43 protein-coding genes and 1 tRNA gene (1 of these 44 running past the window's edge) are annotated in these 57,671 nt (G+C 42.3%); 25 read left to right on the top strand and 19 right to left on the bottom strand.

Going from position 1 to position 57,671, the window contains the following annotated elements; genetic code table 11:
- The 10 genes from BIW53_RS09820 to BIW53_RS09775 all read right to left on the bottom strand — a co-directional run.
- Positions 1-140, bottom strand: partial view of a M23 family metallopeptidase gene (locus BIW53_RS09820; RefSeq protein WP_175442116.1) — the 5' portion only. Its footprint begins 955 nt before the window's first position; the window shows 140 of its 1,095 coding nt (coding positions 1-140); its start codon is at positions 138-140; its stop codon lies beyond the left edge, outside the window.
- Positions 141-344: 204 nt separating this feature from the next.
- Positions 345-1,658, bottom strand: a complete 1,314-nt coding sequence (gene fahA, locus BIW53_RS09815) for a fumarylacetoacetase (protein ID WP_070991705.1) — start codon at positions 1,656-1,658, stop codon at positions 345-347.
- Between the two features lie 101 nt (positions 1,659-1,759).
- Positions 1,760-2,806: a 4-hydroxyphenylpyruvate dioxygenase gene (gene hppD / locus BIW53_RS09810; RefSeq protein ID WP_070991704.1), complete on the bottom strand. Its 1,047-nt coding sequence runs from the start codon at positions 2,804-2,806 to the stop codon at positions 1,760-1,762.
- A gap of 454 nt (positions 2,807-3,260) precedes the next feature.
- The gene (locus tag BIW53_RS09805; RefSeq protein ID WP_070991703.1) at positions 3,261-4,694 is read right to left on the bottom strand and encodes a peptide MFS transporter; all 1,434 of its coding nucleotides are present in this window, start codon (positions 4,692-4,694) and stop codon (positions 3,261-3,263) included.
- A 370-nt stretch (positions 4,695-5,064) separates the two neighbouring features.
- Positions 5,065-9,129 (bottom strand): poly-gamma-glutamate synthase PgsB, encoded by a 4,065-nt coding sequence (locus tag BIW53_RS09800; RefSeq protein ID WP_070991702.1) that lies wholly within the window; start codon positions 9,127-9,129, stop codon positions 5,065-5,067.
- Positions 9,122-13,381: a hypothetical protein gene (locus BIW53_RS09795; RefSeq protein WP_070991701.1), complete on the bottom strand. Its 4,260-nt coding sequence runs from the start codon at positions 13,379-13,381 to the stop codon at positions 9,122-9,124. Before BIW53_RS09795 ends, BIW53_RS09800 begins: the two co-directional genes overlap by 8 nt.
- Positions 13,360-14,115 carry a hypothetical protein gene (locus BIW53_RS09790; protein ID WP_070991700.1) on the bottom strand — a complete coding sequence of 252 codons (756 nt, stop codon included), beginning with the start codon at positions 14,113-14,115 and terminating at the stop codon, positions 13,360-13,362. Before BIW53_RS09790 ends, BIW53_RS09795 begins: the two co-directional genes overlap by 22 nt.
- Entirely contained in the window at positions 14,102-16,372 is a 2,271-nt protein-coding gene (locus tag BIW53_RS09785) for a hypothetical protein (protein WP_070991699.1), read from the bottom strand. The genes BIW53_RS09790 and BIW53_RS09785 overlap by 14 nt, the downstream gene beginning before the upstream one ends.
- Positions 16,359-19,469, bottom strand: a complete 3,111-nt coding sequence (locus BIW53_RS09780) for a poly-gamma-glutamate biosynthesis protein PgsC/CapC (RefSeq protein WP_070991698.1) — start codon at positions 19,467-19,469, stop codon at positions 16,359-16,361. The genes BIW53_RS09785 and BIW53_RS09780 overlap by 14 nt, the downstream gene beginning before the upstream one ends.
- Entirely contained in the window at positions 19,469-21,451 is a 1,983-nt protein-coding gene (locus tag BIW53_RS09775) for a hypothetical protein (protein WP_070991697.1), read from the bottom strand. Before BIW53_RS09775 ends, BIW53_RS09780 begins: the two co-directional genes overlap by 1 nt.
- Before the next feature lie 469 nt (positions 21,452-21,920).
- Here BIW53_RS09775 and tyrR point away from each other — a divergent pair, with 469 nt between their 5' ends.
- Positions 21,921-23,477, top strand: a complete 1,557-nt coding sequence (tyrR, locus tag BIW53_RS09770; protein ID WP_070991696.1) for a transcriptional regulator TyrR — start codon at positions 21,921-21,923, stop codon at positions 23,475-23,477.
- A 28-nt stretch (positions 23,478-23,505) separates the two neighbouring features.
- On the opposite strand, the gene BIW53_RS09765 is transcribed toward tyrR, so the two are convergent.
- The gene (locus BIW53_RS09765) at positions 23,506-24,006 is read right to left on the bottom strand and encodes a hypothetical protein (protein WP_070991694.1); all 501 of its coding nucleotides are present in this window, start codon (positions 24,004-24,006) and stop codon (positions 23,506-23,508) included.
- Between the two features lie 125 nt (positions 24,007-24,131).
- Between BIW53_RS09765 and BIW53_RS09760 the strand changes: the two genes are divergently transcribed.
- The gene (locus tag BIW53_RS09760; RefSeq protein WP_070991692.1) at positions 24,132-24,662 is read left to right on the top strand and encodes an acyl-CoA thioesterase; all 531 of its coding nucleotides are present in this window, start codon (positions 24,132-24,134) and stop codon (positions 24,660-24,662) included.
- 57 nt (positions 24,663-24,719) lie between these two features.
- On the opposite strand, the gene BIW53_RS09755 is transcribed toward BIW53_RS09760, so the two are convergent.
- Entirely contained in the window at positions 24,720-25,370 is a 651-nt protein-coding gene (locus BIW53_RS09755; protein ID WP_070991691.1) for an OmpW/AlkL family protein, read from the bottom strand.
- 274 nt (positions 25,371-25,644) lie between these two features.
- Here BIW53_RS09755 and dapE point away from each other — a divergent pair, with 274 nt between their 5' ends.
- Together dapE and BIW53_RS09745 are read left to right on the top strand one after the other, a co-directional pair.
- Entirely contained in the window at positions 25,645-26,817 is a 1,173-nt protein-coding gene (gene dapE, locus BIW53_RS09750) for a succinyl-diaminopimelate desuccinylase (RefSeq protein ID WP_070991690.1), read from the top strand.
- Between the two features lie 183 nt (positions 26,818-27,000).
- Complete coding sequence (locus BIW53_RS09745) at positions 27,001-27,447, top strand: Hsp20 family protein (protein WP_070991688.1); 447 nt, start codon at positions 27,001-27,003, stop codon at positions 27,445-27,447.
- A gap of 98 nt (positions 27,448-27,545) precedes the next feature.
- Here the strand turns inward: BIW53_RS09745 and BIW53_RS09740 are convergent, their stop codons facing one another.
- From BIW53_RS09740 to BIW53_RS09720, 5 genes are all read right to left on the bottom strand, one after another.
- Positions 27,546-27,914 (bottom strand): hypothetical protein, encoded by a 369-nt coding sequence (locus BIW53_RS09740; protein WP_139158823.1) that lies wholly within the window; start codon positions 27,912-27,914, stop codon positions 27,546-27,548.
- A gap of 5 nt (positions 27,915-27,919) precedes the next feature.
- The gene (locus tag BIW53_RS09735; RefSeq protein WP_070991685.1) at positions 27,920-28,708 is read right to left on the bottom strand and encodes a hypothetical protein; all 789 of its coding nucleotides are present in this window, start codon (positions 28,706-28,708) and stop codon (positions 27,920-27,922) included.
- Between the two features lie 175 nt (positions 28,709-28,883).
- On the bottom strand, positions 28,884-29,408 hold the full coding sequence (locus BIW53_RS09730; RefSeq protein WP_070991684.1) for a hypothetical protein: 525 nt from the start codon (positions 29,406-29,408) through the stop codon (positions 28,884-28,886).
- The gene (locus BIW53_RS09725) at positions 29,405-30,589 is read right to left on the bottom strand and encodes a peptidyl-prolyl cis-trans isomerase (RefSeq protein ID WP_070991681.1); all 1,185 of its coding nucleotides are present in this window, start codon (positions 30,587-30,589) and stop codon (positions 29,405-29,407) included. Before BIW53_RS09725 ends, BIW53_RS09730 begins: the two co-directional genes overlap by 4 nt.
- Positions 30,589-31,599, bottom strand: a complete 1,011-nt coding sequence (locus BIW53_RS09720) for a phospholipase C/P1 nuclease family protein (RefSeq protein ID WP_070991680.1) — start codon at positions 31,597-31,599, stop codon at positions 30,589-30,591. The genes BIW53_RS09725 and BIW53_RS09720 overlap by 1 nt, the downstream gene beginning before the upstream one ends.
- A gap of 206 nt (positions 31,600-31,805) precedes the next feature.
- Between BIW53_RS09720 and BIW53_RS09715 the strand changes: the two genes are divergently transcribed.
- Complete coding sequence (locus tag BIW53_RS09715; protein WP_070991816.1) at positions 31,806-32,627, top strand: MipA/OmpV family protein; 822 nt, start codon at positions 31,806-31,808, stop codon at positions 32,625-32,627.
- Complete coding sequence (locus BIW53_RS09710; protein WP_070991679.1) at positions 32,617-33,021, top strand: DUF3019 domain-containing protein; 405 nt, start codon at positions 32,617-32,619, stop codon at positions 33,019-33,021. Before BIW53_RS09715 ends, BIW53_RS09710 begins: the two co-directional genes overlap by 11 nt.
- A gap of 24 nt (positions 33,022-33,045) precedes the next feature.
- Here BIW53_RS09710 and BIW53_RS09705 read toward each other — a convergent pair whose 3' ends face one another.
- Both BIW53_RS09705 and BIW53_RS09700 read right to left on the bottom strand, forming a co-directional pair.
- The gene (locus BIW53_RS09705) at positions 33,046-33,552 is read right to left on the bottom strand and encodes a hypothetical protein (protein WP_070991678.1); all 507 of its coding nucleotides are present in this window, start codon (positions 33,550-33,552) and stop codon (positions 33,046-33,048) included.
- Positions 33,553-33,608: 56 nt separating this feature from the next.
- Positions 33,609-34,088 (bottom strand): globin family protein, encoded by a 480-nt coding sequence (locus BIW53_RS09700; RefSeq protein WP_070991677.1) that lies wholly within the window; start codon positions 34,086-34,088, stop codon positions 33,609-33,611.
- Between the two features lie 408 nt (positions 34,089-34,496).
- On the opposite strand from BIW53_RS09700, the gene BIW53_RS09695 reads away from it, so the two are divergent.
- From BIW53_RS09695 to BIW53_RS09605, 19 genes are all read left to right on the top strand, one after another.
- Positions 34,497-34,573: transfer RNA gene (locus tag BIW53_RS09695), tRNA-Met, on the top strand.
- A gap of 263 nt (positions 34,574-34,836) precedes the next feature.
- The gene (gene rimP / locus BIW53_RS09690; RefSeq protein WP_070991676.1) at positions 34,837-35,292 is read left to right on the top strand and encodes a ribosome maturation factor RimP; all 456 of its coding nucleotides are present in this window, start codon (positions 34,837-34,839) and stop codon (positions 35,290-35,292) included.
- Between the two features lie 40 nt (positions 35,293-35,332).
- Entirely contained in the window at positions 35,333-36,835 is a 1,503-nt protein-coding gene (gene nusA / locus BIW53_RS09685) for a transcription termination factor NusA (protein ID WP_070991675.1), read from the top strand.
- A 26-nt stretch (positions 36,836-36,861) separates the two neighbouring features.
- Positions 36,862-39,510, top strand: coding sequence for a translation initiation factor IF-2 (gene infB / locus BIW53_RS09680; RefSeq protein ID WP_070991674.1), 2,649 nt, complete (start codon positions 36,862-36,864; stop codon positions 39,508-39,510).
- A gap of 111 nt (positions 39,511-39,621) precedes the next feature.
- Complete coding sequence (rbfA, locus tag BIW53_RS09675; protein ID WP_070991673.1) at positions 39,622-40,056, top strand: 30S ribosome-binding factor RbfA; 435 nt, start codon at positions 39,622-39,624, stop codon at positions 40,054-40,056.
- A complete protein-coding gene (gene truB / locus BIW53_RS09670) occupies positions 40,056-40,991 on the top strand; it encodes a tRNA pseudouridine(55) synthase TruB (protein WP_070991671.1) in 936 nt (311 codons plus the stop codon). Before rbfA ends, truB begins: the two co-directional genes overlap by 1 nt.
- 108 nt (positions 40,992-41,099) lie before the next feature.
- Positions 41,100-41,369, top strand: coding sequence for a 30S ribosomal protein S15 (gene rpsO / locus BIW53_RS09665; protein ID WP_070984030.1), 270 nt, complete (start codon positions 41,100-41,102; stop codon positions 41,367-41,369).
- A gap of 230 nt (positions 41,370-41,599) precedes the next feature.
- Positions 41,600-43,738 carry a polyribonucleotide nucleotidyltransferase gene (gene pnp / locus BIW53_RS09660; RefSeq protein WP_070991670.1) on the top strand — a complete coding sequence of 713 codons (2,139 nt, stop codon included), beginning with the start codon at positions 41,600-41,602 and terminating at the stop codon, positions 43,736-43,738.
- Positions 43,739-43,843: 105 nt separating this feature from the next.
- Positions 43,844-44,722, top strand: coding sequence for a lipoprotein NlpI (nlpI, locus tag BIW53_RS09655; RefSeq protein WP_070991669.1), 879 nt, complete (start codon positions 43,844-43,846; stop codon positions 44,720-44,722).
- 34 nt (positions 44,723-44,756) lie between these two features.
- Positions 44,757-45,842, top strand: coding sequence for a hypothetical protein (locus tag BIW53_RS09650; protein ID WP_070991667.1), 1,086 nt, complete (start codon positions 44,757-44,759; stop codon positions 45,840-45,842).
- A 279-nt stretch (positions 45,843-46,121) separates the two neighbouring features.
- The gene (locus BIW53_RS09645) at positions 46,122-48,914 is read left to right on the top strand and encodes a monovalent cation/H+ antiporter subunit A (RefSeq protein WP_070991666.1); all 2,793 of its coding nucleotides are present in this window, start codon (positions 46,122-46,124) and stop codon (positions 48,912-48,914) included.
- The gene (locus BIW53_RS09640) at positions 48,914-49,264 is read left to right on the top strand and encodes a Na+/H+ antiporter subunit C (protein WP_070991665.1); all 351 of its coding nucleotides are present in this window, start codon (positions 48,914-48,916) and stop codon (positions 49,262-49,264) included. Before BIW53_RS09645 ends, BIW53_RS09640 begins: the two co-directional genes overlap by 1 nt.
- Positions 49,261-50,781, top strand: coding sequence for a monovalent cation/H+ antiporter subunit D (locus BIW53_RS09635; protein WP_070991664.1), 1,521 nt, complete (start codon positions 49,261-49,263; stop codon positions 50,779-50,781). Before BIW53_RS09640 ends, BIW53_RS09635 begins: the two co-directional genes overlap by 4 nt.
- Positions 50,781-51,317, top strand: coding sequence for a Na+/H+ antiporter subunit E (locus BIW53_RS09630; RefSeq protein ID WP_070991663.1), 537 nt, complete (start codon positions 50,781-50,783; stop codon positions 51,315-51,317). Before BIW53_RS09635 ends, BIW53_RS09630 begins: the two co-directional genes overlap by 1 nt.
- Positions 51,311-51,580: a K+/H+ antiporter subunit F gene (locus tag BIW53_RS09625; RefSeq protein ID WP_070984038.1), complete on the top strand. Its 270-nt coding sequence runs from the start codon at positions 51,311-51,313 to the stop codon at positions 51,578-51,580. Before BIW53_RS09630 ends, BIW53_RS09625 begins: the two co-directional genes overlap by 7 nt.
- A 9-nt stretch (positions 51,581-51,589) precedes the next feature.
- A complete protein-coding gene (locus BIW53_RS09620) occupies positions 51,590-51,922 on the top strand; it encodes a Na+/H+ antiporter subunit G (protein WP_070991661.1) in 333 nt (110 codons plus the stop codon).
- A gap of 277 nt (positions 51,923-52,199) precedes the next feature.
- Positions 52,200-54,302 (top strand): methyl-accepting chemotaxis protein, encoded by a 2,103-nt coding sequence (locus BIW53_RS09615; protein ID WP_070991659.1) that lies wholly within the window; start codon positions 52,200-52,202, stop codon positions 54,300-54,302.
- A gap of 162 nt (positions 54,303-54,464) precedes the next feature.
- Positions 54,465-56,390, top strand: a complete 1,926-nt coding sequence (locus tag BIW53_RS09610; protein ID WP_070991657.1) for a DNA topoisomerase III — start codon at positions 54,465-54,467, stop codon at positions 56,388-56,390.
- 64 nt (positions 56,391-56,454) lie between these two features.
- Positions 56,455-57,312: a tetratricopeptide repeat protein gene (locus BIW53_RS09605; RefSeq protein ID WP_070991655.1), complete on the top strand. Its 858-nt coding sequence runs from the start codon at positions 56,455-56,457 to the stop codon at positions 57,310-57,312.
- Positions 57,313-57,671: the final 359 nt, after the last annotated feature.

The following is a 57,671-nucleotide window of genomic DNA, read 5'->3' as shown; positions in this document are numbered from 1 at the left end:
GCTGCTTCAGTTTGTGCTTGCAAAGAAGATATTGTACTTTGCTGGCGCTTAACTGATTTTGCATTTATTACAGACCAAGCGATCGCACCCAGCACGAGAGCAATCAGCACTGGTTGCACCCAACTTGCCAAGGTAAGCATATAAATCTCACCATTTTGGCGTATTAGGACCTGCTTTGAGCGGAACAACGTCGTATAAAGACGAGCAATTAATTTCAACATAGACAAAAAATATTTTAGACAACGCTTAACCTTAACAAGATTGAAGCAAAAATCCAGCAAATTTATATAATAAAAAGGTGCACTTACGCACACCTTTGATTTTTATCTGCTTTTAATTTGGGATTATTTAGCAGGAAGAACTGTGCCTTCGACAGAACCAAAGCCTATGCGGTTAAAGCCATCAGCTTCACACCAACCACGCATAATGACCTTGTCACCGTCTTCTAGGAATTTACGCTCTTCACCGTTTGTCAAAGTGATGCTTTCTTTACCACCACGAGACAGCTCTAGTAATGAACCAGCTTCTTCGTGCTCTGGACCTGACTGAGTACCAGACCCTAGCATATCACCTGGTAAGAAGTTGCAGCCGTTTACGGTGTGGTGAGTCACCATTTGCGCAACTGTCCAGTAGCTGTGTTTGAAGCTAGATTCAGATAACTTAGCTGCCGGTTGCTGCTCTTCACGCATTTTGGCAGTTTCAAGTAGTACATCCATTTGAATATCAAAAGCGCCCGCTTCACGGTTGTGTGATGACTCTAAGTATTCCATAGGCTGTGGATCGTTCTCATCACGATGCCACTGAGTACGGTATGGAGCTAGTGCTTCTGTTGTTACAATCCAAGGAGAAACTGTTGAAGCAAAGTTTTTCGCTAAGAATGGACCTAGTGGCTGGTATTCCCACGCTTGTAAATCACGCGCTGACCAGTCATTGAATAGGCAGAAACCAAAGACATGGTTTTCTGCATTTTCAATGGCGATTTGATCGCCAAGTTCATTGCCTTTACCAAGGTAGATACCAAGTTCTAGTTCGTAATCCAGACGTTTACACGGGCCAAATGAAGGCGTATCTGCATCTGGTGCTTTAGTTTGGCCTTTAGGGCGGTGGAAAGCTTGTCCAGATACATCGATAGATGATGAACGGCCATGATAGCCAATTGGTACCCACTTGTAGTTAGGTAGCAAAGGGTTATCCGGACGGAACAATTTACCAACCGCAGTAGCGTGGTAGATTGATGTGTAGAAATCAGTGTAATCGCCAATGTGACATGGCATTGAATATTCAACGTCAGCTTGCGGAACAAGTGCATTTGCTAACGTAGTTTGATGTTCAGAGCCTTCACGTAGAGCGCGAGATAGTGCTAAACGTAGAGCTGACCAGTAAGTTTGGCCAAGGCCCATAAATTCATTTAACACCTGTGCGTTCGCTGCTTCAACAGCGACTTGAGCATCACCAGAAAAAATACCAGTTTGTGCAACTGCTGCAAGGTCTAGTACTTGATCTCCAATGGCAACACCACCGCGAAACTCTTCGTTAGTGCCTTTACGACGAAATACCGCAAACGGTAAGTTTTGAATTGGGAAATCGGTGCCAGCTTGGTTTGCACTCGCAACCCAACTTTTCAGATTAATATCATGGGTTTCGTTAATAAAAGACATTGCCGTTCCTTTTTATTTTTGATTAAGACTATTTTGCCTTAACTAAAATGGAAAAAGCAGCTTTTAAAAAGCTGCTTGTGAAAATAATAACAAAATTAAACTTAGATTACGCCGCGACGCTCTTGATCTCGTTCAATAGACTCGAATAGTGCTTGGAAGTTTCCTTCACCAAAGCCGCCATCGTCAACACGTTGGATCATTTCAATAAAGATTGGGCCGAACAAGTTTTTGGTAAAGATCTGTAATAGGTAGCAGTTTTCGCTTTGGCTATCTACTAAGATCTGGTGTTCTTTGATCTTGTCTTTGTCTTCTTTAACCCAAGGTACACGGTCAAAGATTGTGTCATAGTAGTGCTCAACGATGTCTAACGTAGCAATTGTACTTTTGTCTAACTGATCTAGTGAAGCTACTAGGTCGTTAGTTAAAAATGCTAAGTGTTGTACACCCGGACCATTGTACTCATCTAGGTACTCATCGATCTGGTTGTTGTTGTCGTCTTTACCTTCATTAATTGGAATAGAGAAGGTGCCACAAGGTGACTTAAGTGCATAAGACAGTAGTGCTGTTTTTTGACCTTTAATGTCAAAGTAGCGTACTTCTTCAAAACCAAACACGTCTTTGTAGAAGTTTGCCCATGTTTCCATGGTGCCTTTGTAAACGTTGTTGGTTAAGTGGTCAATACGGATAAAGCCTTTGTCTTTAACAATGTTCTGCTCTTCAAGATCAACAAAATCATTGTCGTAGATTGAACCCTTGTCGCCAAATACGTCGATGAAGTAAATAAGGCTGTCACCGATGCCGTAAATTGCAGGGTAAGGCAAGTCTTTATTTGCAGAATCAGTAGCTGGCTTTGCACCACGTTCAACAGCAACTTCAAACGCTTTTTGTGCGTCTTCTACACGCCAGCCCATTGAACAAATTGCAGGGCCGTGGCTCTTAGCGAATGCCGCAGAGAAACCTTCGCGTTCGTTATTTAGTAAGAAATGGATGTCGTTCTGGTTGTAATAAACGATGTCTTTATCTTTAAACTTTTTAAGTTTTGAGAAGCCAAAATCGGTGAACACTTTATCCATATAGTCCGCATCTGGTGTTGCGTACTCGGTAAATTCGATACCAACTAAACCTAGTGGGTTTTTTACTTCACTCATTGTCATACTCCCGCAATTAAGCAAATTGGGTTGCTTGTTAGATTATGTTTTCTGTAGGTGGATGATTAATCAAAAATGGATAAAGAGGAAGAGTAGGCCTCTATTTAGCAGACTGCACATTTGTAAATTAAGTTGCACAAACCTCCATGCGTCATGGATGTTTGCTGACACCTGAGGGGGTTCTCAATCAGTTTGTCATTCGATGGTGGCTTAAGAGTACTGAATTTCTTTAAGAGAAATTTGTTTTTGTTTTTATGTTTTTGATTTTTATGGTGTTTTATTTTTATTGTTTGGTAGAGAGTTCCGTGCAATCTACAGTGGACTGTAAGCGGACAAGCCATAGAATAAAGGAAAGAGTGTAAGCTTTTCTGTACACCAATGTCTTTTATCTGCTTTTCATACAAAAAAACCGCGTGCTTTTAACACGCGGTTTTTAGTGATTAGTTTGGGCTGACTATTGTTTTACGGCAGCCACTTCCAGTTCTTCTGCAAGAATATGTTCTTGTGTGTGAGGCTCATGTTTGCCTTCAGCACCATGCATCCAGTCCACAAGACGGTCACTGAGTAGATACATAGCGGTTGCTGAAAGTAAGGCTGTTGCACCTAAACCTATGAAGATACCCATCGCATTGTTCATGGCTTCTTGACCTTCGCCGATGAATGAACCGACAAAACCAGCTATCTTGTTGGCAACCGCAGTACACAGGAACCAGATCCCCATCAGTAGTGATGCAAGGCGCAGTGGTGCAAGTTTACTTACCATTGATAGACCAATAGGTGATAAGCATAGCTCACCTAATGTATGGAATAGATAGAAAAGTACCAACCACATCATGCTGATTTGAATACTACCTTGACCTGAACCTTCAGTGATAAGCGCTAGCATCATGGTTAGGAAACCAAGTGCAAGGAACACTAATGCAATTGCAAACTTAACAGGCGAGTTTGGCTCTCTTTTATCCAATTTTAACCAAATCATAGCAACGACTGGCGCAAAAATAATGATAAAGATTGAGTTAAGTGACTGGAACCATGAAGCCGGTACTTCAAAGCCCATTAACATACGGTCAGTGTAGTCGTTTGCAAATAGGTTCATTAAACCACCAGCTTGTTCAAAGCCCATCCAGAAGATGATGCTGAATACACTCATAGTGAAAATAACTTTAATGCGGTCTCTTTCGACTTTAGTTAGTGGCTCTTTGGTGCCAGAACTTGACTGCGCGGCTGAAAGCTTAGCTGCAGGCACAACACCAATGTCACCTAAGTATTTCTTGCTTAGAACTAACTGCATAACAACAGAGATAACCATACCGATACCGGCCGCAATAAAACCTGCTTGCCAATTGATCACTGCTGCAACATAACCTGCAACTAGTGGTCCTAACGCACCACCCATGTTGATACCCATGTAGAAGATAGTAAATGCGCCGTCACGACGTTTATCACCTTCTTTATATAAATCGCCTACCATGGTTGAGATATTAGGTTTGAATAGACCATTACCTAGACACAGCAAAGCAAGGCCAAGGTAGAACACATTTTCTTCCATACCTGCAACGGCAGCGTGTGGTACACCCATAATGAAGTGACCTGTGGCCATTAAAATACCACCGATGATGATGGCTTTACGCTGCCCTAAAACGTTATCGGCTAACCAACCACCAAATAATGGCGTGAGATAAACAGCCATGGTGAATGTACCGTACAGGCTCAGCGCATCGGCATTAGACCAACCAAATCCACCGTCTTGGGTCATTGCGACCAAATATAATACTAAGATGGCGCGCATGCCATAGTAGCCGAAACGTTCCCACATTTCTGTGCCGAACAACAGGAACAAGCCTTTAGGATGGCCTAGAAACTCTCCTGAATTAGGTAATGAACTCATATGTGCTTTCCTAATTAAATCAAATGTGTTGTGAGGCCTTATAATAATCATTACGTGCAAATAGTTATGTAATTTGAACGGGTGGCCAATTAAGTAAATATGCATGATCAGCGCTTACTCAGCGATTATCTATGCACTTAAAGCGCGTCAGTATACCCACATGAAATGGAATGGGGAAGTAGTTAAAGCTCAATGAAAGGTAATTATGTTACAAAAAAGTTTACAGGTATACTTTATAAAATATACACACTGGGGTGCTATACGCATCACAGAGGCTAAATTCGCTTGTCTCTTTCTGGGGGATAATTAATGCCTTCGATATCGGCTGTTGAAATCGCCGTTTATAGCGTGTTAGTCCTAGAGTTAATTGTTATCTAAGCTTTTTTCTCGCAACTAGCCAGCCGGGTTTTTGGCTTTGACTGAGTTGTGTAAGCTCCATGGTTGCACGTGTGAGCGTGATGCGTTGTGTGGCAATGTCTTTATATATTTGCTGAGCTTGTTTTTTACGTTTTACTGCAGCTCCAGCTTCTAAGAAAGACTCGACAAGTTGGAAAAAAAACTGCTTAACGGGTGACATTGATTGAGTTTGCGAAGCCGACAAGGGCATCACCCCAGAATTGCTCTCTAATTTAGCGAGTATCATTTGTAGTTCTGCTTGGCTTAGCTCGCTCTGCGCTTGTGGAGCTTTTAATAAGTGGGTGACAGTTTGTTGTAATGTGGTTGTTTCAAGAGCATTAAAGTTCACTTGTTGGCTCAGTTCACCAAGGTATTTTTTAAAATCATTGGCACTACATGTTTCTTGATTAAGCATATCACACCGGTGTTTGGTTTTTTGCCATTGCTGCCAGCTTTGCACATAGCGTAGTCCAACTCCCTTGATATTTTGCATACCTACTATGAGCTGATGTTGGTTGTCGCACCCAAGTAGGGCAATTGTTTGGGTTAAATCATCACTGCTTATTTGCGCATCTTCGATCAATATGAGTTTTTCATTCAATAGCGCTAGGCATATATCGACAATTTCATGCTTGGGTAATTTATTTGATTTAAGTAACGACTGGGCCGATTGCCACTGTTTATAGCGCTCTAAGAAAAGTAGCTGCTGTCTTTGACATATGCAGGCTCGTAGTTTTAGTGATTTTTCCAGTGTTTGCAATGAACTTAAGTCTTGAATATGCAGGTGTTCTTCAGGGCAAGATAGGTTAAACCGTGCAAGCATATCATCATTAGTATGAATGAGTTTTAACTGCTCTAAAAACTGTTCTATGCCCTTCGTGTCATTATTATTAACGGCTTTTTCTATACGCTCAGATACCGCTGTTCGTAAATACGTGGCGAACCCACCTATATTAGTGCCAACGACAACAAGGTAATCAAAACAAATATCTTCTGCCATGATGTGAGCAAATACCTTAGAGCGAGCGACTCTGTCATCACGGTTATTGATAAGTGCAATGGTCTGAATATGAGGTTGTTGACTCACTTTTTGTAATTCCAGACGTTGCCAGTTTTCAAGAGTTGCCAGTCGTTCGTTAGCCGACATGCCGTTTACAAATGATTGCGTTAACTTGCCTACTTGCGCAGTTGAAAAGTGCTGCAGCACGCCAATATCAGGAACGATATGCTCTGCGGTGGCTTTGAACACAAAGTCTTTATTGATACCAATATATTGAGCCATTTTGCAGACAAGGGCGATATTGTCCGGATGTTCATCGTAAGGGTAAAGTGCTCTAACTTCAGGCGTTATTTGAAAACCATCACCCCAGTGTACTTGTATTAATGTAGAGCCTTTATCTTTAGCGGCACTTTCTAAAACAGGAGCCATGGTTTGTTCACAGGTGAAGATCTGTGTATTTTCGCCTACAAACGCTGACATTTCTCGTGCGACATCAACACCAGATGGTCCCAAAATATCTTCATGGTCGGGGTAGGCATTCGTGATGGTAACAAAGTTATCTTTCATCCAGCGACGAAGGATCTTTACATACCTTGGTGTTAGGCCCATACACTCCCACAAAAACACATCAGCATGAACTGACTTGGCAAACTCCAGTATGTCACTTTGCTCCCAAATAGTGGCCTTGTTGAACGGTCTGAATATTGGTATCTCATATTGCTCACCTGTAATTTTGCAATAGATCATCATAGCTTCACAGCCGGTAGTTTTGGTGATACAGCGCAGAGCCAATGCACTGAATAAAGCTGCTTTTAACCGTTCGGTACCTGACTTGCCACGAGTGCCCCAGCCACCAATGCTGACCGCAATGGCATTGCGGTTTTTAATGATTTTACGGCTAACATAAAGGTGACGCCCCCAAAAATACGCACAGAAAGTCACCACAAAGAACACCAATTGCGACAACGTGTTTTGGTATACAGAGTATGCGTATTCTTTGAAACTTGACCAAATTGCAATGAGGCTAGGTGTGACACTCAATCTCGAAAATAGCTGTTTGATGCCATCCTCAACAGGAAATTGGCAGCCAAGTACATCACCATATGCTAAAAATCGACACTCAAATCCTAGCCTTTTTAATTCCTCAAGATAACGCTGCTGTTCCAATTCATTGCCTTTGCGTAAAGAGTCAATTTTTTGAAAATGAAGAGAAATGTAGCTGTAGGCATATAATCTACGCCATAAGGTATTGGGCTTTGTAATTTCCAAAATACCATCAGGAGTGTAACTCAAAGCCGGGGCTGAAAGATTATCCTGACTCAATATCGAAAGTATATAATCTAACAGTGGTAGATGTGGGCGGGCGCTGTGCTCTGTCAAGTGATATAAAGGCTCGCCAGGTACATTTGTGTCGCTTATCTGGGCGATACTGCAACTTGGAACATGGAGTTGAGCACTAGGTTTCCTGGCTTTTGTGTGACTAAACCCTTGACGCTTATCAGAGCTGGAATGGCGTATCTCATGTAAGACCCGCCACAGTCGTCTAGCAACTTTATAGCCGCTCGATATACGCCATTTACCTTGTTTGGTCACGCCGTTAAAGCCTAGTTGGCGCTGAGCCAAAAAACTTAAAGTTCTACCAAGAGTATGTGATTTGCCATCACAGGGTAAGGTAACATGCTCAGATGCGCTAATTTGTTCATTAATGTCGGCAACCAGCGACTGATTATAGAAGCTGACAAGTTGCTCTCTCGCCCTAGTTATATAACGCTTGACTGCAATATGTTGCTCCTGCGTCAAAGCTGTGTTTAAGGTATCTATATAGCGTTTAAATATGGTTTCGGGGTCGCTACTATCAAGTTGCATGTTGAGCATAACTCGCGCACTTTGTTCTATCGCAATCCTTTTAATCGGTAGACTATATTGCCCTAATAAGGTTTTTTTCCAGAGCCCAAAAGCGAAGTCATGCTCGCTATAACATGTTTGAGAAAGCTGTTTGATTAGGGTAAAGCGTACCGCATCAACTTGCTCTTCATTGAATCGGTTTTCGATAATTTTTGCGGCAGTGTCATAAGGCATGTGGCTGGTATGCTCAAGCAATGCTTGCCTGACTCTGGGGCAACGGTGTTCTGACAATTGTGTAAGTAGCACGATATCTTTGTCTGTTAAGCGTAATTGGCGAGTTAAAACTCGAGGTAACGCTGCCAAGATAAACAACTGATCATTACTGATTTGCTCATCACTTTCAAACAGCATGGCCCACATGTGCCCACGCACAAAGGTCGGGCGTTGATGTATTAAAATTTCTAAAATGTCTATGATGGCAGTGTAGGGGCTCAGTTTGTCTTCTAGCAACTCAACAAGTCGTGCGATTAGGTCCCCGCTGAGCTCAGTATCAATGTTATGGTCTTGGATCAATGCCACTTGATTGACGAGTGCTCTAATAATACCGTGACGAATAAACGGGGTTTGATTGAGTTCTAATAAACTCAAGAAAAATGGTTGTAAGTCCAGAGTCTGCCAAGTTTGTTCCAATTGCCCTTGGTTTAAGGATAGGTAGCTTTTACTCAAGGTTCCCAACCGTGCAATGAGGAACTTGATACTCTGTTCAATTTCGGTAACTTTACTTTGGTAGCGCTCTTTGACCGCGCCTTCATCAAACCAACGGGCAAAGGCTGCTCTATCTTCTTTGAGCTGCTGTTTTGTGGCCCCAAGTAGTTCAGCATAATTTAGGATCTGTTTTTGCCTTTCATGGCCAAGGTCGGTTTTAGACAATCGGGCCACAAATTGCTGATAAGAGTTAGACAAGGTTGAGATGTGTGCTTGCTGTTGTTCAATTTTGTGTCTGATAAATGAAATTGAATGAAGGTGCAACCATGGTAGAAGAGGTTCAGCCTCAGGTTTGTTCATCAGCAAAGGCCACTCACAAAGCTCATTAATCAAAGTTTGATACTTATGATGGTATAGGTTGATCCAAAACTTTTCTGTATTGGCGAATAATAAATCCTGCAATTGTTGTTTTAGCTGCGCTTTATTCATCACTCACCTGTTGCATAAGTTGTGTAAACGACAAGGACTTAAATGACTGCTCCGTGTAGCTAAATGGGTCAAATCCAGTTGATGGCACGTTGCCCAAAGTTATCTGTAGCGCCACAGAGTGTTCATTGAGTCGCCAGTTTTTTTCCAAATTCAGCGCAATTCCTACAGCCTTTTTGGAATCAATGGCATACCATTTTTGCCAGCCTAGTCTTGATAAGTATTGCCACTGGCTTTGAGCTCTATGTTCATCGTTAAAAGCGTAGCGCGCGACAAGTTGCACGCTTAAAATATGGCCTTGATAAAACTGATCCGCAGACATGACCATGCGTGTATTATCTATGCTGTACCAGTCTTTGTTACTACTGAGTTGCGCTCGGAACCATAGTCTTTGGTCAACACGATCTTGGTACCAATATTGATAACCAAGATGCCAACCGTGAGGGTGAGTGCTTTTATAACGCGTTAAAATCTCTGGACTTAACCGAGCAGACAAGGTCAAATCACTATTTTTCGCATCCGTGTAGAAATAATGAGGTTGTAGCCACCATTGATTAGTGTGGGTTTCGTTGAGTTGCCATCGTTGACCAAGTGTAACGGTTAAACGACCAGAGTACAGGTTATGGAACAGTCTTTGCTGTGGTTGCCAGTTTACTTGAACCCGCGCTTGAGCATACCAATTATCGCTTTTGGACAGCCAGTCGGTACGCCCATTCAATTGGTAAATGTCGTGGTATTCATCACTGTGCAGTTTGCCAATACCTAACTTGTACCAGTTGCTATTTGACTTGTAACGAAAGTTAACTCCCCATTCGCCGGATTGACGTGGTTGTAATTGGTCGTCGAAATTACTTTCCCCGAGATGTTCAGCTTTAACATACCCTGTGACATTCAACGCATCCTGATTGATAGTATAAGCGCTTTGTATTAAAGGCTGTGGTGCGGTTTGTGGCATGGCTATTTTTTCTGTTGTGCTGTTTTTACTTTTATTCTTGTATACGGGGAGTTTGTTGTTATTTTTTGTCATTCGCCATATAAACGCTCGCAGCAAGCGGGAGTTTTCAAACGCTAGTGCATGTTTTCCAGAGGGATAGAAACGCTCAACTTGGTGACGTTTATTGTCTCTTAAATACTCAATTTTCATCAAAGCGTCATGTGTTAACTCAATGACAAGTGGTTGCAGTTTGTCAGTTAAATAAAAGCGCTGTTTTTGCGATAAGTTCACATTGTTCCACTGATCTCCCTGTTTTTCCTGTATCTGCACACTCACTAATTGAGATTGATAGGGCGCATGCCAGCGTAACTTGATAACTCCGTCTGTCATATCCGTTGTTGTGAGTACATGATCAACCGTTGAAGAGTCACTGATTGTATAGCCATGGCGGTTCTCACCAGCTTCAATGGTGACCTTTGCGGTTTGTGGCCCTGCTAACTCCGCACCTGAGAAATGTATGCGTATCTTGCTAGTGTCTGGATTTAACTGACTGATATCAAGAGATAATGTATGGAAAGGGCGTAACAATATTCCCGGGAGATTGGTATTTCTAGTTGCATGTCTGGTAAGTTGTTCAGCCATGCTCAGTTGCTCAAAATTGCTCAATGAGACTAGTTGAGTACCTAGAAAATCAGCATACTGAGTGACACTTTGCCAATGTCCAAAATGTGCTATGCGGTTAAACAATAGCAGTTCGTCCGACGTCAGCTTATCTGGCGTGACTCTGGCAAATAATGAAGTGAACTCAGCTTCACTTAAGCTATCGTTAGATAAGCGCTTCAATGCATTCGTCAGTAGTGTCTTAGTATCTATCTGAGTATTATTTAACAGTTGCTCAAACGGCTGTTGCTCATAGTTGGGGGTGATGTGGTTAACATGAGTATCTGCTGACAAGGCCTTATCACTCAGTACAGTTATATCAATATAACTCAGTGCATCTGCTGAAATATCAAGTTGCTCATTTGCTTTGAGTCGCACATATCCTGTCGCTGCCACGGACAAAGGCAGGTTATTCTGATCCCGTGTTTTGGAAGAAATATCTGCAAAGATAGGTAACATCATTTCATCACGGTGTTTTTTGAGGTGCAGCCAAGAGGTACGTTGCTGTCGTGGGTTTTGGTTTTGTATGCGAGCACTTACTTTTAACTTAAGCTCTTTTTGTACAATGATACTGATATTTTGCTCCTGCATTAATCGGTATGCTTGATATGGCCCTGTTGCAGTGAACAATGGGCTTTGACCATAATGATAAATTGAAAACAACGGTGCTTCGCTGGTGGAACCGTGACTTAAATGAAGGTAGTTTAAATCCGCCAGCAATGTTGCATCATGATCTAATTCTTCTTGATTATCATGGCTTGACCAAAGGGCAAGTTGTCTTTTCCCTTGGGACTCATAAATAGCAGGCATGAGTGCACTACATTGATTGAGAAACTCTGAATATAAAGCACAGAGTCCCTGAATTTTATACTCAAGGTTTGCGCCCTGGTAGCGAGCCAGTAGTTTTTTAGCCGCAAACTGCCGCAAAATTGCATTATGATGTTTGATTAAGCCTTCCAAGTAGCGCTGAACCAATGCGTTATAATTGAGTGTGTCTAAAGTCTTTATTCTTAAAGCCCAAGCATCAAGTAAAATGTCATCATATTCACTATTTATCAGACGCTTAAGTAATGGTAGTGCACTGTGAAGAGCGTCGCTGTGCAGCTGTTTTGCTTGCTCAAAGACAAGCAATTGCTCTTTGTGGCTGGGTGGCAATGCTTTTGCTTTTACAGGGGAGTATGGTAGCAAGGAATCAAGGTAAGTTTGCGCTGTGTGTTGCTGTTGCTCCATGAGCTGTGCATAAATAATTGGTGATTTTTGGGCGAGTTTTCCTGGTTGCATAAAAAGTAGCTCGCTATCAGTGAGCGACGATAATGCCTGCGCGACTACCGCTACCTCAAGCATTGTTTGTTTTGAGTTTAATAGGAGTTGTGCAGCATAGTGAGCGTTGTTCAACTCTACACGATGAAATTGACCGGTGCCGCTGATAGCGATGTCGTAGCTATGGTTACCGAGTGTAGCGCTTAGTTGAGTGGGGTGCTGTGCTCTTATGAAGAGAGTAAGTTGTGTCGTGGCATTGTCGAAGTGCTGCAAATCAAATGCTAATTGTTCAACTAACTGATGATGTAGCAGTGTTAGTTTACTTTGCAATGGGTATATTGCATTGCTGGATTGACGAACCCCTTGTAGTACCAAGCTGTGTTCATGCTTGCTATTAGTACGTGTATTGCTATGTATTGGCGTTAGATAATTACGGGTTGTGACCATATTAACAAGTTGTCGTTGGCGTTTATTAGCCAAGGCTGTAGCCTTGCCATAATTCATTTGATTTAGTGAGCTAACATCTTGCTTAACAAAAATATTTTCCAATCTAGTGGTCAAGTTATTAATCCAATAAGGGTTTAATAATGATTCACGCTGCTTTTGCGCGCTATGGGCATCCAAAAAAGGTCGCTGTGAGCGTGTTATTTGTATCAGTGCATTGCCGTAACTTTTTAAAGTGAGTGTGCTTTGTGCTGGGATGGCAATGTAATCGTCATGACTGATGCTGACTAGATGGCTGGTATACTCTTGTGCAACAACGTTGCTCAGCGGTACGATGCTGACAGTTTGCTGATCAACAAAAGCATAAACTTTACCTTTGTTGAGGGAGTCCGTTAACCGCTGCTTGACAGACAGTTTGAGCTTTTGCGCCTGTTGAAAAGTAACGGACACTTCTTGGTTTGGTTTTAACTGAAAAAACTCTTCGTGTTGATGCGCCGTATTGATCGTGAGCTTTTCCAGTGGTAGAGGTAGGACTTCCTTATAAGGCGAAGGATGGTGTTGATAGTGACCTTCTCTAATTTCTAAAGTAACGGCCTTGCTTGATATATTTTCAACAGTAATAAGTCGATTGTCATTTTCGACACTTATTTGGCATCGTGTTGCTATACAACTTAATTCATTCTTATAAATCTTTCTTTGACTACCTAACGTATGGCTTTGCCAAATTTGCAGTGTATTTTCGTCAAAATTAGGCAAGTCTAGCCAGCGACCTGCCCCAAGGAACAATTGACGACTTGTATATGCTTCCAAAGTAACTGAAGCAGGCCCATCTTGAGATATCACAGTATCACTTTGTTGGGTAAGCCAAGATGGTGAGCGATGCTGTTTGTGTGGATTGGCACACACGTTCAGTGCGAATGTGAGCAGCAAGAAAGCTAGAGAGTAGATTGCAGGCATACAATAAACCGCTCCATAAGTTGTGGCTCTTCAAGCAGCCGCTGGCGCATAGGGGCACTTATCTCAATATGATAAAAAGAGTAAGGTGTTAGCGGCAGCTGATGTAGCACGTTTTTTGTTCCTCCTAGTTCAAGAACTTGCTCCGGATAATAGAAGCTATGGGGACTGAGGGTAGTTAAACAGTGTGTAAGGCGATGTAATGCAGGAGTACTTTCTGTGCCTAGGCTGACAATAAAGTCGGCCAGTTTACCTTTGCTTGTTGAGCGCTTACTCTGACTAAATCCGTGTAACTGAAAGACTTTCGCATCTTTTTTATTAGCCTGATAAGCCAATATCGCATTGTGATGTAGGCTGCGCAGTCTTTTTGATAGATCCATGGTTTCTTGATGCTCATCTTCGCTATTTCTGTGATGCGAGTTACTAAGTAGCAACTGACACATTTGGGCAAACACAGCCTGACCGATAGGTAGCGTATTTTTATCAAAAAACTGATGAGGTACAGACACAACACAGGCGTCTCCTGTTTGGCGGTACCAAAGGTGATTGCCACCTAATTGGCTCGAATTTGCAACTAATGTGTGCAACGCCTCGGCGGTATGGTAGTTCCATGGTGGCAGCGGCGTAGGTTCACTTAACCATGCCTGTAGATGAGCCACTGATGGTAGGCTTGGTTTTGTGTGAGCATTGGTGCAGCTAAAAAACACCAGAAAACAAACAATATTAAATATCTTCATCTAACCACCAATTTAGCCGTTTTGGCTTTTGTGTGTATTCGTCAACAATGCTTATCCAAATATCTGAACTTGAATTAATGAGCAGGTGCTCAAGTTGGTGAATATCGTCGTTTATCGGTACGGTTACGCTCGGATATGGTGTTAGCTTGCCAATAGTAGGGTGCAGCATAAAGGCCTGTGTGTATGTACTTGGGTGAAGTTGTAAGTGCTTATTGGTAATACTATAGGATGCCACCGGCTGGTTATCGAACTTCCCTTTTAGCTGATAAGCAAGCTCAACGGGTCGAGCGGTTTGTGAGGCCGTATAAACTTTAATTACAACACTTAGTGGTAGTTCCTCATAAGACAGCGTGAGGTTTTTATTGGCATTGAGTAAAAACAACCTCTGCTTGGTCCATGGCCTATTAGGGCCGTGGTTGATGTATAGAGTGACATTTTGTTGGTTAGCAGCCTCAGTTGCGCTCACTAAATTAGTTTTCAATTCATGAATATATGGGGGTCTTGAGTGCTGAACAATTAGAGTGTGATCCGCCGTTAGGCTTTTTTGTAGTTGTTTAAAAGCATTGTTGTCATCAAGTTTTTTGAATTGAAACGTCTGGGGCTCAGCTTTAGTGCGATAATAGGGAGCCGGAGCATTTATCAGCGCTGTGTTAGACACTGGCAACACAGTGGTGAGATCTCTACTGTAATAGAAGCTTTCTTTGTTCTTAGACGCTGGTGGAGGCAAAAACAGGCGTACCTTGCTTGCTTTACCTTGTGACGTCAACGCGTGGTCATTATCAGCTTTTAGTGCATACCAGGCCGGGATCTCAACAAATGGTTCTGAATTGGCGTTACATACAGGCTCACACACTGTATTTTGATAGTTAAAATTAGCCTGTCTTGTTTGTAACTTTATAAGTACTTTCTTGTCACTAAAAACACGCAAATACGCGACGTTTTTTGGTAAGTCTCGTAAATACCAAGTTTGTGAGTCGCTTACTCTGCTTCGACTTGTATCGGCTAGTATGATGCGATCAAATTGAGACAGCTCGGGATGTATAGTGATACTAAACTGATTGAGCTCAGCTCCTTTTTCACTATAGAGTTTTACCTTAACCTGACTGATTTGAATGGTTCTAAAGTCAAGTTTTACATCGCTATCAGGTACTACTGAGTATCTTACATCACTGTCATTATCTATTTGATAGTAAAAGCTATGTAATGCACCGATAGGTTGCTTATCGTGATAATACCATTGTGATATAACGGGTAGATTAGAAGAGACACTTATCAATCCAGGTTTAACCTTAGCCAGTTTGTAAAGGTTTGCTGTGGCAGTATGGTCGGGGCGAAGAACGTGTGGTGGTAAGAACCCTTCTAAGTCATACCATGTAAGATGCAGCTCAGCTGCCTGCTCGCTTATAAAGTAAATGTCCTGTAAAGCATCCACTTTAAGTGATGCTGATAGCTCGTCATCGGTGTAAAAGGCATCCTGATTAACTTGTTTGGCGGAGAAATCGTAGCCTATCACGCTATATGGCAGCATTTCATAGAGTGTGTCATTGTCAAAATCAACTCCCGGCACACCTTGCGGTGCCAGTTTTCGCCAGTCATAACGTACCGCGTTTGCTATTTCCTCGTCACTGAGGGCATTAGGCCCCAACGTGTGATAACTGCTTATGCGCGCACGCCAAGCCAGTGGATATTTTAGCCATGCATTAGTGTTATCTCCAATACTAGCACTTGTTTTTGCATGGACTCTGACAACCACACCTTTGATGCTTGGGTCCTCACTTTGCAGGGAAAGGGATATAGCTGTAGCGTCGCTAAAATGCGCGTTATTAATATAAAAGGACTGACCGGAAGATACGCTTAAACTTTCACGTTGTTCTATGATTTGCTTAGCTTTTTGATGGGTTTCATCATGCGTAACTCTAGCCGTGTGGTGATAGGTTGCACGATGAATGATTCGCTGTTGTTCGTCCAGAAGTGAGTAGGCGATAGCATAGTGAACAGGTTGGTCGTGCGCTTGGTTTAGCCCTAAAATAGCGTTTGACAATATTCTTATTGAATCTGTACGAGTGGCAGAGAAGGTATAAACGAGTGGTTTGGTTTCATTTAACCAATGCACCTTTGAGCGAGTTTCAGTGCCCTGTGTGGTGACCAATGGTTTTGCGCTATTCACCCAATTGTAGAAGTTACTGAAAAGCCAGAATAGAGCTAGCAAAGCAGTTATGCAAAATATGGCTTTCAGGCACCATTTAATGTAAAACATGCTCGCCTCCAAATAGTGAGTCAGCAAAATTTTCTTGGTTGAGCAAAATATTACGGTTAGGTAGATAAATTGCAGCAATGGCGTCTTGGTGTTTTAAAACCAGTGCAAGTGTGTTGGAAGGCAGTAATTTTGCGCTATTTAAGGAGCAAGGATTTAGTGTGTTACAAAGCTGAGAAAGTAGTGCTAAGTTGTGTGTTTGAGCATAGCTGTCAGTGATTACTTTGAGTGTGTTGTATTGCTTTTTGTTCAAAGGGTGCCAAATTATAGAACTTGCATTTGATAAATCTATTATTATTGGTTTTGTTGTTGTACTTATAGCCCCAAGACGCTGTAGCAGCGCGTCGTTAGATACGGCAAAGTGTTGTTTATAATCTGATGCTAACCAAAGTGTTGCTAATTCACTGTTTGCTGAAAATATATCGTATCCGCTTTGCGCTGATGAACCAATTTCCAATCCTCTAGTTGCTTGTTGGCCAGATACTAACTCATAGTCAACGCCCAACTTAGTCAAACCTTCTTGCAGTTGTTGAATCAGTCGTTGATGTTTGTCACTAGCAAAAGTGTGAGCGAATGCCAAAGCTGATGGCCTGATATCAGAGGGGGTGCTATGGCTGCGCAATTGTAAATTTATACTGACGTGTTCAGCGTAATAACGCAGCAAACTTTGGTGTACTACATTAAACAGCGAATTAACATTGGTCGGTTTCAATACGTTGGCTTGGGCAGAAGCATAAGGATGTGCACCGGCAATGAGTAGAGATTTGGCATGAGTGCTATCAAACAGCTCTGCGGAAAACTTTAAGGTGTGACTTTCAAACAGAGGCCTTGGTATTTGCACGTTGAGATGATTGGCCTGAGCGAGGCGAATAAAATAGATCCCTTGCCCTAGTTGATAGTAACGGGGTTCAGCGCGCGGAGAAAGCATAAAATAAAGGCTGTTATTGTTAGTGAGAAGGCTCAGTTGATAGCCAACTATATGGGCAACTCTATTGATATATTCAAGTCGACTAAAGAGATTTGCATCTAAGCTTTGTGAACCTATTTGGTCTGCTATTTGATAAAGTGGTCTTAGAATTTCAAACTCCCACAAAGCGGCTTCTTTGTGGGATAGCGCTGAGAAGTGGCCGCTGCCTTTTGCGCTAATATGAGGAATATATTCCTCGACTGCACGTGAAACAGACATGTCTCGTTTGGTAATAGGAAAGCGCTCTTGTTCGGTCTGGGTAAGGGCAACTTTTGCTAATAAATTGACGTAGTTGTCATTGTTTATAAACACCTCTAGCATACTGTTTTTATAGTTAAAATATGGCAAGCTATTTTGTGATACTAAGCCAAACTCTATATCACCACATGCTAGTAAGTTAGTTAGCTGCGTTTGATTGATGGAGCTTGGAACCTGATTATATACCCAACCGTGACACTGTGCTTTTTTGTGTCCCATTGGCAATGTTTTACGACTTTGGCGAGTTAGTTCCCTTAATTGCAGTACCTCGGTTGCATTGATTGCTTCAATAAATGCACTGTAGTAGCCGCTTTGTGGTCTGTGCGCTTCGTTGGCGACAAAGGTCTGTGTGTTGCCAAGTGCCAGCGCGTTGCTTCTTAGATAGACAAACAAGATACCTGCAACGTCACTGGCTGCACGTTCAGAGACAGGGTAGGGCATCGTAATAATGTGATTGGCCTTTGGTTGTTTGTTAATCACAAACATACCCCGAGGCGTATCATTGGTATGGTCTTGAATATAGATATTATTTTGATCTTGGTATAAATCAAAACCGATCTCGACAAGTTCTAAGGTCGCTTTATTTACAATATCTTGCTCATTTCTGTGTAACGAAAGTAAAGAAATAATTCTCTTAAATTGGGCGATGTTCAAATTGTGTTGATATTGCCCTACCGCGCTTGGAATTTGGCTTGCGGTGTAAAGTTCACTTTTGTATTCGCTGATTTGGGTAGATACCGAAAGTGGTTGCGTATTGTTCGCCGAAGTGCCCGTTTTAGCGTTTGTAAATAGACTTGGCACAAACATAATTAAAAAGCCAATCACAATGGCCAGAGCGCCTCCCAAAATAGAAGTTTGAAAGGTTGCTCGAATGATCAAACCTAATGCACTTTTTTGATATATTTTAAGTGCAAGAAGTGTTGATAACATATAACCAAAAGCGAATGCATCGGTGACTTTTAAGGTCGGGTAAAAGTGAACAAGTAAGTAATTGAGCAGCAACTTATAAACAAAGCCAACATTGAAGAAAAAGAATAGTAACCCAGCCCCTTCTAAACCAAGCTGTTTTAGACGAGTAAAGCGCAGTAAGCTACCACCAATGAGTAAAATAATGGCAGTTTCAACAAATGAAGTGAGTAACTTATTAGGCTCCAGTAGCTGCAATGCCAACAATGCGGGCAATAGAATGCCATTGAACTCCCAACCGTAGCGCAAGTTCGCCCTTGAGGCGATAAACGCCGTGAGAACCAAAATAATATAAGCTTTTGGTGCCGCAACAATTGAGCTTGCCACTGCCTCATACATGATAGCTAGATTGGCAATACTAAAATTGGTATAGGGCATTAATACATAGCGAACAATAATGTAGGTACACAATAGTTGGATAGCGGTGATTTTTAGACCATATTTAAAACCATGATTCCACATCACATTGGCGGCTAGAGCTATGATCACCAGCCCTAGACTATGTAGTTCAGATGCATACTCAAAAGTGATGTCCCACAGCCTTAGTTCACTGGCGACGATTGGCCAGAATAAACTGTCCATGAAAACCCGAACTAGAATGCTGATTAAAATGATGGCAAAGAAACGGTCGCGTCCGAACATCTCGGCATAGCCAAACCTTTCCATCAACGTTTGTGCGCTTAGCCGCATTAGCCAATAAACGACGATAGCTTCAATCAAGATCACAGCTGCTGATGTTGGGCTTACTATCAATAAAGGCACCAAGTAACCTGGCACCACCAGACCTGTTAAAGGAAATCCAAAGCGCAGATTAAAAAAGCAAACCACTGCAATACCAATCCACACTGTCGTAATAACAGACTGACCTAACCCACTACCACTGGGAAACAAATGTACTACCCAGTCCATTAAGGTGCGCCCCACTCGTCATTGCGTGTTGATGTCTCGAGGTCTCTTTTTGTGAGTAGCTCAAGCATGTGCTCAGGGTTTTCTAATTTATTTAGTAGCATCGACACATTAATAAACTCAAATAGCACACCTGAAATTGAAAAAGGTGTGGCCGAACGACCAAGGTGAGCGAGCTTATCGAGGCTGTATACAACCAAAATATAGTGCTGCTCGTTGAGTGATACACTCAGACTGAACTGTCCTTTATTGAGCGTTAAATATCGTAGTTTTCCTCTTGCAACCTCAATGGGCAAACTGCTGACTTCAACCAATAAGTCCAAAGCTGTAATATCAAAAATCAATAGCTTTTGTTGCACAGCAAGTTGCTCAAACGCTTTGTTAACCTGCATTACTTGGCCGAATAAGTTAAACATGACACAGGCTGTGCTGAGTCGATCGAATGTGTGCTCTAAGGTTGAAAGTTTTTGCTCCATGCCCGCGATGGCGGTGTTAACCTTTTTACTCAGTGGCTTAAATGCATCCAGCGTTAGCGCTCGGGTCAGAGCTAGATTATTGGTGTGTGTTAAAGTGCTATGAGTATGGTGGTGATATAACAATTCACCAATTTGGCTAGCAAAACGGTTCACATTACGAATAAATGCCTGTTCATTGAATCGTTCATTGCTAAGAACCGTCATAGCCCAGAAGCCACGGATGTCCCCAGCGTACATCAGTGGTGCGATGTACTGAGATTCATTTTCGGCTAAATCAGTAAAGAAGGGACGAGATATTTTAATTACCCCAAGGGCTTTAATCGCATTGCTATAGGGGGGGCGTTCATAATCTCTTCGTAACTCTTGAATATCACTTATTTGGCAATTGATAGCGTGAATTTCACGTAGCCGATGATCGTGCTCTACACGTGTCAAAAAAATACCTTTATTTAGACTTAACAATTGGTTTGTTAGGGTGATAACAGCGTCCCAAGGTGTCGCTTGCTCAATGACGGATTTAGGCAGGTATCGACCAAACATACGCTGCTCAGTATCGTTGAGTAGTTTTTTAAGGTTTTGATCCTCTTTAGACTTACTGTGAAAAAACACCCAAACAAGCGCCACCCAAATCACCACGACTAATTGGCCTATGGGAAGCAGTATTTTTAGGTATTGAATAGCAACATATCCCGTTATCAAGACTAGAGCATTTAATACCAAGGCAATCGTGACGTTAAACGCCGCGTTATAGCGCTGATAAATTAATATTAAAGCTATGATGACAACAAGTTGTACAGCGGCTGATATAAGTGTGTTAAGCGGTTTAATGAAGATGCTTTGCTCAAGGTTGTGAGCAAGATAGCCATAAAGATAAACGGGGTTGGTTTCGTTTTGCAGTCCCGGTGCCATAAGCGAGGGAGAGTAATTGGGCGTACGTTGCGTAACAAAAACTATTTTATTCTTAATTTGCGCAAGGAAAATGTCATTTGTCAGTAATCGCTGGGCTGTAAACTTTGGGAACGTACTCACGGGCAAGCTGAAATTTATAAGTTGTTGTTGTGTGGTTTTTACGTTGGGAAATAGCGCTTCTAACCACTTTTGACAGGCAGTTTGTGTAGTAGGTGAATAGACTATATGGTAGCCAAGCCATGCTGTGATCTCGGTGTGACATGGTTGAGTGCGAACACCCGTATAGTAAACTTGCTCGCTATTTGATGGTTCAGTGCTCAACACTTGGTCTGTAAATACAACCACTGCTCGAGCTTCTAGTGCGCTTACTTTTTTAGTGATTTGCAAGTGCTCGTCGATTAAATTCTCCGACTCAATAATAACCAAGTTGCTTTGGGCCGGTGTTTCTGTATTGAGCTGCATAAAAGCGCTGTATATAGGCGCATTAATCTTTTGTAATACACCGGATGCTTCAGCAATAAACATGCTACTGAGTAAAATGCCTAATAGCCAAAGAGTACTGTTTAATTGAACTTTGTGTAATTGCTGCCAAAGAGACACACATTACCTCATGTTAAAAGTTATAGGTGTTAAGGTATGTAATTTGTCATTCGTTGAGCGAGATACGGCGTTTTAGCTCTGTAGACATTAAAAGCGTAGAATAAAACTCCAAAAATCATAGCAATAAGCGTTAAAATACTATAAAAAAGTTACGAGTCACTGGCCTATTGATGGGTTTTGGCATCGTGCTTTTATGCCTTAATAGAGCTGTAACCTCGTATTAGCCAGAATAAGTATACGTTTTAACCTTAGTGTTTGATTTATTCGTTTTTGCTTCTGGCAATTAACTAAACTACACGATGCAAATTGTTCTCAAAACTAATACAGTTTCATTAGTTGATGGGTAAAGAACAGTATTTTTACTGATTAAATCGGCTGATTTGTTCAAAATTGTTTACATTAATCTAGTCCAGTAGCTATTCTTAGAGTATGATCCAAACAAGTTGTGCTACCCCTTTTTGAGGAACAAATGCGTCTTGAAATTCATTGTGCTGACCGAATTGGTATTGCCCAAGAGATACTCAATATCTTGGTCAGTTACCAGGTTGATTTGAAAGGTATAGAAGTAGATTCGGTAAATTGTCGAATGTACGTTAGTTTTCCGCCCATTGAGTTTGAACAGTTTCAAAAAATCATGCCTGAAATAAGGTTGATTGATGGCGTAGAGGACGTTAGAACAACGGCTTTTTTACCATCTGAGCGTGAGCATAACGAGTTATATACTCTGTTAAGTGCGCTCCCCGACGGCGTCATTTCGATTGATGCGAAAGGTTGGGTACGTCATTGTAATGATGCAGCGTGCAAGGACCTAAACCAGCCTGAGTCGGAGATTATTGGTGCCAATATCAATAATTTATTGAAAGGCTTTAACTTTACACGTTGGCTGGAAGGTAAAGAAGTGCTCGGTCAAACCACACGTGTCGAAGTGAGCGGCGAGGACTATATTGCGGACATATTGCCAATCTCAGTTCCACAGGGGAATGATGCTGATGTGTTGGCTGGAGCTGTGATCAATATCAAATCACAAAGCCGTCTTGGTCAGCAGGTGAGTGCGTTTCGCCGCTATGGACAAGAAAGCTTTGCAACCATCCATAACCATAGTACAGCGATGCGCAGAGTTGTACGTGAAGCACGAAAAATGGCCCAGCTTGAAGCGCCTATTTTAATTACAGGTGAAACAGGAACAGGTAAAGAGTTACTGGCGCGAGCATGTCATTACGCCTCAAACCGCTCACTCAAGCCATTTATTGCACTATCATGTGCGTCATTACCGGATGATGTGGCTGAATCTGAACTATTCGGATATGCAGGCTATGAAGATAATGCGGCACCAAAGCGAGGTGTGTTAGAGCAAGCCGATGGTGGGACTGTATTTCTCGACGAAGTTGGTGAGATGTCAAAGCAGCTACAAACTAAGTTGTTGAGATTTTTGCAAGATGGCACATTTCGTAAAGTCGGCGATGAAAACGAAGTTAAAGTGAACGTTCGTATTATCGCTGCCACTCAGAAAGACTTGCCCGCAATGGTTCAAGAAGGGAGCTTTAGAGAAGACCTTTACTATCGCATCAACGTATTAACGCTAGAAATTGCGCCATTACGCGATAGAAAAGCGGATGTTGGTCCGTTGGCTGAGCACTTTATTCAAAAATATGCACAGCAAAATGGTCATCCGGCGCCGAAATTATCAGAGGATTGTTTAGAGTTTTTGGAGCAATATCCATGGCCTGGTAACGTTCGCCAGTTAGAAAACTCAATTTACCGAGCGGTATCATTACTTGATGATCAAGAGCTACGCGTTGAGCATATGCAATTGCCTACATTTACTCACGATTTAGGTTATTTGGAGTCTGACTTTGAAGGTTCATTGGAGCAGGCGGTAAAGCGCTTTGAGGCGACCTTGTTGCGTAAACTCTATCCAGCGTACCCAAGCTCTCGTCAGTTAGCGAAGCGCCTAGGGTTGAGTCACACTGCTGTAGCTAATAAGCTACGTGAATATGGCATCAATAGAAAAACAGTTAAGGTATAAAGTTACCTTAGGTACATCTAAATGGGCATTATTTTCTAATGCCCATATCTTTGGTCACACCATCTAGTTTAACGTTATCGATACCATCAGTGGTAAAAGAAACTTCAATACTCACATTACTTCTAGCCAGGAAGTAATCCACGTTATTAAACGTCAATAGATAATTACCTATAACGTTGTTGTTAAAGTCTTGCTTGTGAAGCGATAGCTTATGTTTACCAAGCTGCCAGTCAAAACCTTCAATGAATCCTTTATTGAATTCTTGGATCCAGACTTTGCTTTCATCTTTGCTTAATGTGATAGCGATGGAATAAGACTCTGGAAGCTCTTCCATTTCGTAGCTTTTTTCACCAATACGGAATCGCTTAGTTTTATTTTGCCAAGAAAACCCGAAGGAAAAGGGCTTTTCAGCACCAGTTGGGTAGCGAAGCGTCCCCTCACCTGGGTAGTCGAAGTCGGCAAAACTCAGGTTGGAAAATAACAGGCTAAAGGCCCCTAGAATTGTACAAATATAATAGTTTTTTTTCATCTCGAACAATTTTATAGACTTTTTTTGAAGACTAGTTGAGCAACACTAAGATGGCAAGTACTTCTTGTTCAGTACATGTTCTATGTTAGACTCAGTTCTAATAACAACTGGTTGGACCATGGTATATGAATTTATATTTTCGATTGTTGCTGCTGTTTTGGAAAATTAAAAAAAATAAAGACTATCAAAAACTTCTAGATACGGTTGAATGTCGTTTTCGAGTATTGCCGAGTGACTGCGATATCAACTTGCACCTGACCAACTCGCGTTATTTGGCTTTTATGGACCTGGCAAGAACTTGGATGACTGAGCGAATTGGGTTGTTTTCTGCGGTTATGAAAAAGCGCTGGTTTCCCATCGTCAATGCTACGGCGATCACATATATAAAAGATATTAAACCGTTTGAGTCATTTAGTGTATCCACTCGGTTGGTGGGCTGGGATCATAAGTACTTTTATATTGAGCAAAAGTTTCATTCAGAACGAGGGTTACATGCCATAGCATATGTTCGCGGTGTGTTTCGTAAGAAGAAGGGGATAGTAAGTGTTCAGGAAATGCTGGACGTGGCAGGCTTTGATGGTCAAGCCCCAATTTTGCCGACAGAAATCATGCACTGGAAGGCGATGCTTGAAGAAAAGAAAGTAAATAACAAATGATAAAAGGCCACTTAGTGTGGCCTTTAGGGCTGAGTAAAGTAACTGTATAAAGGTCTATTAAAACTTGTATTTAACGCCAAACATTGCCACCACCGGATCAAGCTCTACATCCGAGGTAAGTGTTTTAACTCCATTAGCATAAACAGTTGCATCGGTGTTGATATCGATTTTTGAAAGCATACCGTGAATGCCCCATTTATCGTTCAACGCATAGTTGAAGCCAACTTGTAGTGCGATACCGAATGAGCTATCTAGGTCTACTTTTACATCATCAGTGCCTAAAGTCGTACGCAATGCATTGGTTGCTTCTTCATCAAAAAAGACGGTGTAGTTTAGACCCGCGCCAACAAATGGGCGAAACTTCGCATCCGCTGCAAAGAAGTGATATTGAGCTAGTAATGTCGGTGGTAAATGCTTTACCTTAGCGATTTCAGCGCCTTGTAGGCCGCCTGCACCTTCTACCGTATGTGAAAATGGTGTGGCTGCCACCAGTTCAAATACCACATTGTCAGAGTATTGATAGTCGAACGTTAATCCCAGCTGTGTGTCTGAATCAGCGACAAGACCTAGAGTTTCATCTTGGTCGATATGAGAGGCCGTACTGCTTGGGTTTACATTAATAGCACCAATGTTAACGCTAAATTGTGCTTGAGCAAAAGGGGCTGCAACGAGTAATGCTGAAAGTAAAGCAGTGCTAAGTGTTTTCATCTTCATCTCCTGAACCTATATGAGGTATCTTGTTTTGATGGGACAATAGTAAGGCTCGGACGAATAAAAAAACTGTCCTAGATCAAGTTTTGCTATTGGATGTTTCAGAAATTTTTGAAACTTTGATTTAGATTAAGTTTTTCAGTCAAAATACCAAAGAGCTGAAAGTGTTTTTGGGTGAGGTTGTCATTGTGATGACCTAAAAGTGCCATGAAATCGCAACACAAGCTGGCTGTAATAGCATAAACGTGTTTGAGTATATAGGCTGAACAGCATGACACCACAACTCGCTGAGAATACAGCAACTAATCTAACTACTGTACAGAAGCTTCAAAAGCTCATTCAGGCACCATCAGTGACTCCAGATGATGCTGGTACGATCAAATGGCTGAGCGAACAGCTATATCAGCATGGCTTTGAAATCCTGCTTCTAGAAGAAGTGCAGGGAGTCAAAAATCTAATTGCTAAACGTTATTTCTCACCGGGCCCTAGTCTGGCCTTTGCAGGTCATGTGGATGTTGTGCCTGCAAACGATAAAGGTTGGCAAGTGGGTCCATTTAGTGGCGACATTGTAGATGGCTGCATTTATGGCCGTGGTGCGGCTGATATGAAAGGGGGGATTGCCGCGATGCTCAGTGCGACGGAGCATTTATGTTTACAGCCAAATATTCGGGGAACATTCTACTGGTTGTTAACCTCTGATGAGGAAGGAGAAGCGGAATATGGTTCAAAACGGATCGCTCAGTTCTTGAACCAACACCATATTGTATTAGACGCTTGTTTGGTCGGAGAGCCAACTTCCGATAAAAGTGTGGGCGATACAATAAAGAATGGGCGCAGAGGGGCATTGTCTGGCAGAGTACAAATTAGTGGTAAAGCTGGACACGTTGCATACCCAGAAAATACGATTAATGCAGCCCATATAGCTGGTGAAATTATTAGTGCATTAACCCAGTTAGTTTGGTGGAAAGACGAGCCTGGTTCTAAGACGCATTTGCAGGTAACGGGGGTAACGGTGCCAAATATCGTTGATAATCTGGTACCCAGTGAATGCGAAGTTACCTTCAATATTCGCTATAGTCATGGATATAAAAGTGACATGGTAAAGGCGTTGGTTGAGGCGTTGCTAGAAGATTGGCAAAGCCATTTGAGATTTGTCTGGGAGCGCCCCTGTGAGCCATATTATACGGGTGTAAAAGAGCAAAATTGCTTTTTGTCTTTGACCGAAATGGCTATCCATCAAGTGACAGGTCACTATCCTACATTAAGTACCTCTGGTGGCACTTCCGATGGTCGCTTCTTCGCTGCACCGCAGACGCAGGTTATTGAATGTGGCGTGCGCAACCATTCCATTCATCAAGTTAATGAACATGTTTCTATCTCTGATTTAGTCATGGCTGAAGAAATATATACCTATGTTTTAAAAAGCTTTTTTTGTAAGTCGTAATTATTTTATAAAATTTATGAGTTTTTTTACTTGAAAACGAGTTTGCAGGCCATAAATCAGTTAGTGAAGACGCCGTAATGGGTTTTCAGAATATAACAAATTGAATTTAATAAAATAATAGTTTTTTGCTGGTTCCTTAGGAAGAGTAAAAAGCTAATATCGCTTAATTATGAGGATATTATTATGCGCACAGTAGACCTATCTCCACTTTATCGTTCATTCATTGGTTTTGACCATTTAGCATCGTTAATGGATGCAGCGGCTCGCACAGACAAACAAGCCACGTTCCCCCCATATAACATTGAGTTGTTAGATCAAGACAAGTATCAAATTACCATGGCCGTGGCGGGCTTTAGTGAGCAAGAGCTTAATATAGAGTCGGAAAATAACACCTTGAAAGTATCTGGAACTAAAGCACAAAAAAGTGCCCAGCCTGAGAGAAAATTCATTCATCAAGGAATTGCTGAGCGCAGCTTTGAGCGCAAGTTCCAGCTGGGTGACCATGTTAAGGTCATTAATGCTGAGTTAGAGCATGGCCTCTTGGTGATTAATCTAGAGCGAGAGATCCCAGAAGCGCTCAAACCGCGTAAAATCGAGATCGGCTCTGGAAGACTGCTAGACAATAAATAAAGATTGCGTCACAAACAGATTCCCTGACTGTTGTTGAACGTAAGTAATGACAAAAACACCGCTCAAATGAGCGGCGTTTTTGTTTAAGGTATTTGTTTTTAATAAGGTTTTACGGAAATGAGATAGTAGTTTTCAGTTAAAAAATAAATCATGATAGAAAAGACTAACAGGCCTAAGGCCATAATAGAGGTGTAATATTGCCACTGTAGTGCTTTTAGCATTTCTTTTATGATATTTTTAGGCAATTTTTCGGATTCACTTCTCAAGTGTTCATTTACTTTTATCATCACGACTTTAAATCCGAGTGTCATGCTAACTATTGAAGTGATAAGTGATAAAGTAAAGAGGACTTTCACCCAATCGTTGGATGCACCAAGCAAGGCACCAGACGTGAAAGCGAATATCGCAAAAATCGTGATAAGAAGGTGCTTCGAAAAATCTACCAAAGAACTGTCTGCGTCAGTCATGTGCATCATTCCTCTTTTCTTTTGATCAGTTCACTAATTTCTTTTCTAAGTTTTCTCTTTCCACTTACATTGTTTATAAAAATAGCAAGCGCTCGGGTGATTGTTTTTAGCTCCTCGTTACTAGCGTAATGCGAAGACAGTGTAACTAGTTCGGTATAATCAGATAATCCCGCATCGGCAAATATATCTTTTAAATGGGGCTCTTCTAATTGTGTGGAAAGTTTTAGGCTGTTGTCTATCTGCCTTACATTTTGCTCTTGAGAGCGGGCTTTTAGCTGTTCGCGGTATTGAATTCGCATATTCTTGTATATTTCTGACGAAGAAAAAACCATGTTATAAAAATTTATTTTATCTGGCAGTAGCCTCTTGATACTCTTTTTTGTGATGTCGTCAACGGATGAGGCTATGAGCTCTCTTGAAGTACAGCAAATGCAAGTTTTAATAAACGCTCGCAAGATTTCTCGAGCGAGTTTATTGCCCGTTGAATCTTTATACATGGCAAGCCAAATAGCAACTAACCAATAATCTTTCCCGTAGTGAGATAGTGCTTCATTGCAAAACTCGTCGCCATATCGCTCAACGATATCCTTTGTTGGTTTTATATCAACAGATATCAGTTCTTTTTCTTGTCCAAAATTAATACCGATCCGTTTTCCTATCCCCCCATTTTTAAGCAGGTGGTCATTATTTTTTGTAAAGCGTTCGGTGAAGTAGTGCCTAAGAAAGTCATATTCCACAATATTGGGGTAGAGGTCTTTTTGTAATTGCTTATAGTTGGGCAAAGTTGATGTCATGTAAGTTCCTTCCAAACAATGTACACATAGATAATTTAACTATTTGATTGATATCTTTTTTAATGTATAGGCTGGTTTGGACAATTTAGCCAGTGTCAACGCGAGTGTTCCAAGTGACATGATTCATTGGTGGGAGTGCTTCTACCAATATCAGATCTTTGTATTTGGCTTGCAATTACTGCGTATTATCCTCTAGCTCCAACCTTAGTTCCTCACTCATGGCTTTAATGCCGGCAATTTTCTCTTGTGCAAAGGCAAGTTCTTCTTTAGTGATGCCTTCAGAACGTCCACGTGCTAATAAGGCTTCTAAGCGTTTAATTTTATCAGCGGCGGCGTCGATATATTGTTGTTTTAGATTTCGTTCTTGTGCTTCACCAAACGTTTGATATTGCTCATAGTCATTTAAATCTCCTTGATAAGCTTGAGTGTGCGTAGGTTCTCCGATAGGAGGAATATATACTTCTATGACGTCTATATTGATTTTGTCAGCTCCCATGTTTTGGGCTTTTGCTATGACAGCAGGGCTTTGCTCAACGAGTTTCTTTGGTGAATGCGGAGCCTCGCTCGAAGTTTCAGCAGCAATAGATTTATTTGTAGCACTCACATGTTGAGTGGACGTTAGTGGCTCATGATTAAACCACATAATTAGCCCACTGAGTGCCACAGTGCCTAGGACAAGCCATGAGCGATATCTTTTCATAGTGCCGCCTTATGTTGTCTTAACCATTTAGTTTTTAATTTTTTATACTCAGTTTTTGCCAGAGCATCGGTCAGCGCAATCTTTGCTTGATACTTAACGGTTTCACTATTTGCTTGATAGTAGGTGTAGTGACGTTCTAGCGTGGTTGCTACAAGCCACTCACCCTGAGGTGTTCTCACGGGCTTTGATAGAGTTCCAGGCATCAAGCTAAACACTAATTGTTCTGTCCAAGAACTGCGCTTTTGACGTTTTACCACTCCTTGCGTTTGAGTAAATAGGTCTTGGAGTTTGAATTTATTCAGCGCCTGCTTAAACGAGTGTTTTTTAGCATAATTGTAGAACTGTGTTGCTTGATCCTTAGCCTTAAAATGCACGGCTTGAGAGCGTACCTGGTCAATGTACCTAAAGTCATTTTTGTTGGCTCTAAAGTAATCGTTAATTTGCTGTTGTGTGATCTTGGTTTGTAGTTGCTCGACATAGATGCTGTGCTCACCATGCATACTATGGAGCACGCCAAAATAGGTGAGCATCACGGGTCGCAATAATTCTGCTTTAGCTATCTCTAATATTCTTAGCTTTGATAGTCCCTGTGTTTGTAGCTTATCGGCCAGTAAATGCATAGTTAGGTTAAAACGGCGATGTTCAGCGATGAGAGACTTGAAAAGACTAATTTCACCTTGATGCAGTTGATAACGGTTTTGCATTGATTGCTCACTCATGAGCGTTGCAAGCGTCAGTGGGGCACCAGCTAAATGTGTTAAGTCTACGCGTGCAAGACGTGTCAACTGTTGCTGCGAGTAAGTGTTATCACTTGGATATTTGGGTAGACTATCTAGCAACCACTTTGAGGTGTAGGATGCAAAAGACTTGTCATCAAGTGGCGGGATAACAGGTAGGTCAAAGTTGCTTTTTAACAGCACAAGCGCAAAGCGCCGAGTGTGGTAGTCGCTGCTAAATCCAACCGCAGATTGCTTGTGCAAAATAGCCGGCTGGCGAAGCTTTGCTTGTGCAAATAAAAAGGCATTTTCTAACAAACGCTCTTGTGCTTGGCGCAATGAGAGGTTGGGTGCTTTTTCTTGTAATAAGCCGTGCACTAATTTTATTTCAGATTGATTGAAGCTCAGCTGTGCAAACAGTGGCAAACTTAGCAAGCTCGCCACTAATAAAACCAAGATACGCATTAACGGGCCACCATAGCGTGGTTAAGTAAATGCACAACCATGGCGATGGCATGTGGGATCACAAGCTTTGCTGTGTTTAAACGATCATAGTGATCTTTAGAGTTGAGCACGATACCCCCTTGTGCATATGAAAAAGCGCCACCTTGAGTGAGAAGAGGGCGTATATCTTGGCTGTTTGCTGCAAGTGGAGAAAAGCTTTCAAGTGCATCGCGTACTAACAGCATGCTATTTAGATTCTCCTGATCATAATAGTCTTTTACCCAAGATTCCCAGCTTGCGTGGTTAAGATCTGAAGTGGTCCAAGTATGGTGAGGTTGCAGTAAGTCGGTGGTATGGAACACAAATCCAAGTAATTGTGGGTTACCACTTTGCAGGTACTTTTGATACCAGTACTGGCCTAGGTTATCAATAGGCTGAAATGGCATATCTTCGAAGTCATCGTACATGTTGTAATTTGATTGACTGTCGATACGATAATTAGCTTCAGTAATACCGTAGCTGTTGAAGCGTGTATCATCTGCACGGAACCAGCCCGTTTCACCGCCATGACCATCGTCCAGATAGTCACCTTTTAACCAAGTAGCTGCCATTGAGTCAACGCTGCCCCAAACAGTCAACTTTTGATAGTTATATCCACCAAAGTCATTCCCATGTGTGTCTGCGCCTTGTGTGTGATTTTGAAAATGCCAGTAGCTGGTATATTTTACGATGCTTTGCGCTGCTCCCCACAATGGTGCTTGTACGCAATCACCGGTGATTGCACCACAAAAGAACGTATCTTCAAAGTCATCAACATCATACGCGGCTTGCCCGAGTAGTTGAGCGAGCGCCGAAATGCTCATATTGTTGGCCGCTGCGTAGTTAGCCAGTTTTTGGTACTGGGTTGTTGATGGGTTTTGCGCCATGTAGTTCACAGCGTCTATTACAATGCGCTTGTGGGTTTCTTGGCTAAAGGCGTGAGCGTTAAGTGTTGCCACACCAAGTGTCGCGCAGAGTATTATTTTTTTCATAATTATCCTTAGGTAAAGTAATAACTCTAGTTAGAGGTGCGACATTTGACATGTTGACTGTTACTTTTTCATTTCATTATGGTTAATTTTTGACTTCATATTAGTTTGATCGAGGTGAAAACTGTGATTGTTGATAGCAGCTAGGTCGGGTATCATTAGGCAGCAATTTCGGCACAAACTACATGAATAAAAAAGCATGCCCAAATATGATAAATAATATAAAAATATTTCTGCTTCTACTGCTTTGCGTGCCTATGGTGAGTAAAGCGCAGGAAGAGTATGGACAAAATGGTGAACTGTATTGGCAACTCAGCTTAGGCGCATTTTGGGTTGATCTGACACTACCAAAGCTTAAAGGCGCCAAATCGACGTTTAGTGGGGTGAGTATTCTCGCAGATGCGCGGGTTGAGTATAAAAACTTTTACCTTCGCGTAGATTCTGGAGATTTCTTCGGAGGAGCAGATATTGGTTATCAATTATGGACCAATGGTCATGAAGGCGTCGACATTATCTATGGCAACTATCATCTAAGCTTTTCACAAAGTGGCTACATTGACGATGACCCAACTGTTCCCACGCTTCGAGGCATTAAAGAACGTCACCAAGATCAATCTTTTGGTCTTGCCTATTATCGTAATGTTGGCGCGTATAGTGCGGTGGTTGAACTGGTCTACGACGCATTTGGCGGTAGCGATGGTTGGGTACTTCATGGTGAGGCTACACGTAATTTTGAACTACGTAACTGGGATGTATGGTTCAATTTTGGCGTAAACTATTATTCCGGTAATTTTATCGATTATTTTTACGGGGTTGATATTGATGAGCAGTCAATTCATTTACCCGCTTATCAGGTGAATGGAGCTTCATCCGTGTTTACACAAGTTCAGGCAAATTATCCAATTGCGGTTGATTGGGTGTTTAGTGCTGGGGCGTCAATACTTGTTGGCTCTTCTAACGTGACAAAAAGCCCGTTGGTTGAGTCTCGTCATGCAAGTGCCGTTTTTGCTGGAGTGAAATATGTATTTTAAACTCATTTCAGCTAAGTATTTGCTAGGAGCAATTTTAGGAGTTATAGCGTTTGATGGCTATGGTGCGCCACAAGCACCGAGCGAGATTCTACACGCTACTCCGAATAAGTGCGTTGCACTTAACCAAGGAAGAACCTGCTATGCCGATGTGAAGTTTAAGGTGAATACACCCAAAATAGGGGATTATTGTATTCGCGAAGGGTACTCAAAGAAAATTCTACAGTGTTGGGCAAACACTAAATCGTTCACGTATACCTTGAGTTTTGGCTCTGCGCAAAGCTTAAGCTATGAGCTTATTTCGCAAGCCCAGCGAGATGTTTTAGCGGTAACGACGATAGAGGTCAATTGGGTGCACAAAGTACAGACGAAAAAACGCCGCTGGCGTCTATTTTAAAGAAAAAGCCCGTCAGGGCTTTTTCTAATTACATTGTTCAATCAAATTTCTTAAATGTTCGCCTATGTTTTGGCTTTGAGTTTTGCCATCTTTTAGGAGCTGGTGTGTTTGTTGCTGCAAGTCACTAAGCTCATAGGTGCTCAATAATGTGCGTAGGTAGCTCAGAGTATCACTACCTTGGCGCAGTAAACCCGGAATACTCTCAAGGCTGAGTTCTTGTGCAGTTAAATCCTCAATAGTATTGATAAGAGCTGCAAGATTGGCACTGTCTTGTAATGCTCCCTCAACAGCGATGAGCTTTCCCATGGGATCCATTTCTAACTGTTTGGTCACACAAGCCGCGACAGAACCCTTTTCGGCGGCAGCCGAAACTGCATCTAAACCCTGTTCACGAATATCTTCAACCGCTTGTTTTAATTCCTGATGTTGAGCTAGGTACTGTTGCTCAACCTTTACTTTAGAATCTACAAAAAAATCACAACCGCTTAGTGATACACACAATAGTGCAGGAAAAATAAATGATTTTTGCATACGCACACCAAATTAATAAATTTAATTAAGTGTACGTATGGCACAAGTAAATGTCATTAAATGGTAGATGCTTGTTGTTGTTTTTGCAGCTTAAACTCATGCAAACACACAATATTACTAGAGCCAAATATGGCATTTTTAATGATGTTGGCAAAAATGTGCAGCGCTTTTCGCCATGCATTTCTAAGTGCTAGGGTGAATTGTGCGCCCAAATGAAGCTGCAATGTAGCTATCATGGCATTGCACAGCACGGTAATATCCCTTTCTGAGGGATTTAGTAGCATAAGTCTTGGAGCATGTAATTGTATAAAGCTTGCGAGTTGCTCTTGTTGAGGCAGTAAATACAAAGCTTCTTGAATAAACTTACTGGCTCTTTGCTCTATGTTGATAAGTTGCTCGTTGGTGTTAGGTAACTTAAGTTGAATATCATAACGATTCAATTGAGTACGCAGACTCACACAAAAGCAGTGGAAGTTGGGCTGAAGTGTCGCAAAAGATTGCGTTAACAGCTGATATTGATAGGGAGAAATACTCATAATCGCCTCGTCGTCGATTAAGAGCGCATCCGTTTGCTCGAACTAAAATAACACAAGCAAAATGTTTACTTGCTACTGATTACAGCCAGAGTAAGGTTGTCTGTCTAATTGTAGTAAGTATAGTGTGAATGTGGCAGGATGCGAGATGTTTGCAAAGATTGTACGAAAAAACGCCATGCTGTGGGATAAGTCGTACGCCAGTAACCGTGTTATACACCAAAGCTTATGTGTCATTACGATAGGAGTTTTCGTTTGTTGTCAGCACAGGTGTCGTTTGCGCCATTATTCGGTTACGTGGAGCTTATATCGTGATAAGTGGTTATTTATTTGCGTCTAAGGTTGCTTATTAATGGAACTGTCCTTATAATACAGCGCATATTTTGCAGTGCTTGCACTGCTATTTATTGGCGCGGGATGGAGCAGCCTGGTAGCTCGTCGGGCTCATAACCCGAAGGTCGTCGGTTCAAATCCGGCTCCCGCAACCAAATCTGGAATATATGCTATTCCTGTTATGGTGTCGCGCATTCTTTGTAATGCGCGTTTTGCGTTTAAGCGTCTGCTTAATTTGGCTGCTGTCAAACGCAACCAAGCAAGGCCTTTGGCCACACAGTTTTTGCTTTAGGTGTGACGCCCCGCTTGGTTCGGGGCGTTGTTGTATCTGCGGCTTTGGTTGCTGACCCAAGCTTTGATCTGAAGCAGCTAAGTTATTGGGGCTAAGGCCCTTTTTTTGTTTGTATGGAGGAATTTTGTGACAAAACTCGAGCAAGAATTGACAGCAATGTTGGAGCCTGCAGTTGAAGCACTGGGGTTTGAATTATTGGGTCTTGAGTTTGTGCAAGCTGGTCGTCATTCTACGTTGCGTGTTTACATTGAACACGAAAATGGCATTACTGTAGATAATTGTGCAGATGTAAGTCGACAAGTTAGCGCGATTTTAGATGTTGAAGACCCCATTACAAACGAATATGACTTGGAGGTGTCTTCTCCAGGTGTAGATAGACCGTTATTTAAACAGGCGCATTACGAGAAGGCACAGGGTGAAGAAGTACGCGTACGTACTAAACTTCCTCAGGATGGTCGTCGTAACTTCAAAGGCGACTTAGTTGCTATAAGTAGTGACATGATCACGATAAGCGTAGATGGTGCAGAGCATTTTATCATGCTTAGCAACATCGAACGCGCGAATATTATCGCAAAGTTTTAAGTATTAAGTGCGAAGGACAAGGGCAAGCGAGGCATTACCTATGGCAAAAGAAATATTATTGGTGGCAGAAGCCGTTTCCAATGAAAAGGCAGTCCCAAGAGAAAAGATTTTTGAAGCATTAGAGTTCGCACTAGCGACTGCAACAAAGAAAAAGCATACTGGCGACATTGAAGTTCGTGTAGCTATTGACCGTAAAACAGGTGAGTACGACACATTCCGTCGTTGGATGGTTGTTGAGCCACGCGAAGATGGTTCACTTGAAAACCCTTACGCGGAAATTACAATAGAAGCGGCTCAAGTAGAAGAGCCGGACATTAAATTAGGTGATTACGTAGAAGAACAAATAGAGTCGATTAAATTCGACCGAATCACAACGCAAATGGCTAAACAAGTTATCGTACAGAAGGTACGTGAGGCTGAACGTGCACTCGTTGTTGAAGCATACAAAGATCAACAGGGCGAGTTAGTCACTGGAGTCGTTAAAAAGGCGACTCGTGATGCTATCGTGATTGATTTAGGTAACAACGCAGAAGCCGTTATTTACCGTGAAGACATGTTACCGCGCGAAAGTTTCCGCCCAGGTGACCGTGTACGTGGCCTGCTATATGACGTAAAACCAGAAGCACGTGGCGCGCAGTTATTTGTAACGCGTTCAAAGCCTGAAATGCTGATGGAGTTATTCCGTATCGAAGTACCAGAAATTGGTGAAGAGATGATAGAGCTTCGTGGCGCAGCACGTGACCCAGGTTCTCGTGCAAAAATCGCGGTGAAGTCCAATGATAAACGTATCGACCCAGTTGGTGCATGTGTTGGTATGCGTGGTGCACGTGTTCAAGCAGTATCATCAGAGCTAGGTGGTGAGCGGGTGGATATCGTACTTTACGATGATAATCCAGCTCAGTTTGTTATCAATGCGATGGCCCCTGCAGAAGTGGCGTCTATCGTAATGGACGAAGATTCTCGCTCTATGGATATTGCGGTAGAAGCAGATAATCTTGCACAAGCAATCGGTCGCAATGGTCAAAACATTCGCTTAGCCAGCCAGCTTACTGGTTGGGAGCTAAATGTTATGACAGTAGAAGATATGGCAGCTAAAAATGCTGAAGAGTCAGACAAGTTAGTGAATTTATTCACTGAGCACTTAGACATTGACGATGACTTTGCAGCATTGCTAATTAACGAAGGCTTCTCAACATTAGAAGAAGTAGCTTACGTACCAGTTTCTGAGTTCCTTGAAATTGATGGTTTAGACGAAGACACAGTTGAAGAGCTTCGTAACCGTGCGAAAGATGCGCTAACAACGAAAGCACTTAAAACTGAAGAAAGTTTAGAAGGTGCAGAGCCTGCTGAAGATCTATTGGCATTAGAAGGCCTAGAACGCCATTTAGCGTTTGTTATGGCCAGCAAAGGTGTAGTTACACTTGAAGATTTGGCAGAGCAAGGCATCGATGAACTTGTAGAAATAACCGATTTATCAGAGCAAGAAGCTGGGCAGTTAATTATGGCTGCGCGTAACATTTGTTGGTTTGGTGAAGACGCATAAATTTATTAACGGAGGTAACACACACTATGGCAGAAGTGAGCATTGAGAAACTAGCCGAGACTATTGATACAACTGTTGATAAATTACTGCAGCAGTTGAATGATGCAGGGATCACCAAAGGTAAAGACGACAGCGTAACTGAGTCTGAAAAAGCGCAATTACTTGACCACCTTAGCCGTCAACATGGTGGTAAAGGTGCGGAAGGTCCAGAGCGCATGACATTGCAACGTAAAAGCAAAAGCACATTAAGTGTGAAAGGCTCAACGGGCAAAGAAAAGTCAGTGTCAGTTGAAGTGCGTAAAAAACGCACGTATGTTAAAAAGAGCGCAATTGATCAGCAAAAAGAGCAAGAGCGTTTAGCGGCGGAAGAAGCTGCGCGTCAAGAAGCTGAGCTTAAAGCACAGCAAGAGGCTGAACTAAGAGCCAAAGAAGAAGCTGAGCGTAAGGCCAAAGAGGAAGCCGAGCGCAAAGCCAAAGAGGAAGCTAAACGTAAGGCAGAAGCTGAGCGTAAAGCTAACGAACCGCAAGACAAAAAAGTGGATAGTGCGCAAGCTGAAAAAGATCGCCTTGAAGCTGAGCGTCTGCAAAAAGAAGCAGAAGAGGCAGCATTGAGAAAAGCTGAAGAAGAAGCGAAGCGCCAAGCTGAAGAGGCGCGTAGACTAGCTGAAGAAAATGAAGCTCGTTGGAAGAAAGAAGAAGAGGAACGTCGTCTTCGTGAAGAAACGGCAGACCACCATTTAACGACCTCAACTTACGCTCGTGAAGCGGAAGATGAGTCTGACGCACGTGAAGAGAAAAGTGCGCGTCGTAAGAAGAAGAAAAAGGCTCCTGCTAAAGTTGAAGCGCCTATTAAGGGTCGCAAAGGTAAGCTTAAAGCTCCAACGTCTCTACAACACGGTTTCCAAAAGCCAGTTACAGATGTGAAACAAGAAGTGCGTATCAGTGAGACCATCACTGTTGCTGAGCTTGCTTCACGTATGGCAGTTAAAGGTGCTGAAGTTGTTAAAACGATGATGAAAATGGGCGATATGGTTACAATCAACCAAGTTATCGACCAAGAAACAGCTCAGCTAGTTGCTGAAGAAATGGGTCACAAAGTGATTCTAGTGAAGGAAAATGAACTAGAAGAGCAGGTGTTGAGTGATCGAGCAGAAGTTGACTCAATGGAGCCACGTGCGCCTGTTGTAACTGTAATGGGTCACGTTGACCATGGTAAAACGTCAACACTAGACTACATTCGTAGCGCTAAGGTAGCTTCTGGCGAGGCCGGTGGTATTACTCAGCACATTGGTGCATATCACGTTGAAACGGAAGGCGGCATGATCACCTTCCTTGATACTCCAGGACACGCGGCATTTACTTCAATGCGTGCACGTGGTGCAAAAGCGACGGATATCGTAATCTTGGTGGTTGCGGCTGATGATGGTGTTATGCCACAGACTAAAGAAGCCGTTCAACACGCTAAAGCAGCAGGTGTACCTCTAATCGTTGCTGTTAACAAGATGGATAAAGAAGGCGCAGACCCAGACCGCGTTAAAAACGAATTAGCTCAATTGGATGTTATTCCTGAAGAATGGGGTGGTGACGTACAGTTTGTTCACATCTCTGCTAAAGCAGGTACTGGCGTTGATGAGCTACTTGAAGCTGTATTAATGCAAGCAGAATTACTTGAATTGACAGCGCCTACTAAAGGTATGGCTGCGGGTGTGGTGATTGAGTCTCGTCTTGATAAAGGTCGAGGTCCAGTTGCAACAGTACTTGTTCAGTCAGGTCAGTTATGTCAGGGTGACATTGTACTGTGTGGTCTAGAGTATGGCCGTGTTCGTGCAATGCGCGATGAAAATGGTCAAGAGATTAAAACAGCGGGCCCTTCAATCCCTGTTGAAGTTCTAGGTCTTTCGGGTGTTCCTGCAGCTGGTGATGAAGCAACGGTTGTTAAAGATGAGCGTAAAGCTCGTGAAGTTGCTCTTTACCGTCAAGGTAAGTTCCGCGATGTTAAATTAGCGCGTCAGCAAAAAGCTAAACTTGAAAATATGTTTAGTAACATGACTGAAGGTAACGTATCTGAAGTTAACGTGGTACTTAAAGCGGACGTTCAAGGTTCTATCGAAGCGATTGCTGATTCACTAACTAAACTTTCAACTGATGAAGTTAAAGTGAAGATTGTAGGTTCTGGTGTAGGTGGTATCACTGAAACTGATGCGACACTAGCAGCAGCGTCGAATGCGATTATTGTAGGCTTTAACGTACGTGCTGATGCATCTGCACGTAAAGTGATTGAAGCTGAGAACCTAGACTTACGTTACTACAGCGTAATATACAGCTTGATTGAAGAAGTTAAGCAAGCTATGTCTGGTATGTTGGCACCTGAATTCAAGCAAGAGATCATTGGTCTTGCTGAAGTACGTGATGTGTTTAAATCACCTAAGATTGGTGCGATTGCGGGCTGTATGGTTACTGAAGGTTTGGTTAAACGTAGCGCGCCAATTCGTGTACTTCGCGACAACGTAGTTATCTATGAAGGTGAGCTGGAATCTCTACGCCGCTTTAAAGATGATGTACAAGAAGTACGCAACGGTATGGAATGTGGTATCGGTGTTAAGAACTACAATGACGTGAAAGTTGGCGACCAAATCGAAGTATTCGAAACGGTTGAAGTACAGCGTACGTTGTAATTCAATGCTGATATGATGATTGAAATGGGGGCAATAGCCCCCATTTTGTCTATTGTGTTTAAATAAAACTTATTTTTATTTTTCAATAAGTTAATTTTATAAGTGGTGAAAATGAGAGAATTTTCTCGCACAGACAGAGTGGCTCAGCAGATTCAAAAAGAGATTGCAGTCATTCTACAACGTGAAATTAAAGATCCCCGTTTAGGATTTGTAACGGTATCGGCCGTCGAAGTTTCGAGGGACTTATCTTACGCAAAAATCTTTATCACGGTACTTAATACTACTGATGAAGATAAGACGAAACAAAGCGTTGCGATTTTAAATGATGCTACTGGCTACATTCGCTCAGTATTAGGTAAGCGTATTCGTGCGCGTATCATGCCAGAACTGCGCTTCGTAGTAGATAATTCTCTACTAGAAGGTATGCGTATTTCTAACTTAGTCGATACGGTTATTCGAGAAGACAATGAAAAACGTGGCCCAGATTCATCTGAGAATTCTTCTGAGAACCCTTCTGATAATTCTTCTGAGAATGAGCAAAAGTAATGGCTAGGCGTTCAAAAGGTCGCCCGGTTGATGGCATTGTGCTTCTGCACAAGCGCGAAGGGATTTCATCAAATAAAGCGTTACAGCAAGCTAAAGGTATTTACTTCGCACAAAAAGCGGGCCATACCGGTGCATTAGACCCATTGGCTACAGGTATGTTACCTATTTGCTTTGGTGAGGCGACCAAGTTTACACAGTTTTTATTAGATACAGACAAAACTTATGTTGTACGCGCTAAGCTTGGCGAGCGTACAACAACTTCTGACTCTGATGGTGAAGTGGTAGAAACACGTTCCGTTAATGTTGATAAGGCTGCGATTCAAGCGGCTGTTGACAGCTTTCTGGGTGAGTCTGACCAATACCCTTCTATGTACTCTGCGCTTAAGTATCAGGGGCAGCCCTTGTACAAATATGCGCGAGAGGGCATTGAGGTGCCAAGAAAGTGTCGAAAAATCAATGTGTATAGCTTAACACTTGATGAGTATGATGCTGATAATGAAGAAATTCAGATGACAGCACATGTTTCAAAAGGCACTTATATTCGTACTATTGTTGATGACTTGGGTGAAAAACTTGGCTGTGGTGCGCACGTAATAATGCTGCATCGCTCAAAAGTTGGTCACTACCCAAGTGAAAAAATGGTTACGATTGAACAGCTGGAAGAAAAGCTTAATCAAGCAAAGGCTGAAGGTTTAGAGCCCTCCACTTACATTGACCAGTTACTCCTACCGATGGATAGTGCTTTGGTTGATTTACCTGCAGTAGAAATTTCTACCCAGCAAGGTATTGCCTTTAGTCATGGTCAGGTTGTGGTGTGTGGTGATGTGCCAGAAGGGATAGTCAAAGTGCTTGCAGATGGCCAATTTATTGGGATCGGTGAGCGAAACGTGGATGGTCACCTTAAGGCAAAAAGGGCGCTTGCCACCAATCAATAAGTTTTTCTAGTTTCTGGCGCAGATTGCTGATACAATGCGCGCCGCTTACTCGCTTTGGCTGAATTAGTGATCGGCTAAAGCACAATTTAAATTTATTTTGGAGTTATTATGTCACTAAGCAACCAAGAAAAAGCAGAAATCGTAGCAAAATTCGCACGTGCAGAAGGCGACACAGGTTCACCTGAAGTACAAGTTGCACTTCTTACTGCTGACATCAACAAGTTACAAGGTCACTTTGCTAACCACAAGCATGATTTCCACTCACGTCGTGGTCTTCTTCGCAAAGTTAGCCAACGTCGTAACTTACTAGATTACCTTAAAGGTAAGAGCGTTGATCGTTACTCTGCACTAATCAAAGAGCTTGGCCTACGTCGCTAATCGCTTGATTATTTGTTGGCTTTTTGGCCGACATCAAAAAAGGGGCTTAATAGCCCCTTTTTTTGTGGCCGTTGTACAAGTATACTAGGTCACTTCGGCATAGGGCCGAAATTGCGCCGACATCGTTTGCCAATTGTAGTGCTTAAGTAGATTCAATGAGTAGTGAGTCTGGTTAAGACTGTAATTGGTAGTTGTTGGCGTTTATATTTGTTTTAATTAAGGAAATATTTGTGCAAGCAATTATTAAAGAATTCCAACTAGGTCAACACACTGTGACTCTAGAAACAGGTGCTATTGCTCGTCAAGCTGACGGCGCAGTACTTGCAAGCATTGGTGATACTTCAGTTCTAGTAACTGTGGTAGGTAAACGTGAAGCAACACCAGGCCAGGACTTTTTCCCACTAACGGTTAACTATCAGGAGCGTATGTACGCTGCTGGTCGTATCCCAGGTGGTTTCTTAAAGCGTGAAGGTCGTCCAAACGATGGCGAAACGCTAATCGCACGTTTAATTGACCGTCCAATTCGTCCACTTTTCCCTGATGGCTTTGTAAATGAAGTACAAGTTATTGCAACGGTTGTTTCTGTAAATCCAGAAATTCAACCTGATATGGTTGCTATGATTGGTACATCAGCTGCTCTAGCAATTTCAGGTATTCCATTTAATGGTCCAATCGGCGCGGCGCGTGTTGGTTATATCGATGGCCAGTACGTACTTAACCCAACGCTTAAAGAGCTAGAAGAAAGTAAGCTTGATTTGGTTGTTGCAGGTACTGAAAACGCGGTACTTATGGTTGAGTCAGAAGCCGATGTGCTTTCTGAAGAAGAAATGCTCGGCGCGGTTGTATACGGTCATGAGCAATCTCAGGCGATCGTTAAAGCTGTAGAAGAGTTCAAAGCACAAGCAGGTAAACCTACTTGGGAATGGGCTGCTCCAGAGAAAAACGTTTCACTTGCAGATAAAATTGCTGCACTCGCGTCAGATAAAGTGGGCGAAGCCTACCGCATCACTGACAAAGTAGCGCGTAAAGAAGCTCTTTCAGTTGCTAAAGAAGCGGTTGTTGCAGCACTAACAGCGGAACTTACAGAAGGCGAAGAGCTAGATACTCAGGAAGTTGGCAAACTGTTTGGCTCTTTAGAGAAGAACATTGTACGTGGCCGTATCATTGCTGGTGAAAAACGTATAGATGGTCGTGAACCAGATATGGTTCGTGCACTAGACGTAATGACTGGCGTATTACCACGTACTCACGGTTCAGCTATCTTCACTCGTGGTGAAACGCAAGCTTTAGTTACCGCAACATTAGGTACTGAACGTGATTCACAGATGATCGACGACCTAACAGGTACGCACAAAAACCATTTCATGTTGAACTATAACTTCCCTCCTTACTGTGTAGGTGAGACAGGGTTTATCGGTTCACCAAAGCGTCGCGAAATCGGTCACGGTAACCTTGCTAAGCGTGGTGTTCAGGCGGTACTTCCTACATTGACGGAATTCCCATACTCGATCCGTGTTGTGTCTGAAATCACAGAATCAAATGGTTCATCTTCTATGGCTTCAGTGTGTGGTACGTCACTAGCACTTATGAACGCAGGTGTACCAATCAAAGCATCTGTTGCCGGTATTGCGATGGGTCTTGTGAAAGAAGACGAAAACTTTGTTGTTCTTTCAGACATCTTAGGTGATGAAGATCACTTAGGTGACATGGACTTCAAAGTTGCAGGTACTAGCCAAGGTGTTACTGCATTACAGATGGATATCAAGATTGAAGGTATCAACAAAGAGATCATGCAAATTGCACTAAAACAAGCTAAAGCAGCTCGTTTGCATATCTTATCTGTAATGGATGAAGCTATTTCAGCACCATCAGCTGAGCTTTCTGAGTTTGCTCCGCGCATCTATACAATGAACATTCCACCTAAGAAGATTGCTGAAGTAATCGGTAAGGGTGGCGCAACGATTCGTCAGTTAACTGAAGAAACAGGCACAACGATTGAGATTGAAGACGATGGCACAATCAAGATTGCTGCAACTGACGGCTTGAGCGCAAAAGATGCGATCTCTCGTATTGAAGCACTTACGGCCGAGCTTGAAGTTGGTACTATCTACAACGGTAAAGTAGTACGTATTGTTGATTTCGGTGCGTTTGTAAATGTACTACCAGGTAAAGACGGTTTAGTACACATTTCACAAATCAGTGCTGAGCGCGTTAACAATGTAGCTGACCATTTATCGGTAGGCCAAGAAGTTAAAGTTAAAGTACTAGAAGTTGACCGTCAGGGTCGCGTACGTCTTAGCATTAAAGAAGCACAAGAAACAACCACAGAACAGCCTTCTGAGCAAGCGCCAGAAGCACCTGCTGAGTAATTTTGTGTAAATAAAACAAGATAGTAGTGAAAGGGGGCTGTATGGCCCCTTTTTTTATGTTTTAATGGCCGCTACATATGCTCTAAGAGCGACTAGAGGAAGGACATGAAGTTAACATCCATATTTTTTTTACCCTTGTTAGTCATCGGATTGCTCGGCTGTCAATCTAGTCCCGACAAAGACGCACAGCATGTGATCAATGTACCGCTAAGCGTTCCGTTGGCGTCCAATTTTAGTAATGAACTTGCGATTGCTCGTTATTCGGAATTTTTACTTGCCAGTGATCTACAACAAGAGCAACGGGCCCAGCTTTTTTACAACCGTGGTATGCTCTATGACAGCCTAGGGCTGACAACATTGGCACGCATAGATTTTAACCGTGCAGTGAAGATGAAGCCTGATTTGGCTGAGGTCTACAACTTTCTTGGCATTCACCACACTTTGCTGCAAGAGTATGGGCAAGCATACGATATGTTTGACACCTTATTAGAGCTGGATGAGTCTCATGAATATGGTTACTTGAATCGTGGTATTGCTCTTTACTACGGAGATCGTCCAGCGTTGGCGAGCCAAGATTTCTCAACATTTTTGGCGCGTGCTCCAGAGGATGCTTATCGAATGATGTGGTTGTATCTGGCTCAGGAGAAAGTCGACCCGTTGAAAGCAAAAGAGCAATTGCGTTCAAACAGCAGTGCACTGGAGCCCCAGCAGTGGTCAAGCCAACTGGTTCAGTTGTATTTAGGGCAGCTCAGCGAAGGGCAATTTTTGCAACAATTAGGTGAAGGTATATCCAGCCAACAGGAATATGCTGAGCGCTTGTGTGAAGCCTATTTTTATCTCGGTAAACTATATCAGTCGCGCGGCAAGCAAGCTGTTGCAATTGATTTTTTCAAGTTGGCGCTTGCCACCAACGTTTACGAATTTGTTGAGCATAAATACGCTCGTCTAGAATTGGACCTTTTAGCTGGTAATGCTCCGAGCTAGCAAGTCCATTTTGTTAGGCTTTGTGGTATTGATAATGTCACAAAGCCATCATCATCCGCAGCTGTTAGACTCACACGCTCGCAATTACTATTTGACAGCTTATCCGCAAAGCTATTTTTTTGCTCAGCATCGTCTCAAGCTTGATACGTTACCTGATTCGACTATTCGAGGCATGTTGGTGTTAAATAAACCTGATGTGCTATTTGAATGGGCGATTCGGCTTGCAAATAGCAAGCGTTACAATGCTAGCCGTTTGTACTGGCAAAAGTATTACGCTGGAGCCTCAGAGGCACAGCAGCGACGTTTACAGCAGGTATTTGCGCAACATCGAGCATTTGGGGAGCTTAATAGACTAACAGAGGTAATAAGTTTGACTGATAAGGTAAGCACTTTGCTAGCCAGTGAGCACGGTAAGCTACCTCAACAGCTTTCTTTTTCAGCAATGGCTGAGTACGGGCTAACGATGCTTTATTCGAGTTGGCAGTTCGCTTCAACATGTCTAAACCGTGTGATGATGCTGAGTGACCATTATTCTGGGGTTGTTAAGCTAGATGCTATACGAGCACAATATTTAAAGCAACCAGAGCCAATGCCTGATAGCTATTGCCTGTCAGAGGTATTTTATGTTGGCGACATTATGTCTTGCGGCGAACTATTAAGTGGATTTGCTCAGTGTGATGTAAAGCGTTTATTGACGGATTATCGCAAACAACTCAGTAATGTGGATTATTTGGTGGTGATGACTCGAGAGGGAAAAGCGAATGTTTTAAAAGGGGTAATGACACTTACAACGGAACATAATTATCAGGTTTTTTTACATGAACTAATGCACTTTAGTGGCTTTGAGGATGAGTATGCGGTTGCATCGAGTAAAGCCCAATGGCTGTGTAGACAAAGTGGTCAGCTTGCTCCTAATTTGATTGTTACTCAGGGAAAGCCTCCGCGAAATTGGCATGCTAGTGAAACATGTCAACATGGCGCATATCAAGCGTATAAACCCAGCGAGAGCTGGAGTATCATGCAGTACCAGGAATTACCATTATCTGAGAGCTATCGCACTTTGTGGCAAAACGCCGTGAACTCAAAGCGTTACAGATTAGAGACACTTTCAAGTTGGTAGTCTACAGTTACTGACATTGAGTTAACGTTACGCGTAAGTACAGTTCAGGTCATAGGTGAAACATAGATATGAATATAATCTGAATTGTTTGTTAAAGTTGTCTAAAATATCATCAGCTAGAGTGTGGAACTATAGACAACTCAAACACTAATACAGTATAACTGAGGAAGTTTTGTGTGCTCAAAGCGTGTCATTTAGAATTATTAAAATCATGCTAATTTGGACACGCACTCAGTGTGGGTCGTGCATTTACGACACTGAAACAAAAAGGTTTAATCTATGACTTTGCTTTGGATACCCTTGCTATCCTTTATCGGCAGTATTCTTTCATCATTTTCGGGTAAGTTGTCACGCAACCAATCTACTGCGTTGACACTCGTTACACCGTTTATAGCGTTGGCTTTAGCGATTCATATTTCACCAGCGGTGTTCGCAGGGGATGTATTACGTGAAAGTGCCGCCTGGATCCCTCTATTGGGGCTTGAAGTGGCTTTTAGGCTTGACGGGCTCGCTCTATTATTTGTGTTTATGATTTTAGGCATAGGTATTCTTGTCATCTTTTATGCTCGTTACTATCTGAGTGAAAAGGACTCGATGCCGAAGCTGTTTTCCTATCTCATGTTATTTATGACAGCCATGCTTGGCATTGTTATGTCAAATAATGTGCTACAGCTATGGATTTTCTGGGAACTCACCAGCATAAGCTCATTTTTACTGATCAGTTATTGGGGCCACAAATCTGAAGCTCGAAAGGGCGCGAGAATGGCATTGGCAGTAACAGGTGGCGGTGGTTTAGCATTGTTGGCTGGTCTGCTTATTCTTGGCCATATCGTTGGCAGTTATAACCTAGATGTGATTTTACAAAGTAAAGCCTTGATCCAAGCGCATGGATTGTATGAAGTGGCGCTTATTCTTGTATTGCTGGGCGCTTTTACCAAGTCAGCGCAGTTCCCGTTCCATTTCTGGCTGCCCCACGCAATGGCTGCACCAACACCTGTGAGTGCTTACTTACACTCAGCTACTATGGTAAAAGCGGGTATATTTTTATTAGCGCGTTTTTATCCCGCCCTTGCAGGTACAGATCTGTGGTTTGTTATGGTTGGTTTAACCGGACTGACAACCTTGTTGTTTGCAGCCTATGTCGCCTTGTTTAAACATGATTTAAAGGGATTACTTGCTTACTCTACCATCAGTCATTTGGGGTTAATCACCTTGCTACTGGGTTTAGACACTGAGTTAGCGACAGTGGCGGCGATTTTCCATATTATAAATCACGCAACCTTTAAAGCATCATTGTTCATGGCGACCGGTATTATAGATCACGAAACTGGTACGCGAGATATGCGCAAACTTAATGGTATGTGGCGCTATATGCCGTATACCGCCACACTGGCGATGGTTGCAGCCGCTGCGATGGCTGGTGTACCTTTGCTCAACGGTTTCTTATCTAAAGAAATGTTCTTTGCTGAAACCTTGTATCAACAATTACTTGGCTCCATGTCTTGGTTGATCCCTGTTTTGGCAACCGTTGCGGGTGCTTTCTCTGTGGCTTATTCAGCGCGATTTATACATGATGTATTTTTCAACGGTGATCCGATTGACCTACCAAAGGAACCTCACGAACCACCACGTTATATGCGGGTGCCAATAGAGATATTAGTGGCGCTGTGTTTGTTAGTGGGTATGTTCCCCAACTTGGTTATTGATGGCATTCTTCATACAGCGTCTTCGGCTGTATTGGGTGGTGATGCACCCGAATACCACGTAGCATTGTGGCATGGCTTCAATCTACCTTTATTGATGAGCGGTATTGCCGTTTGTGGTGGTTTGCTTATCTATACTCAGCGTCGTTACCTATTCCAATTTCAGGCATCTTTACCTCCTTTAAATGCCAAAAAAGTATTTGATAACAGCGTATACAACATAGTGAAGTGGAGCCAACGTAAGATTACGGCTATTGAGAATGGCTCGTTGCAACGTTATTTGATGTTGATGTTTGTTGTGGTATTGATAAGTGCTGGTTGGCCTTTGTTTGAAATGGCTCAGCTTGTTGGAGGCAAGAAACCTACTGAGGTGGATATGCACAACGGGATCGGTGCCGCTTTATTGATGATAGGCGCAATTGGCACAGTGATTTGGCATCACGTACGGATGGTATCACTATTGATGGTATCTGTTGTTGGTTTAATGGTGTCAGTGGCGTTTACTCGTTTTTCAGCGCCAGACCTGGCGTTGACACAGTTGACAGTAGAAGTGGTAACCATCATTTTACTGATGTTGGCTTTGTTTTTCTTGCCACAAAGGACGCCTAAGGAATCGAGCTCAATCAGACTGTTACGTGATATTGGAATATCGTCAGCAATTGGGGTCGTGGTGGGCAGTATTTGTTACGCCATGATCACCAGACCACTGGATTCTATTTCTGAGTTTTTCATTGCCAATGCAAAAACCGGTGGTGGTGGCACCAATGTAGTGAACGTGATCCTTGTTGATTTCCGAGGCTTTGATACCTTAGGAGAGATTACTGTATTGGGGATTGCTGCATTAGGTATCTACAAGTTACTCATTAATCTACCGTTATTTATGCCTGCCAGTGACAGTGAAGGTCGTCCATGGGCTAAAGAACGTTATCCGCTATTACTTGCCAGTATTTCGCAAAGCTTGTTGCCATTAGCGTTACTTGTCTCATTCTATATTTTCTTGCGTGGACACAACCTACCTGGCGGCGGCTTTATTGCAGGTTTGATCACAGCAATAGCGTTTATTTTGCAGTACATAGCTCATGGCTCGCACTGGATAGCAGAACGTCTGACAATTAATTACAGAAAAATCATCGCATCGGGCATAGCTATCGCCTTGCTGACGGGGGTAGGAAGTTGGTTCTTTGGCCGTCCATTCTTAACCTCTTGGTTTGACTATTTTGATATACCAGTAGTGGGGAAAATTGAGCTTGCAAGTGCGTTGCTGTTTGACCTAGGTGTTTATATTACCGTTGTAGGTGCAACTTTAATGATTTTAGCGAGTTTGGGCAAAGTCACCGCGGATGCTCCAAAAGAAGAGGTAAACTTTTAATGGAATTGTTATATGCGTCTTGTGTAGGGCTATTGGTTACTTGTGGTGTTTTTTTAATCTTACGGGCTCGTACATTTCCAGTCGTGCTTGGATTAACTATGTTGTCATACGCAGTTAACTTATTTTTGTTCTCTTCTGGTCGTTTAGCCCTTAATAAAGCGGCTGTGTTGGGGTATTCAGAGGCGTATGCTGACCCATTACCACAAGCATTGGTGCTCACGGCAATAGTGATCGGTTTTGCGATGACAGCATTTGTGGTGATCTTAGCAATTCGCGGTCGAGCAGACTTGGGTAATGACCATGTAAATGGACAGGAAACTTCTAAAACTAAAACTAAGGGTAAAGCATGATCCAGCATTTGACTTCTTTGCCAATTTTGTTGCCCATGCTGGCGGGCGTTATTCTTCTGATGCCGCCTTGTGGTAAAAACTTAAAGATCAGACGTGTTGCGTCAGTGACTTTTGCCTTAGCTACCTTATGTGCATCGGTTGCATTACTTTCTCAAGTTAAGAGTCATGGTTCGCAAATTTATGCGATTGGTGGTTGGTCTGCACCATTTGGAATCGTTATGGTGGCTGATCCACTGTCAGTATTATTAGTGTCATTAACTGCAATATTAGGCGTTGCTTGCTCGCTTTATGCTTGTGCGGGTGATGATGAAAGAGGTGCGTTTTTTCATCCGCTATTACATTTCTTGATTTTGGGTGTGAACGGCGCGTTTTTAACTGGAGATATGTTCAATCTGTTCGTGTTCTTTGAAGTGTTACTTATCGCTTCCTATGCTTTGCTAATGCATGGCGGAGACAAGCACAACACGCGAGCGGCTTTGCAATATGTGATCTTGAACTTGGTTGGTTCCGCGGTATTCCTCATCGCACTGGGGACGCTGTACGGAGTGCTGGGTACTTTGAATATGGCAGACATGGCGCACAAGGTAACAACCTTACAAGGAGATGATATTTATCTGGCCAAAATTGGAGGCTTGTTGCTCTTAGTTGTATTTGCACTCAAAGGCGCATTGTTACCACTACATTTATGGTTGCCCAACACCTATGCAACAGCACTGCCAGTTGTAGCCGCATTGTTTGCCATTATGACTAAAGTGGGTGTGTACTCAATGATGCGGGTTTACACGCTGGTGTTTGGTAAGAACGCGGGCGAGCTAAGCTTGATGGCGCAAGGCTGGCTGTGGTGGTTAGCGATTGCCACAATCGTAGTTGGAGCTATCGGCGTGTTGGCCAGTCAAGATTTACGTAAGTTAACTGCCAACCTTGTGATTGTTTCAGTGGGTACGTTAGTGGCGCTAGTTGCTGTTCAGACTGTACAAGCCAGTGCTGCTGCTATCTATTACTTGGTTCATTCAACACTCGTTAGTGCCGCTTTATTTTTAATTGCAGATCTCATTGCACGTCAGCGGGGTAAAGTCTCAGATAGGATCACTGCTGGGCGTCCGGTCGCACAGCCCTTATTGTTGGGAAGCGGATTCATCTTGGCCGCGATCACCGTAATTGGTATGCCACCATTATCTGGTTTTGTGGCAAAAATTTGGTTGCTTAGAGCTACTTTTGAAACTGAATATGTGATGGTGTTCTGGCCAGTTTATTTACTGGCGAGTCTTGCGGTATTGATGGCTATATCTAAAGCAGGAAGTACTTTATTTTGGCACAATACTACGGCTAAGCCAGCGGATGCGGGTGAGCAGAATTTAGTGCATCCAGCGCAGTACTGCGCTTTGTTCTTGCTTGTGTTTGCTTCACCTATGATGATTGTTTTTGCAGGCCCTATAAGTGATTATGCATTATTCACAGCAACTGAATTACATAACTTTGCTGAAAATGTAAGCCTCGTTTTAGAAGGAGGGCAATAATGCGCTTAGAAGCTCGATTTGCATGGTTACCAACACCATTTCGTAGTTTGATGTTGTTTTGTGTTTGGTTGCTTCTTAACAATAGCCTGTCGGCTGGTCATATTTTATTGGGTTTGATATTAGCCATTGTTATTCCTTTGGCTACTCAGCCATTTCGGACTAAACAACCTTTGATTCTAAAGCCCGGTCTGGCTATCAGACATTTATTCTTGGTGCTGTACGATATTATTACAGCCAATGTGCAGGTCGCTTTGTTGATTTTGGGTCCTACGAAAAGACTTAAGCCGGGGTTTGTAAAAGTACCGCTAGATTTGTCACACAGTATGCCAATCACGATTTTAGCAAGCACGGTATCTCTTACTCCTGGGACGGTGAGTGCAGAGGTTTACCCTTGGCGAGAGTCTTTGCCTGATGGCAGTAAACCAGAAAAGCGCTACCTGCTTATTCATGTGCTTAATCTGGAAGATGAAGATGCCCTGATACAGACCATTAAGCAGCGTTATGAGGCACCGCTTAAGGAGATTTTTGAATGTTAGAGACTGTGATCTTGATTGTTTTTGCGATGATCGGTTTGTCATTGCTGTTGAATTTATGGCGACTAGTAGTAGGGCCCTCGGTACCGGACCGAATTTTAGCATTGGATACTATGTACATTAACAGTATTGCGCTAATCATTTTGTACGGTATGAGTATGGGCACAGGGTTGTACTTTGAAGCTGCTCTTCTTATCGCAATGTTAGGTTTTGTTAGTACGGTAGCAGTATGTAAATACTTACTCCGTGGCGACATAATCGAATAAGGAGGTATTATGTCTGAGTGGATAATTTCAATACTGTTGTTAATTGGCGGTTTTTTTGTGTTGGTGGGTTCAATTGGTCTTGTAAAAATGCCGGATTTCTTCATGCGTTTACATGGACCTACAAAAGCGACTACTTTGGGAATGGCCAGTTTGCTAACAGCGGCAATGATATATTTTAGCCAGCTACAAACTGGGATCAGTGCAAAAGAAGTTTTGATTTCTATCTTTTTACTACTCACAGCACCAATTAGTGGCTATATGCTGATAAAGTCAGCGATTCATCATAAATTGAAAAGTATCGAGCGCACCTCAGGAAAAGGTAACATTGAGGATGATGTTTAGTTATCAAACTAGCTAGATTTTTATTAGAAGGCATGATGTGAGTCATGCCTTTTTTATTACGACTAAAAGTAGCAACGGTTGCACTATGAATGCGTTTATGATGTTCTTGTATTATCGGGATAAATTCATACGTTTGTAGATTTGTAGAATGAGTAATAAGTCGCCAATTTCGTCGTGGTGAGTTTTAAAAGTACAAATTTTTTGCATGTACGCCGTTACCACTCAACACACTATAGTTGATTCGAGATAAGCGCCGGTTTTGCTCATAAGGAAGTTCATGAAATACGCCTCAATAAAAAGTAAATTGTTAGTGTTCGTTACTGTGTTAGTTGCATCGTTGGTGATGATATTGACACTATATATGTGGTTGCACTTGGGCACACAAAATGAAAAGCAAAGTACACAGGTACAGAGTGTTCTATATGAAGAAGCGCAAAAGAGTCTAACTGCACAAGGTCGCTATTATGCCCAAAAAGTTTCAGGCTTTATCAATGAGGCTTATCGGGTTCCTTTGACATTTTCAGGAATATTGAATAACACGGCACAAGTTCAACCCTTATCAAGAGAGGTTGTGCAAAAGGCGGTCTCAGGCGCGCTTATAGAGAACGAGTTTGTCTCGTCAATGTATGCTCAGTTTGAAGCTAATGGTTATGACAATAAAGATGAGCAATTTATAGGTGGAGCAAGCCACTCTGTAGAAGGTGATGGCACGTTAGAAATTTATTTTACTCGTGATGGCCAAACCGTGACACAGCAAAAAGTTGCGGCTGCAGCTGATAAATACCTTGATGCGCGAAATGAGTTTGGTTTGAGGGAAGCCGAATGGTATTTGTGTGCCCGAGATAAAAATGCACCCTGTATTATGGAGCCGTATTTATATGGTGATATGTTGATGACATCTCTGACGGTTCCTGTTCAGGCGAAGGGTCGCTTTGTTGGTTTGGTCGGCGTTGATTTGAATCTGCCAGTGTTCCAACAGCAAGTAGAGGAGCTCTCTAGTAGCCTTTACAACGGCGCAGCGAAGGTTACGTTGCTAAGTGAGCTAGGTTTAGTGGTTGGTTCTAGCCACTACAGTAAGCTTGCAAGGCCTTTGGGTGAATCGGTTACAAATCCCAATGTTGAGCGTCTAATGAAGTTGCACCTAAGCAAAGGACTATTGGATATGGGAGAAGAAATTGCATTGGCGGTACCTATTCACATTGAGTTGTCAAACACCACTTGGTCGTTACTCATTGAAGTGCCTAAGTCAGTCGTGCTCGAACAAGCGAAAGAGCTGGCGAATGAACTTGAATCTTCATCAAATGCATTGAGCCAAACAATGATATTAGTGGGCTTACTGGTTGCTATTGCAGGAATAGTGGTCGCTATGCTACTTATCAACAATATCATTAAGCCTCTGACCCATATCCAGCAACGTATAGAAAATTTAGCTAGTAGTGAAGGTGATTTAACGCATGAGTTAGAAGTGAGTTCACATGCTGAGCTAATTGCGCTGGCGAAGGGGTTTAATTCATTTACTGACAAATTGCGTAAAATGATAGATGACTTAAAGCTTTTAGCTGAACAGTCATACCAGCAATCTTTCAAAACGAATGAAGTAGCGATTAATATTAAGAATAAAGTAGCCAATCAACATAATGAAATAGACAGTGTAGTTGCTGCAATCAATGAGCTGAGCGCAACGGCTTCAGAGGTCGCCAGATCTTCGGAGCAGGCTGCACAAAGTGCTAACGAGGCGTCTGAACAAGTGCAAAAAGGAGAAGCGAGCATTGTGCAAACGACTCAGACTGTACAAAAAATGGCATCACAAGTACTTGATGCAAAGCATGCCATTAATAAAGTTGTGGACCGAAGCACCGACATATCACAAATTCTAGATGTAATTAGAGCCATAGCTGAACAAACTAATTTATTGGCACTGAACGCTGCTATTGAGGCAGCGAGAGCTGGCGAGCAAGGCAGAGGTTTTGCTGTTGTGGCAGACGAAGTGAGGGCGCTCGCCTCCAAAACACATGCTTCTACTAATGATATTAGTGAGTTGATCAACAACCTAATTCATGAGGTAAACCACTCAGAGGGGATTATTGAGAACTCAGTCTCTCAAGGTGAGCAAGCGGTTTCTTATTGTGAGGAATCTGCACAAGCGATGAGTACTATGGTATCAATGCTGGCGAGCATTTCTAATGAAGTAACACAAATTGCAACGGCCGCGGAAGAGCAAAGTGTAGTGACTGAGGAAATCAATAGCAATACAACTGGAATTGCTGATGCGGCGATGGAATTATCGCACCTAGCTGATCAAGTTGAGTTAGCGGCAAATTCAATGACGCAACTTGTTGAGCAAAAACACATTCAGCTAAATCTGCTCAAGACTAAGTAATGTAATTCATCATGTTAGTTTAATGACTATGAACAGTTTGGCTTTGAGCATTCCATTTCGCCTGTTTAGTGGATGCCCAAGATGCTCATTCATATATTGGCATATTTGTGTGAGATAACATAAAATAACTGTTAATTTATACAGTAGGTTGTCGCTTTTTCAATGAAACTTTATATAGCAGAAAAGCCATCACTCGGTAGAGCGATTGCGGATGCGTTGCCAAAGCCGCATAAAAAGCAGGATGGGTTTATAGAAACGGGTGATGGCAGTGTTGTGTCTTGGTGCATTGGTCACTTGCTAGAGCAAGCAGAGCCAGAGGATTATGACCCTAAATTTAAGAAGTGGCAGTATCAGCATCTACCGATAGTCCCTCCACAATGGCAATTTAAGGCAAAACCCAAAACTAAAAAACAACTAAGTGTTTTAAAAAAACTGATTAAGTCTGCGGATGTTATTGTTCATGCGGGTGACCCTGATCGAGAGGGGCAGTTACTAGTAGATGAAGTTTTACAGTTTGTAGGCTTAACGATGCAGCAAAAACAGCAAGCGCAACGTTTGCTCGTTAGCGATTTAAATACTCAAGCTGTAAAACGAGCTTTAGCGGCTATGCAGCCAAATAAAGCTTTCGTTCCTTTAAGTATTTCGGCTTTGGCTCGCGCCAGAGCCGATTGGCTATACGGTATGAATCTGACACGAGCGTTTACTCTTACGGGCCAAAAAGCGGGTTATCGAGGGGTGTTATCGGTGGGCCGAGTTCAAACGCCGGTGCTGGGGTTAGTTGTGAGGCGTGATAAAGAAATCAGCGAATTTGTTTCAAAGCCTTTTTATGAGGTATTTGCACATCTAGCCACTGATTCAAACGAGAAGCTGATAGCCAAATGGCAGCCAAGTGAGTCATGTGAACCGTATATGGATGACGAAAAGCGAGTGCTACTTAAAGCGTTGGCTGAGAATGTGGCTTCGCGGGTCACAGGCCAGCAAGGCGAAGTGAGTAAACTCGAGCAAAAACCTAAGAAGCAAAATGTGCCATTACCTTACAATTTGTCAGCTTTGCAAATTGATGCAAATAAATTGTATGGCATGTCTGCAAAACAAGTGCTCGATATATGTCAAAGTTTGTATGAAAAGCATAAACTGATCACGTATCCACGTTCAGACAACCGCTATTTGCCAAGTGAGCATTACCAGCAGCGAAACAAAGTGGTCGCGGCAATCGCAACTAATAAAGGCTGTGAGAAAGATAAGTTGGATGGCGCTGACTTATCGTTACGGTCGATGTGTTGGAATGATAAAAAGGTTGGTGCGCATCACGCGATTATACCGACTGAAAAGCAGTTAAAAGCTGCTCAGCTAGGTTATCAAGAGTTACAAATATATAGCCTTGTCAGTCGTCAATATATAGCACAATTTTATCCGCCCTACAGTTATCTTGAAACTACGGCACATATCATTATTGCAGGCGGTCTTTTTACTGCTAAGGCTAAACAGGTCAATGTTATGGGTTTTAAAGAACTATTCACAAAGCAAGATCAGGCTAAAGATACACAATCTAGCTTTCTTCCTCCACTTGTTGAAGGACAAAAGCTAGAATGTAATGAAGCACAAGTTCAGGAAAAACATACACAGCCACCACTGCACTACACGGATGCTACATTATTAAGTGCGATGACTGGGATCAGCCGTTATGTGCAAGACAAAGAGATTAAAAAAATTCTCAAAGAGACTGATGGGTTGGGGACTGAAGCTACGCGGGCAGGTATTATTGAGTTGCTATTTAAAAGAGGTTTTTTACAGCGCAGTGGTAAACAAATAAAGGCCAGTGAAGTAGGCCATTCCATGGTGAATATGTTACCAGAATCACTTACTTTACCTGATAGAACCGCGCTATGGGAATCATATTTAGCTAAGATTGCTGACAAAGAATGTACATATCAGGCCTTTATGGATCCTCTGATGATACAATTAAATGAATTTATTGAAGCTGCTAAAGTTATTCAAAACGTGAACTTCAAAGGACTAGCAACACCTCCTACTGCGAAACGTAGGTTTAAGAAGCGTGGTAAAAAAGCGACTAATACAGTTAACTGATCTTGTAATTAGAGTATTCGCCACAATATAAAACGCAAATAGGCAAAAAAATACAAATTAAGATATGAGTAATCAAATCCATTTAACGCCAGATAATATCCAGCAAGTATTGGGAGAGCAGAATCAAGATAAGCTGATTTTGCTGACTTTTTTTAGTGCACAGAATCCAGACTGTGTGGAACAAGCATCAATACTATCGAGTTTAGCTACAGGCTATGGAGCGCACTTGGTAGTTGCAACCGTCGATTGTGATCAACAGCAAGCTTTAGCTTCGCAGTTGGCTCAGCAAATTGGTCTACAATCGTTGCCAACTCTTGTGATGCTAAAAAATGGCGCACCTGTAGACATGCTCCATGGCGCACAGAGTGAAGATGAAATAAAGAAAGCGCTAGCTGAGCACTTACCTAAGCCTGAAGTGCTATTGCTAGATCAAGCAAAGCAGGCATTAGCTGCGGATGATTTAAATACAGCTTTTAGCTTTGCCAAACAAGCCTACGATATTGATGCTGATAATGTTCGTGTGAAACTCGTACTGGCCAATATTTGTATTCAAATTCAAAAACTAGATCATGCTAAAGCGTTACTTGATTCTGTAGGTGCGAATGAGCAAGATGCTTACTATCAGAATCTATGTGCTAAATTGCAACAAGCGCAGGCTCAACAAGAATCACCTGAAATTAAAATGCTAAGTGAAGCATTAGAGGCTGAGCCAGAGAACAATGATCTTAAGTTAAAGCTAGCAAAGTTGCTTGGTGACGCGGGAAGAAAAGAAGAAGCATTAGAATTACTTCTAAGTATCTTGAAGCGTGATATGAGCTTTGCATCAGCGAAACAGGACTTTTTGGAAATAATCACTTCATTACCTGATGGTGATGCGTTAGCTGCAACATATAGAAGAAAATTATACAGCTTATTGTATTAATCACTGTGCTGTCTTTAGGTGTACACCGGAAGTGAAGAGCGACTGGTGTATTTTCACAAAAATAGTTTGCATCTTTGCTTTTTTCTACAATACTTACTGTCCTCCTAATTAAATTTCATAAGATTTGTTGGGTGAAACATACATGGAACGTAGTTTTTTGAATGGTTTTGTGTGTTTTTTGCTCGAAATGCGCTTTTTTACAGTTTTTTGAAAAAAATGCTTGCTTTGATTTTGGAATTCTCTATAATGCGCCTCCACTGACACGGAGCGCCAAGCAACTTAAGCAAAGCAACAACGAGTCAGGGTCGAGTAAAACTTAACTTTAAAGCTTCTCAAGAAACTTAAAAATTAAGTGTTGA

Source organism: Pseudoalteromonas byunsanensis (assembly GCF_001854475.1).
GTDB lineage: Bacteria > Pseudomonadota > Gammaproteobacteria > Enterobacterales > Alteromonadaceae > Pseudoalteromonas > Pseudoalteromonas byunsanensis.
This window is presented reverse-complemented; position numbering and strand designations above follow the sequence as displayed.

Bases quoted from the DNA above. Each gene is read 5' to 3' on its own strand.
- fahA (WP_070991705.1), bottom strand. From the start codon at position 1,658: ATGTCTTTTATTAACGAAACCCATGATATTAATCTGAAAAGTTGGGTT.
- hppD (WP_070991704.1), bottom strand. From the start codon at position 2,806: ATGAGTGAAGTAAAAAACCCACTAGGTTTAGTTGGTATCGAATTTACC.
- BIW53_RS09805 (WP_070991703.1), bottom strand. From the start codon at position 4,694: ATGAGTTCATTACCTAATTCAGGAGAGTTTCTAGGCCATCCTAAAGGC.
- BIW53_RS09800 (WP_070991702.1), bottom strand. From the start codon at position 9,129: ATGAATAAAGCGCAGCTAAAACAACAATTGCAGGATTTATTATTCGCC.
- BIW53_RS09795 (WP_070991701.1), bottom strand. From the start codon at position 13,381: ATGCCTGCAATCTACTCTCTAGCTTTCTTGCTGCTCACATTCGCACTG.
- BIW53_RS09790 (WP_070991700.1), bottom strand. From the start codon at position 14,115: ATGAAGATATTTAATATTGTTTGTTTTCTGGTGTTTTTTAGCTGCACC.
- BIW53_RS09785 (WP_070991699.1), bottom strand. From the start codon at position 16,372: ATGTTTTACATTAAATGGTGCCTGAAAGCCATATTTTGCATAACTGCT.
- BIW53_RS09780 (WP_070991698.1), bottom strand. From the start codon at position 19,469: ATGGACTGGGTAGTACATTTGTTTCCCAGTGGTAGTGGGTTAGGTCAG.
- tyrR (WP_070991696.1), top strand. From the start codon at position 21,921: ATGCGTCTTGAAATTCATTGTGCTGACCGAATTGGTATTGCCCAAGAG.
- BIW53_RS09765 (WP_070991694.1), bottom strand. From the start codon at position 24,006: ATGAAAAAAAACTATTATATTTGTACAATTCTAGGGGCCTTTAGCCTG.
- BIW53_RS09760 (WP_070991692.1), top strand. From the start codon at position 24,132: ATGAATTTATATTTTCGATTGTTGCTGCTGTTTTGGAAAATTAAAAAA.
- BIW53_RS09755 (WP_070991691.1), bottom strand. From the start codon at position 25,370: ATGAAAACACTTAGCACTGCTTTACTTTCAGCATTACTCGTTGCAGCC.
- dapE (WP_070991690.1), top strand. From the start codon at position 25,645: ATGACACCACAACTCGCTGAGAATACAGCAACTAATCTAACTACTGTA.
- BIW53_RS09745 (WP_070991688.1), top strand. From the start codon at position 27,001: ATGCGCACAGTAGACCTATCTCCACTTTATCGTTCATTCATTGGTTTT.
- BIW53_RS09740 (WP_139158823.1), bottom strand. From the start codon at position 27,914: ATGACTGACGCAGACAGTTCTTTGGTAGATTTTTCGAAGCACCTTCTT.
- BIW53_RS09735 (WP_070991685.1), bottom strand. From the start codon at position 28,708: ATGACATCAACTTTGCCCAACTATAAGCAATTACAAAAAGACCTCTAC.
- BIW53_RS09730 (WP_070991684.1), bottom strand. From the start codon at position 29,408: ATGAAAAGATATCGCTCATGGCTTGTCCTAGGCACTGTGGCACTCAGT.
- BIW53_RS09725 (WP_070991681.1), bottom strand. From the start codon at position 30,589: ATGCGTATCTTGGTTTTATTAGTGGCGAGCTTGCTAAGTTTGCCACTG.
- BIW53_RS09720 (WP_070991680.1), bottom strand. From the start codon at position 31,599: ATGAAAAAAATAATACTCTGCGCGACACTTGGTGTGGCAACACTTAAC.
- BIW53_RS09715 (WP_070991816.1), top strand. From the start codon at position 31,806: ATGATAAATAATATAAAAATATTTCTGCTTCTACTGCTTTGCGTGCCT.
- BIW53_RS09710 (WP_070991679.1), top strand. From the start codon at position 32,617: ATGTATTTTAAACTCATTTCAGCTAAGTATTTGCTAGGAGCAATTTTA.
- BIW53_RS09705 (WP_070991678.1), bottom strand. From the start codon at position 33,552: ATGCAAAAATCATTTATTTTTCCTGCACTATTGTGTGTATCACTAAGC.
- BIW53_RS09700 (WP_070991677.1), bottom strand. From the start codon at position 34,088: ATGAGTATTTCTCCCTATCAATATCAGCTGTTAACGCAATCTTTTGCG.
- nusA (WP_070991675.1), top strand. From the start codon at position 35,333: ATGGCAAAAGAAATATTATTGGTGGCAGAAGCCGTTTCCAATGAAAAG.
- infB (WP_070991674.1), top strand. From the start codon at position 36,862: ATGGCAGAAGTGAGCATTGAGAAACTAGCCGAGACTATTGATACAACT.
- rbfA (WP_070991673.1), top strand. From the start codon at position 39,622: ATGAGAGAATTTTCTCGCACAGACAGAGTGGCTCAGCAGATTCAAAAA.
- truB (WP_070991671.1), top strand. From the start codon at position 40,056: ATGGCTAGGCGTTCAAAAGGTCGCCCGGTTGATGGCATTGTGCTTCTG.
- rpsO (WP_070984030.1), top strand. From the start codon at position 41,100: ATGTCACTAAGCAACCAAGAAAAAGCAGAAATCGTAGCAAAATTCGCA.
- nlpI (WP_070991669.1), top strand. From the start codon at position 43,844: ATGAAGTTAACATCCATATTTTTTTTACCCTTGTTAGTCATCGGATTG.
- BIW53_RS09650 (WP_070991667.1), top strand. From the start codon at position 44,757: ATGTCACAAAGCCATCATCATCCGCAGCTGTTAGACTCACACGCTCGC.
- BIW53_RS09645 (WP_070991666.1), top strand. From the start codon at position 46,122: ATGACTTTGCTTTGGATACCCTTGCTATCCTTTATCGGCAGTATTCTT.
- BIW53_RS09640 (WP_070991665.1), top strand. From the start codon at position 48,914: ATGGAATTGTTATATGCGTCTTGTGTAGGGCTATTGGTTACTTGTGGT.
- BIW53_RS09635 (WP_070991664.1), top strand. From the start codon at position 49,261: ATGATCCAGCATTTGACTTCTTTGCCAATTTTGTTGCCCATGCTGGCG.
- BIW53_RS09630 (WP_070991663.1), top strand. From the start codon at position 50,781: ATGCGCTTAGAAGCTCGATTTGCATGGTTACCAACACCATTTCGTAGT.
- BIW53_RS09625 (WP_070984038.1), top strand. From the start codon at position 51,311: ATGTTAGAGACTGTGATCTTGATTGTTTTTGCGATGATCGGTTTGTCA.
- BIW53_RS09620 (WP_070991661.1), top strand. From the start codon at position 51,590: ATGTCTGAGTGGATAATTTCAATACTGTTGTTAATTGGCGGTTTTTTT.
- BIW53_RS09615 (WP_070991659.1), top strand. From the start codon at position 52,200: ATGAAATACGCCTCAATAAAAAGTAAATTGTTAGTGTTCGTTACTGTG.
- BIW53_RS09610 (WP_070991657.1), top strand. From the start codon at position 54,465: ATGAAACTTTATATAGCAGAAAAGCCATCACTCGGTAGAGCGATTGCG.
- BIW53_RS09605 (WP_070991655.1), top strand. From the start codon at position 56,455: ATGAGTAATCAAATCCATTTAACGCCAGATAATATCCAGCAAGTATTG.